A 49859-nucleotide genomic window follows, 5' to 3' on the forward strand; every position below is an offset into this window, starting at 1 on the left:
TAACACCAGACTGGAGCATTCTTGACTGGGACAAATACATCTACATTCCCTTGAATACGCGAGTCGCTGTTCCTAACTTTGCAAGAGGATGTCCTTTTACTTGTCGTTTTTGCTCACAATGGAAGTTCTGGAGAACCTATCGTGTTCGAGATCCGAAGAAGTTTGTTGATGAAATAGAAATTCTAGTAAAAGAACATAAGATCGGATTTTTTATTCTAGCTGATGAAGAACCAACGATTAATCGTGATAAATTCGTAGCCATGTGTCAAGAAATGATTGATCGTAAAGTGAACGTACACTGGGGCATTAACACTCGAGTCACCGACATTTTACGAGATGCTCATTTACTACCTTTTTACAGAAAAGCAGGATTGCTTCACGTTTCTTTAGGAACAGAGGCAGCAACTCAAATGAACTTAAACTTGTTCCGTAAAGAAACAACAATGGAAGAGAACAAAAGAGCCATTGATATGTTAAAAGCCAATGGCATGGTAGCAGAAGCACAGTTCATTATGGGTCTTGAAAATGAGACGCCACAAACGATTGAAGAAACATTTAAGCTTGCCTTACATTGGAACCCTGATATGGTGAACTGGAACATGTATACGCCCTGGCCCTTCTCTGAGATGTTTGAAGAGCTTGGAGATAAAGTCGAAGTTCGAGATTATTCTAAGTACAACTTCGTAACGCCCATTATGCAGCCCGATGATATGGATCGTGAAGAAGTCTTAAAAGGTGTCTTACGCAGCTATGCGCGTTTCTATATGCGTAAAAGCTTTTTAAGCTATCCCTTTATCAAAGATCCATTTAAGCGGAAGTACATGATGGGATGCTTAAAAGCGTTTATCAAAATGACTGCTAATAAGCGCTTCTATGATCTTGGTCGTGTTAAATACAAAGGTTTATCGGCTGATGTTGATCTAGGCTTTGATAAGTCAAAAATGTTAACAAAAGAAGAAATCAAAGTTTTACGAGCCAATCGACAAGAAGTAGAAGCCGATGTTGACTTCAAAGGTACTGTTTCTGCTTGCGGAGCGCCACGGGACTTGCCTGATTATAAAGAAGAAATTGCAGCTTGTGGAGCACCACGGGATTTGCCAGAATACAAAGAAGGCGACAATGACAAAGACAATACTAATAGGAGAGGCATGATTAAAATATGATCATTGCCAATTATGGTAAAGGCGGCGTCGGAAAATCAACAACAACATCCAACCTGGCTGTAGCTATGGCCAGGTTGGGTAAAAAAGTACTACAAATTGGTTGTGATCCGAAAAGTGACTCAACCTTTACAATTGCAGGTCGCATGATTCCGACGGTCGTAGAAATCTTAGATAAACACAATTATCATTATGAATCGATTGAACCGGAGGATCTTGTTTTCCCTGGTTATGCCGGTGTTCATGTCGTTGAAACAGGCGGTCCTCCTGCTGGAAGCGGTTGTGGAGGTTACGTCGTTGGCGAAACAGTAAAGTTACTAGAAACTCTTAATTTACTTAATAAATATGACGTTATCTTTTTCGATGTACTGGGCGATGTTGTCTGTGGTGGCTTCGCAGCGCCCCTTCAGTATGCTGATCTTGCTTGTGTTGTTTCATCGAACGACTTTGATGCTCTTTTTGCAGCCAACCGTATTTGTGACAGTGTCGTAGAGAAGAACATGTCTGGTTATAACGTCAAGCTTGCTGGCGTCATTGGCAATCGCTGTGACCAGCAAGATTTGCTACAAACTTTTTGTAAACATACAGGTGCGCCACTTATCGGTGTTGTTCCAAGAGCAGAAGATGTTCGAAAGTCACGGGTAAAAGGATATACCCTCTTTGAATTAGAGGAGATGGGGGAACCGGTAGAAGAACTAACGGCAGAATTCCTAAAAATGGCCCAATATCTGCTCAATGATCCTCCGGCGTAATTCCCAATGTGGTTGGAACTCGGGAGATGTTCGAAATTTTCCGAGGGGAGGACGGTCCGTGGAAGGAATCCAGCGCGAAAGCGGGTGCCTAAATACCTTTTGCCCCATCGCTAGTGTTGCCTGGTTACACCGAAAGATTAAAGATTCGTTTTTTCTCATAGTTGGTACTCATACTTGTGCTCACTTCATTCAAACAGCTCTTGATGTTATGGTTTATGCCCATTCTCGATTTGGCTTTGCTGTACTTGAAGAGTCCGATCTGGTAGCCCCCTCTTTGACCAAAGAGTTAGAATCTGTCGTTGATCAAGTTGTTGCAGAATGGAACCCCAAAGTTATTTTTGTAATGACAACTTGTAGTGTCGATATCTTAAAAATGGATCTGGATGTCTCTTGTAAAGAGCTGTCTAAAAAGCTGGAATTCCCCGTACTACCCACACCGGCTTCTGGCATCGATGGCATTTTTACACAAGGAGAAGACAAAGTCTTAAAGGCTTTACTTCCTTTTTGCCCTAAAGAAGAACAAGAAACAAAAAAACAACAAACGGAAGAGCGAAAAAGCAAATGGTTTTTCTTTAATAAAGAAGAAGAAAGTAAGTCCGAAAAACCAAAAAAAGCGAATCTTTTGCTCCTTGGAGCTGTCACTGACGGAACGGCGCAACAGCTACAGTGGGAGCTAAAACGCTTGGGAATAGAAAATGTTGACGTATTTCCCGAAAGTGATCTAACGAAAATGCCTGTAATCAACGAACATACGGTCATTGCTCCTTTACAACCTTACCTAAATGATACGTTAGCTACGATTCGACGTGAACGAGGAGCGACCGTTTTATCAACTTTATATCCTATCGGACCAGACGGAACGGCGCAGTTTTTACAGGATATTTGCAATCACTTCAATGTAGACGCTACAGCCGTTAAAGAGAGAGAAGAACAGACTTGGCAAGAGTTAGAGTCACAAAGAGCGATGATTCGTGGCAAAAAAGTTATGTTCCTCGGTGATAACTTGCTAGAGCTTCCTTTAGCCCGTTTTCTTATAGCTTGTGGTGCAGAAGTTGTTGAAGTTGGAACGCCTTATATTCACAACAAAGATATGAAAGCAGAGCTCGAGAGACTCTCTGAAAGCAAAGTATCTATTGTAGAAAGTCCTGACTTTCACCGTCAACTAAAGCGTATCAAAGAATACGATCCTGATCTCATTATTACGGGATTGGCTTTATGCAATCCCCTTGAAGCAATGGGCTATCGTACAGCTTGGTCTATTGAGTTTACCTTTTCTCAAATACACGGATTTGTAAATTCAATTGACTTAATTAAGATGTTTACCAAGCCATTGAGGAAATGGCAGACGTTGCAGGAGCATGGATGGAATTGACAAGAAATTAAATGGAACCCCAGGGGTGAATGGTATTGAAATTAGCCTACTGGATGTATGAAGGTACAGCCTTGTCGGGCATTGCTCGCGTTACTGGTAGCATGAAAAAGATACATACGGTGATTCATGGTCCCCAGGGAGACAGCTATATCAGTGTTATGTTTTCCATGCTGGAAAGATTTCATGAACTGCCACCTTTTACACTATCGGCCATTGGTCGAAGAGAGATGGCCAAAGGCTCACGAGCTAGATTGGTAGAAACAGTGCTGCGAGTTGATCAAGAGCATCAACCAGATGTTATTGTGATAACACCGACTTGCTCTTCCACACTTCTTCAAGAGGACTTACAAGCTGTTGCTCATACCCTGCAAGCTCGAACAAAAGCTACGTTACTTGTACCAAAAGTAAACGCTTTTCGAGACTTAGAGCATTATGCGATGGACCAGTTTCTTACACAAATGGTCAGCACCTTTGCAGAAGAGAGAAGTAAGACCGAAAGGTTCTCTGTCAATATTATAGGACCTTCTTATTTAGGTTTTCAGCAACTTCATGACCTAGAAGAAATCAAAAAAACCTTCGATTTACTTGGAATTGATGTGAACCTTGTAATCCCCTATGGTGCTTCTGTTGCTGACCTTCGCAATGTAACAAAAGCTCACTTGAATGTGTCTCTATACGGGGAATATGGCTCAGGGCTTTGTAAGTATCTTCAAGAACACTTTGGAATGGAATACCTGTCTATAACACCTTTAGGTATTCGAATGACAGGACGATTTCTAGAGGAAATTGGAGAAAAGGCTGCCATTGATGTAAAGCCTTATATTCGTCAACAAGTAAGCCCAGCTTCTCTCATCTCCCGTTGTGTCAAGTCTGTTGATGCCCTTTCTTCTCTTTATGGCAAAAGGGCCGTTGTTTTTGGTGACTATAGTCATGCTGTTGGGGTTACCTATTTGTTACGAGAAATTGGACTCAAAGTTGAGTGGGCTGGAACGTACATGACCTCAATGGAAAAGCAATTTCAAGCAGAGCTAGAAGGCTTGACGGAGGAAGTTTTTGTTTGTGACGACTTCCAAAAAATCAGCAACAAGATCAAAGAAACGCAGCCAGATATTGTCTTTGGTACGCAGATGGAAAGACACAGCTCAGCACGTCATGATTTGCCTTGTGTCGTGATCAGCAGTCCTGCTCATATTCTTAACTTCCCTCTCTATTCAGCGCCTATTTTAGGATATGGTGGTATGGCACGAATTCTCGATACGATCAACGGCACCATCAAATTAGGATTAGAAGAGCATCTTGTCAATATGTTTGGTGAAGACAATAAAGAGGCGGAAGAGACTTCTGCATTGCAAACAGCAAGCGCTGCGCAGGCGAATGTTCAAAGCCTACAAGGCGGCGAACTGCCATGGACACCTGAAGCTATGAATACATTAAAGCAAATTCCCTTTTTCGTTAGAGGAAAAGTTCAGCGGAATACAGAAACCTATGCAAGAGAAAAAGGACATAAAGAGGTTACGCTAGAAGTGATTTATGCAGCCAAAGCCTACTTTGAAAAGTAGTGCATTGGCTGCAACGGTTATCGCTAAGGGGAGGAAAAATACGCAATGATACTAGCGGCTACTGAACATAACAACAGGCAGCAATCAAGAGCGGTAAAATCGCCAACCTATCCCTTTACAGCCATCATCGGACAAGAAGAGATGAAGTTGGCTTTGATTTTAAATGTTATCGATCCTCGGATTGGTGGCGTTATGATTATGGGCGATCGAGGTACAGGAAAATCAACAACAGTCCGTGCTTTAGCAGAATTGTTGCCAGAAGTTCCTATGGTCTCCGATTGCCCTTTCGGTTGTCATCCACAAAGAAAAAATGAGATGTGCTCTAGCTGCCGTGAACGCTTTGCTGTTGAAGGAGAGCTCCCAACAGTCTATCGAGAGACGAAAGTGATTGATCTGCCTCTCGGTGCAACGGAAGATCGTGTTTGCGGAACCATTGATATTCAAAAAGCACTTTCAGAAGGTGTAAAAGCTTTTGAGCCCGGACTCTTGGCCCAAGCCAACCGAGGCTTTCTCTACGTTGACGAAGTAAACTTATTAGATGACCATCTTGTAGATGTTCTTCTCGATTGTGCTGCTTCTGGTGTTAACGTGGTAGAACGAGAAGGCATTAGTGTGCGTCACCCTGCACGCTTTGTCTTAGTCGGATCTGGCAATCCAGAAGAAGGGGAATTGCGACCACAACTTCTTGATCGTTTTGGTTTACATGCACAGATTCGAACACTACGTGACGCTTCCAAACGAGTGGCTATTATTCGAAGCCGTAGTGACTTTGACCAAGATCCAGATGCTTTTTCTGCAAAGTATCTGGAATCACAAAAAGAGTTGCAGAATAAGATTGTCCATGCCCAGGAATTGCTTTCCGATGTCTTTATTAGTGATGATCTACTCGAAAAAATCGCACAACTATGCATTGATTTAGAGATTGATGGGCACCGAGGTGAACTGGTTCTATCAAGAGCTGCCAAAGCTTTAGCAGCCTTTGAAGGTAGAACGGAAGTGCAAGATGAAGATGTACAACGCATTGCAGTCATGGGGTTACGACATCGTTTGCGGAAAGATCCTTTAGCAACGATGGACAATGGCAGACGGGTTCAGGAAAAAGTGGCAGAAATATTTGGAGTTGAGAAGGCGGGAGCATGAGAGCGCAAAGCTTGCCCTTTGCGGCAGTAACAGGTCAGGATGTAGCCAAACTCGCATTAACACTGGTAGCCGTTGATCCGGCCTTAAAAGGTCTATCAATTGCGGGTCGGCGTGGGACTGGCAAAACAGTCCTGGCACGAGGTCTACAATATTTGTTACCTTCTATTGAACAAATAGAAGGCTGTCTCTGCCATTGCGATCCAAAACGGTCCCGAGCCTGGTGCAGTGATTGTCAGCAAAAATATATTGACGAGGAAACCCTATCAGTTCGCCAAACGAAAGCGCCTTTTGTCGAGTTACCTTTGGGAACAACAGAAGATAGACTTCTCGGTGCAGTCGATGTAGAAAAAGCCCTTGGGGCAGGTAGTCGCTCCTGGCAACCTGGTTTGCTAGGCGAGGCCAACAGAGGCGTTCTCTATATTGATCAACTGAATCTGCTTGATGACAGTCTCGTTAACTCCCTATTCGACGTTATGTCTGGTATGACTCGTCTAGAAAGAGAAGGCATATCAGTCCAATATCCATCAGACTTTATTCTTGTTGGAACCTACGATCCAGAAGAAGGCCCTTTGCGGGCTCATTTAGCGGATCGCCTTGCCATACATGTAAGCAGTGTTGCTATCTTAGAACTTGAGAAAAGATTGGAAATTTTGAGGCGTCAAGAACTATTCCATGATGATCAAGATGCTTTTACGGAGCTATATAGAGAAGATCAGGAACAACTGCTGCGCAAGATAGAAGAGGCTCGAAAAAAGCTTGATGAAGTAGAAATTACGGACGAGCAAGTATTATATCTTATTGGGCAGGCGCTGAAAAGGCAAGTACCAGGTCACCGTTCTGATCTCTTCTCAGTTCGTCTGGCGAAAGCGCATGCTGCTTTACAAGGTCGCAAAAAGGTAGAACCTATTGATTTGGCCATCGCCGTCGAATTGGTAATCAAACCACGTCAGCTCGTTGATGTACCAGAGAACGAAGAGATGGAACCACCACCACCACCACCTCCACCGCCGCCGCCGCCACCAGAACAAGAAGAGAACCAAGAAGAGAAACCACCAGAGCCGCCACAGCAGAATGAAGAAACGGTAATGCTGCCAGAAGAATTTTTCTTTGATAGTGAAGAAGTTGCTGTGGACGATGAATTGCTCGCATTGCAAAACAAAGTACAAAAGCAAGCAAGAGGCGGATCCCATGGTAAGCAAAAAAGCTTAGAGCGAGGTCGTTATACAAGAGCACTTTTGCCACCGCCAGGTAAACCAACAAAAGTTGCTGTCGATGCGACGTTGCGAGCGGCAGCACCTTTTCAAAGCCAGCGACGAGCATCGGGGAAATACGGTGATCGTCAAATCATTGTTACAGAATCCGATCTGAGAACAAAGCAGTTTGTCCGAAAATCGGGAGCCTTAATTATATTTGTTGTTGATGCAAGCGGTAGCATGGCTTTTAATCGCATTCGTAGTGCGAAAGGGGCTGTAGCAACGCTACTCAATGAAGCCTATGTGAACCGTGATAAAGTAGCAATGGTTATATTCCGAGGTCAAGAAGCAGAAGTTATTGTACCACCAACTCGCAGTGTTGAGTTGGCAAAGAAGCGATTTGATCAGGTGCCCGTTGGTGGCGCTTCTCCATTGGCCAGTGCGATTGCCCAAGCCCTCGAACTGGGAGTCAAAGCTACAGGAAGCGATGTTGGGCAAGTTATCATTACTTTGCTAACAGATGGTCGTGGCAATATACCACTAAATCCTCAAGAAGGAAAAAAGATGAATCGTGAACAGTTGAATGAAGAAGTACTTGCCATTAGCAGAATGGTGGCGGAAAACGGCTTCTCCATGCTGGTAATTGATTCGGCCAATCGCTTTACATCAACAGGTTTTGCCCAAAAAATTGCCGATGCATCGAGAGGGCAGTATTATTATCTGCCCAAAATGTCTGCAGAAGCATTAGCAGAGACCGTAAAGAGCGGTGTGCACGCTCTCAGGAAGTAGAGGGGGAGAGCCAGTGTCTAATCGGGTTATGCGCTTTGTCCATGTCTATTTGGAACGGCAGATGTGTACAGCTTTTAGTAGAGCCATCGATGGTATTAACCAAAGTGATCAACCCATTCAAATCGAAGTAGAAGCTTTCTGTGTTCATGAATTGAAAGATTTAGATAAATTAGAAGAATTTCGGCAAGCTGTAGAAAGAGCCGATCTGCTCTATGTAGCCCATGTTTTTGTCGATGATATAGCCAGAAACATTGCCAAAGTAATTCGTCAAGAAGGACAAAAAGTTCCAACCGTTGTCATTCTTAATGCGATGCCCGAATTGATGAAACTCACGCGCATGGGCGGATTCAAGATGGGTAGTGAACAATCTAGCGAATATAGCAAGCTATTGAAGCGATTTAAACGTAGCAAAGACGATGAAAATGAAACAGTGAAAAAGTCATCAGGACCGCCTCTCAAAACAGATCAGATGATGGCTTTAATTAAGACAGTACCAAAAGTTCTCAAGTTTATTCCAGGAAAAATGCAAGACTTACGAACCTATATGTTATGTTACCTGTATTGGCTCAATGGTTCACCGAAAAACTTGAGAAGCATGTTGTTAATGTTATCGAAGCAATACTTTGCACCAACTGAGAATATTACTTTTGATGCACCTGTGGAGTATGCCGAAGAAGGCATCTATCATCCTGATGGTGAGCGCTGGTTTACGTCAAGAGCAGAATATGAAGCATGGTACAAAGACAGAGCGCCTTCAGCTTTACGAGTAGGTCTTATTATATTACGCACAAGCTTGCTAGCAGATAACCATGATCACTATGATGCAGTCATTCGCGCTCTAGAAAGCAAAGGCATTGGTGTCATCGCAGGCATTGCCAAAGGCTTAGATTATCGACGTGTTGTAGAAAACTTCTTTATGGATAAAGGCGCCTATGCCAAGGTAGATGGAGTCATTACCCTTTCTTCCTTTAGCTTAGTCGGTGGACCCGCTTCCAACGATGCCGAAAGCGCTGTAAAAGTATTAAAAGAGTTAGGTGTTCCTTATCTATCAGCCATTCCACTCGAATTCCAGACGATTGATGAGTGGAAAGGGGATATGTCTGGTCTCAATCCCGTACAAGTAGCTCTTAACGTTGCCATTCCTGAATTGGATGGCCTCATTGCTCCTACTGTGTATAGTGGTTATAACATTCACGGTGGATCGAAAGCAACTCCTATTGCGGAACGGATCGAACTGCTGACAGAAAGAATGCGTCGTATTTTGACGCTTCGTAACAAAGCCAATCGTGATAAAAAAGTTGGCATTGTACTCTTTAGTTTTCCACCAGATAAAGGAAACGTTGGTACGGCGGCCTATCTAGATGTCTTTGAATCTCTCTATCTGTTGCTACAAAGACTGCAAAAAGAAGGCTATACAGTTGAAATTCCAGAAAGCCGTGAAGCTTTAATTAAAGCAATTATTGAAGACGAATCTTCTCAATTGCCATCGGCTAACTTAAATATTGCTGATCGTCTGACCATGGAGCAGTATGAGCAAATCAATCCTTATTGGAAAGAAATTGCGCAGACCTGGGGAGAACCACCGGGTGAACTGAACACAGATGGTTCTAGCTTACTCATTTTTGGTCGTCACTTTGGCAATGTATTTATAGGGGTGCAGCTTCATTTGGTTATGAAAGCGACCCCATTAAGCTACTCTTTACTCGCTCTGCTTCACCGCATCATGGCTTTGCGGCCTTCTATCGCTGGCTTGATCGAATTTATGGTGCCGATGCCTTGTTGCACTTTGGGACCCATGGTGCACTGGAATTCATGCCGGGCCATCAAGTGGGTTTAACCGACCAATGCTGGCCGGAGCGACTTTTAGGTCCTGTGCCTAATTTCTATCTCTACAGTGTAAACAACCCTTCAGAAGGTACAATAGCCAAACGTCGCAGCGCTGCAACACTTATCTCTTATCTTACGCCACCCGCTGAAAATGCAGGGCTCTATCGAGACTTACGGGATCTTAAAGACCTTGTCAGCATGTGGCGCGAAAATCGACACAATTCACGAGGTCAATCTATCTTAGAAACGATTGTAGAAAAAGTAATTGCTCTCAACTTAGAACAAGATGTGCCTGTTCCTTCAGAGCCCGGTCAAGATTTTGTTGGCAAGCTGTACGTTTATCTTACGGATCTGGAAAACAGACTGATTCCAACAGGACTACATATCTTAGGGGAAGCACCAGAAGTAGAAACACTCACAGATTATGTAACAGCCATCAGCTACTATGACCGTCCTGAACAGGCGGTAAAGTCACTGGCATCTTTAACTGCAGAATCGATCGGGAAAAAATTAGCCGATCTGGAAAAGTTATCAGAAGCTGGTGGTGAACAAGCCTTAAAAGATTTAGAATTGGTCAGAGAAACCGTGAAAATCGGTGTAGAAAAAATGATTGAGCAATTCATGGAGAAAGACAAAGGTGGTACATTCCGTTTTCTCCGCAGTAAATCCGAAGCGATTGCAGCCAAAACGATGCAAGAAAGATTGCGTCAAAAATCATCTTACGGTGTTGATTTTAACGTAACGGCCGCTGCGAAAACCTTTATCTATCTGCAAGATGTTGTCAAAGACATTGTTTTATCGCAGGAAATGAACTGCCTTTGCCACGCTTTAGATGGCAACTATGCGCTGCCGGGGCCTGGTGGAGATCCAGTTCGTAATCCCAAAACCCTTCCAACAGGGAAGAATAGTCATGCACTTGACCCCCAGGCCATTCCGACTCCCGTTGCTGTACGAGCCGGTCGAAAAGTCGCCGACATGATGTTGCAAAAGCTATACGACAGCACGAAGAGCTATCCTGAATCAATTGCTGTTGTGCTATGGGGCACCGATAATATCAAAACATACGGAGAAGGCATTGCCCAAGCTATGGCATTAATGGGTGTCGAGCCTGTGCCTGATGATCTAGGAAGAATGAGCCGACTGCGCCTAATACCCTTAGAAGAGTTGGGCAGACCACGAATCGATGTAGTAGTGACGGTGTCCGGCATTTTCCGCGACATCTTCCAAGGGCAGATGGAGTTACTGGATGAAGCCGTAAAAATGGCTGCTCTTGCCGATGAAGATTGCGATAGGAACTACATTCGTAAGCATGCTCTTGCGCAAGCAGAAGAAATGAATATTCCATTAGAAAGTGCTGCAACCCGTATCTTCTCCAACGCGCCAGGTAGTTATGGTGGCAATGTCAACCAAATGGTTGAGAACAGCGCTTGGGAAGAAGCAGGAGAACTGGCTGATACCTTCATTAAACGAAAAGGTTTTGCTTACGGAAAGCAAGTTCGTGGAGAAGTGGCTGACGCCATCTATCGCTCTGCTTTATCGAGTGTCGATACAAGCTTTCAGAACATAGACTCTTCTGAAGTAGGTATCGTAGACATTGATCACTACTATGAATACCTAGGTGGCGTATCCGCAGCTGTTAAGAGCATTCGTGGCGAAAAGCCAAACGTGCTCGTAGCCGATACGACAACGCCGAAAGTTCAGATTCGAGGCCTGGAAGAAATGATTCGTTTTGAGACAAGAACGAAAACATTAAATCCCAAATGGTATGAAGGTATGCTTAAGCACGGTTATGAAGGCGTACGAGAAATTCAATCTCGAGTCGACAACACTTTTGGTTGGAGTGCGACAGCTGAAGCGGTCGACAACTGGGTATATGATGAGATCACAGAAGTTTATGTGACCGATGATGAGATGAGGAAACGGTTACAAGAACTGAATCCCCATGCCCTGCGTGGAATCGTGCGACGACTCCTTGAGGCAAACAGCCGCGGCTTCTGGGATGCCGATGAAGATAAGCTAGAGAAGCTGATGGAAATCTATCAGGATATAGAAGATGAAATTGAAGGCGTTAGTGTACCTGCATAATTTTGTCGACTCCTTTGGTAGGTAAGCCCAAAAGATTGTCATACACATAGTAGGGAGAATTAACGAGTGAAAAGGAATTCATCAAAAAAGGGAAAAGTCATCGTGGTAGGAGCAGGGGCAGCCGGTCTAAGTACAGCTGTTCAACTGGCCCATCAAGGTTGGGACGTTACCATTTTCGAAAAAGAGCATACTGCAGGTGGTCGCCTCAGTGCTATTGAGGCATCAGGCTATACCATTGATATAGGCCCAACGATATTAATGATGAACGATGTATTTCATCAATTTTTTCGAGAAATCGATCGTAACCTTGAAGACTACGTAGACCTTGTCCGTCTTAACCCTTGCTATCGACTTAATTTTGCCGATGGTACATCCATCGCGCCGTCGACAGACTTAAAAGAACATCTTGACGAAATACGACGAATCAGTCCCGAAGATGTAGACGGCTATCTCAAATATTTAGCCCAGATCAATCCGAGATATTTGGCGGCACGGCACAAGTTCATTGAAAAGAACTTTAATTCTCTCGGTGACTTCTTAAACGTAGACACACTGGTGGGCATGTGGCAATTAAAAACACTAAATAGTATGTATGCTGACATCAGTCGCTACATAAAAGATGAAAGATTGCGCATTGCTTTAACGTTCCAAGCCATCTATCTAGGCATCTCTCCCTATGACGCACCTTCTATCTATACGATCATTGCTTACGTTGAACATGGTCTTACAGGGATTTGGTATCCCAAAGGAGGCATGAACGCCATCTCAAAAGCACTGGTCCGTGTTTTTGAAGAGCAAGGCGGCCAACTCCATTTGAACCAAGAAGTTACGCAGATTGTTATTGAAAAAGGCGAAGCCAAAGGTGTTAAACTGGCCAACGGAGAGATTCACTACGCCGATGTCGTTGTTTCGAACATGGATTTCCCCATGACCATGGAAAAACTTATTGTGGAGCCTTACCGTGGCAAGTACAGTGCCCAGAAAATTCAATCGATGACCAACTCCTGCGGTGCCCTTATGCTGTATCTAGGTACGAATCGTCGATATGAACAAATGGATGTACACAACATTTATTTCACCAAAAGCTATAAAGAAACACTCGATCAGATCTTTAAAGAAAAAGTTTTTCCCGATGATCCAGCACTTTACGTGTACTCACCGACAAAGATTGATCCCACAGTAGCACCAGAAGGCAAAGAAGTTATCTATGTTCTTTGTCCCGTTCCCAACCTAGATAGCTCTATCAACTGGCAGGAATCTGTTCCAATCTATCGAGAAAAGATTCTGGATAAGCTAGAACGTAGTGGCCTTACAGACTTGCGAAAGCATATTGACTTTGAAAGAATCTATACGCCAGAGACCTTCAATGCTCGATTTAACACCTATCAAGGCTCGGGCTTTGGGTTGGCTCCTACGCTGTTTCAATCAGGATATTTTCGCCCTCACATTAAGTCAAAGGATGTAAGCAATCTTTACTTTGTTGGGGCCAGTGTTCATCCAGGCGGTGGTGTGCCCGTTGTACTTGTTTGTGGACAACTAGCAACTCGCCAAATTATGGCTGACAAACAAGGCTCTTCTGTGGAACAAACTTACTCTGTTGCTACAACTGCAAAAGCATAAAAAAGCTGAAAGCTACAAGGGAATTGTAGCTTTCAGCTTTTTTTGTATTTATTCATCGAAAAAAACTTTTCTTTATTTTCGCCATGACGACAAAGTTTGCTGGTATAGTTCGTTATAATAAAAAAGAATTCCAGATTATACCATATCCTTTGCTTTTGAAGGAGAAGGGCACCAAGGAGGGATGCTTATTGTGGGATGAACCAAATGTATACCCCTTTCGTCGGATCAGAGCGGAGGCGCCACAACCTCAGAAAGGATTTCTTAAAAGAATATGGAATCAAGGATATGACAAAAGAGCAGGACCTAATTTCCAAAAAACGATTACCAAAAATACTAGGCCCCTCATGCAAAATGTGACACAAACTATGACCGCGATGATAACAGCAGCCTTTGTCATGCCTATAAAAATCATCAGAAAAATGGATATGGCAGCTTGGTTGTGGTGGATAACTCTATTTCTCTTTGCTAGAGGTACCATCCTAGGTGGTCTTTCTGTTGCTGCACCTGCTCTAATTGCACTGGTTGCAACGAGAAAACCAGATCGACTATTATTTGCCATGGCGGGAATGATTGCTGGTTGGGCTTCTTTATGGATAACGGAAGGTTCCATCATTTTTCCTGATGATGCAGTAATCGTTAACCCTCTGTTTCAACTTTTAGCTTGGTTTACCATCGCATTGCTAGGCTTTACTCTACAACGATATAAAGATATATCATTATCCCATTTGGCTTTACTTGTACTTCTTACGCTCTGGGCAGTAGGCGGTGCTGCAACAATATGGGAAGGCCCTACTGTCTATGGTACCTTACTTGTACTTTTTGAAGGGCTCGTGGCAGGCCTACTTGTTATTGTTATGGTTAAAGCGCTAGAAAGCCTAGAAGATAAGAACGCCAAAGCTTGGAGCACAGAAGCAACTGCTAGTATTCTCATGATGGTTCTACTGGCAGCACTGGGAATTCCGACAGAGCCTTTATATGGGCTATCGTTACTTACAATATTTTCTGGACTCATCATTTTGATCGGTGCAGCAACCTTTGGTGTAACAGGTGGTACCGTTACTGCCGTAGCCTTAGGTCTTTTACCAGCCCTTGCTTCTTTTGGTGCACCGACCTCTATGGCGATGCTCACACTATCAGGTCTTTTGGCCGGACTCTTTCGGAAATGGGCAAAGCCAGGCATTATAGCTGGTTTTTTTATGGGTCACTTTATATTATCCATTTACCTACTCAATGGAGAACAAGTCGCCAAGCTCTTTCTAGAAGCAGCGATAGCCAGTGCTTTCTTCCTGATCATGCCACCTCGTTGGCTTGCTAAAATTCATCAACGTATTCGAAATAAAGTTGAGAAAAAAAGCGAAGAAGTGGCTCTTTCTGTGGTGTCAAAACGCCTAGAAGAAATGGGCAGTATCTTTCGTCAATTGTCTCAAACTTTAGCAGAACTATCACAAGAAGAGAGTCGCCCTAAACAGTGGACCGCTTTCTATGAAACCATAGAAGAGAGAGTATGCAAAGACTGCTCTAGCTACGGTCTTTGTTGGGAAAGAGACGAGAAGCGCACTCGTCAACATCTGGAAGCACTCCTAGAGGAAATGGAAGAAAAAGGTGAAATGACAGCACGTGAGCTCCATGTCCAGTGTGCTCGCTGGGGAGAACTTTCTGCGACCATTCGGTCTTTATTTGAAACCATTGAAGTAGACCGATACTGGCGACGTCGCATGGAAGAAAGCAAAAATCTGGTCAGTGCTCAATATAAGGGACTCTCTCGATGGATGGAATCTTTGTCACGAGAAATGGTCATCGAGGGCGCACCAGAAGGAGCCCTAAAAAAAGCAAAAGAAGTGTTGGCTACAAAAGGATTTCAGCTAAAAAGCATCGATGAGGAAGTCTATCCTCAACAATGGATTTTGGAAGTAGGCGGCAGGGGTTGTAGTGGTCAATGGTCTTGTGCAGAAGTAGCAGTTCCCACTGTAGCAGAAGTACTTAACAAGCCCATGACAGTGAACAACAGCAACTGCTCAGGACAAAAGGGAAGTTGCGCCTTTTTGCTTTCATCCGAAAAACCATATGGTGTCGAAATTGCAACGGCGCAAGCACCACGTTTTGGAAGTGCTGTTAGTGGAGACAGCATCGGCACTTGGTCCTGCTCTACGTCTAAAAAAATCGTTGCCTTGAGTGATGGTGCAGGAATTGGTGCAAAAGCAGCGAGAGAAAGTAGCGCTACTCTAGCACTGCTAGAGCAGTTTTCAAAAGCCGGTGTAGAAGCAGAAGAAACTGTTGCTGCGGTCAATGCCTTGATTGGCTTAACAACAGAAGACGATTCTTTTGCAACGGTAGACATGGCAGCCTTTGATCTATCTTCCGCTGAATTGGAAATGATCAAGCTAGGCGCAGCGCCAAGTTATCTAAAAAGAGGTCGCAAAGTACAGTTTCTCCAAGCCTCTTCTTTACCACTTGGCATTATAAAATCTTTAGAAGTGGAGGTTCTCTCAACTTCCCTTTTGCCTGGTGATTTGCTGATTATGGTCAGCGATGGAATCGCAGATGGTAAGAACAAGGGAAAAAGGCAAGAAAGATACGTTGAAGATTGGCTTTACTCTTATCTGATAGGGACAGAAGAAGTAAATCCGCAACGCCTTGCCGATGCTATTATGGAGGAAGCTTTACAAGATCATGAAGGAAGAGCCCATGACGATTGTACAGTCATTGTTGTGGCTGTTAGAAATCGTGAAGATAGTTAGATAGAGAACAGGTCTACCGGGCGGGAAGACCTGTTTTTTTATGGAATAATTAGGATATGATAGCTGTAGAGTCTACTATAAGCCTGCTATAGGATCTATCTACTTTTTTTCGTCCGGAACCCTTGCTTTTTAGGAAGGGAAAAGAAAAAGGTTGTAGAATTAAATGACAAAAGAAATAGGGTGAGAAAAATGAACCAGTTGGCCCAACGGTTTCTACAGACCCTTCAAAAAGTAAAAGTTCTAGAAAAGGGACAGAAAATCGTGGTAGCTGCCTCTGGTGGCGTAGACTCAACATCTTTGCTCTGGCTCTTTCGTGAAGTTTCTCCTTATTACCCTCTTGATTTGGTCGTAGCTCACTACAACCATGCCTTGCGAGGAAAAGAATCACAAGAAGATGAAGACTTCATAAAAGCGCTAGCGCATCGACTACAGCTTCCTTTTGCCGTTGACAGTCCCCCGAAAGGGTACTGGGAAAAGGCCAAAGGAAACAAAATGGACGAAGCCAGAAAATTACGCTATCGTTTTTTCCACGATGTAGCCAAAAAGCAAGGAGCCCAGGCAATTTCCCTTGCTCATCACAGCGATGATCAAGCAGAAACCATCTTGTTTCACTTACTTCGAGGCAGCGGTCTCAAAGGCTTGGCAGGAATGTCGCTACAGCAAGGGATGTTACTTAGACCCTTGTTGCCTTTTCGAAGACAGGAACTAGTAGAGTATATGAACCTGATCGGTGAAGCGTGGCGAGAAGATAGCAGCAACCAGTCACTCACATATAGTCGCAATCGTCTACGTCATCAAGTGCTACCTTTGTTAGAGACTTTTAATCCACGACTAATTGAATCACTTAATCGAACAGCAGATTTAATCAGAGCAGAAGATGCTTATCTAGAAGAACGTACGCAAGAAGTCTATAAGCAAGTATGTACAGCAGAAGGGTTGCACATTGCTTCATGGTTGCAGTTGCCTCTGGCGTTACGAAGAAGAATTCTTTATCATTACTTACGTAAACACCATTCTTCTGCCTTTTTGGGTCTTGAAAAAATTAACGAGATTGAGCAAAAGCTTTCAGCAAAAGGCAGTGCGTCCCCTGAGATTACGCAGGTAGCCGGAAAAAGAGTGGTTCGAGAGGAAGGTCTTTTGAAGCTTTGTGAAGAAATGTCGGTAGAAGAAAGGCCTTACTCCTACGAACTTACAATACCAGAAAGCTATTATGAACAGTCTTGTCAACCTATTCATGAAGCCTTGGGGAAGGTGACTTTATGCTGCTTCCCCCTTAATGACGAGCGAGACAAAGCAAACGTACAAAGTGATCCTCTAAAAAAGAAAGGGAAGCACATTCTTTGGCTTGATGATAAAGTTTTGAAAGAAGGAAAGCTGCTTGTTCGTAGTCGCCGTCCCGGCGATCGTTTCTGGCCGCTGGGGATGAAAGGGAGCAAAAAAGTAAAAGACTTTCTCATCGATGAAAAAGTACCGCGAAGAGAAAGAAATTCAGTTCCTTTACTTGTGGTTGGAGAAAAAATTCTTTGGGTCATGAGTTATCGAGCAGACAGAAGATATCTTGCCAATCAAGACAGTACAGGATTAATTGAAGTTCGTTGGGACAAAAATATTTGATATGCTGGTCATAATTGTGATACAATAGCAAAGACTGGCTGAAATTTTCCAATAACTTGCTGGACGCCTTGTAAGAGGTATGAAAATAGGCAGAACAGTGTAGGAGGTTGCAAGTGAGCCGGATTGTAAAAAACCTTGCCATATACATTCTTATCGTCCTTCTGGCGATTGCTGTGCTGAGAATGACAACGCAGCCCGAACCTGCAGAAGAAAGACTCAATTACACGCAGTTCTATCAACTGCTGGTTAACGATCAGATTAAAGAACTTACCATTATTACGGAGCCAGATCGCAACGAGATTACGGGTGTCAAAACAGATGGAACTACTTTCTTTGCCTTAGGGCCTGTAGACATCAAGCGTGTAACAGACAATGTACTGGATAAGCAGATTCCATTTACCCAGGAGCCAGCGCCGAAACCACCTTGGTGGACTGGATTGCTAACAACCATGTTGCCTATTTTGCTTTTAGTCGGTTTGTTCTTCTTTATGATGCAACAGACCCAAGGCGGAGGCTCGCGGGTGATGCAATTTGGAAAGAGCCGGGCTAAATTGCACAACGATGATAAGAAAAAAGTAACTTTTGCCGATGTTGCTGGTGCCGATGAAGTCAAAGAAGAGTTGACAGAAGTCGTTGAATTCTTAAAACAGCCGAAGAAATTCATCGATGTCGGTGCGAAGATCCCGAAAGGTGTGTTACTATTTGGACCACCGGGAACGGGAAAAACTTTGCTAGCTCGAGCCGTAGCTGGTGAAGCAGGTGTTCCTTTCTTTAGCATTTCCGGTTCTGACTTTGTGGAAATGTTTGTTGGGGTTGGTGCTTCTCGAGTCCGTGACCTTTTCGAACAAGCCAAAAAGAATTCCCCATGTATTGTTTTCATCGACGAAATTGATGCAGTCGGTAGACAAAGGGGTGCAGGTCTTGGTGGCGGTCATGATGAAAGAGAACAAACCTTGAACCAGTTGCTAGTTGAAATGGATGGATTTGCAGCCAATGAAGGGATTATTATTGTTGCGGCAACGAACAGGCCTGATATTCTTGACCCTGCATTATTAAGACCAGGTCGCTTTGACCGTCAAGTTGTTGTAGACAGACCGGATGTGAAAGGTCGCAAAGAAATACTGGCCGTTCACGTTAAAGGAAAACCACTAGAAGATGGTGTCGAATTAGAAATATTGGCACGTCGAACACCTGGTTTTACCGGTGCTGACTTGGCGAATATGGTCAATGAGGCAGCGCTGCTTGCAGCTCGTAAAGGGCAGAAGAAAATTTCTATGGATGTACTAGAAAACGCCATTGAGCGTGTTCTAGCCGGTCCAGAGAAAAAGTCACGAGTTATCAGTGATTATGAGAAAAAGCTAGTAAGCTACCATGAAGCGGGCCATGCTCTTGTTGGAGGTTTGCTGGAACATACCGACCCAGTCCATAAGATTTCCATCATTCCACGAGGTCGTGCTGGCGGCTATACCCTCTTATTGCCTGAAGAAGATCGTCACTATATGACAAAATCACAAATTCTTGACCAAGTAACAATGCTGCTTGCGGGTCGGGTCGCTGAAGCACTGGTACTAAAAGAAGTATCGACAGGCGCATCGAATGACTTAGAACGGGCTACAGACTTGGTTCGTAAGATAATTACAGAATACGGCATGTCCGAAGAGCTAGGTCCTCTTACCTTCGGTCATAAGCAAGAAGCGGTATTCTTAGGTCGTGACATGGTGCGAGATCGCAACTACTCTGAAGCTGTTGCTTTCTCAATCGATAAAGAAGCTCGACGCATCATTGAAGAATCTTATGAAAAAGCCAAGAGCCTGCTACAATCGAATATGGATACGTTACATTTAATTGCTAAAACCCTGATGGAAAAAGAAACAATCGAAGCATCTGAGTTTGCTGAATTACTTCAAAACGCTTCGACCGTAAATCTTAAAAAATAAGGGAAGCAAGCTTTTGCTTCCCTTATTTATTTTACATGATAGTAAAGATCGAAGGAGAGAACGACAATGGAACGGACCTATCTAATGATTAAGCCAGATGCAGTACAAAGAGGCTTAGTAGGGGACATCATCAGTCGCTTTGAGAAAAAGGGATTTAAGCTTGTAGCTATGAAGTTTATCCGCTTGACGCAAGAAATGGCTGAGAAGCATTATGGCGAACATGCAGACAAGCCTTTTTTCGCAGGACTTGTTCAGTACATCACATCAGGACCTGTTGTAGCTATGGCCTGGGAAGGCAATGATGTTGTTGCAGTATCTAGAGAAATGATGGGTGCAACCCATCCTGCCAAAGCAGCTCCTGGAACGATTCGAGGAACCTATGCTGTTGATATTGGACGCAACGTCATTCATGGTTCCGACTCTGTCGCTTCTGCTGAGAAAGAATTAGCCATTTACTTCGAAGAAGCTGAATTTGTGCAGTGGGATCGGACTGTAGAGAGTTGGATTGTTGAATAAGAGATTACTACGAAAAAGCAGCCCTATACGAAAGAGGGCTGCTTTTTTTTCTAAAGATCCTTTTCCTAACTTCGTCTTTTCTTAAGAAAGCAGGAAGATAAGTCTTTATGGAGAACTACTACAATAACTACAATACTAAAGTCCTATCTTAATCGTGTAGTGTAAATAGGTGTTCTTTAGAAGTTGAAAAGGTATAATAACTAGAGTAATGTAGAATGTGTGGTAACACTCCACAATAGCAAACGGAGGGAACATCGAGAGATGAAAGAGAACATTCAAATGCTGAATGGCCAAGTGACAGTACGACTCACAGGAACTGTTTCTGTTAAAGAAGCGACAGCACTTCGAGAAGCACTTCTTGAGTATGTAGAGAAAGGTCACAGTCGATTTATTATCAACATGGAAAGCCTTGATTTTATCGATAGTGCGGGACTGGGTGTCTTAGTGGCCATCCACAAGCGAGCTCGCCAACAAGGTGGCGAACTCATCTTACAAGGAATTAAAGGAATGGTTAAAGAAGTCTTTGAACTAACTCGATTAACGAAGGTTTTTAATATTCAGTAAGAGCAGGATTGTCCCAATTAAGACTGACCGTGCTTTACAAATTTGTTATTGCTTATATATACTGTAAACAAAATACCTATATTAATCTTTTCTATTGTCAAAAAGGAGCAACTTCATGAATCGCTATTACCGTATCTGGCGCATTACCAGCATGTTTATTTCCTTTTTTATTCAAGTTTGGTGGTATAAGAAACGGGAAGAGCGGTTAGGAAAGCGCGCAATGGCACCAAAATGGACTGAATTGTATCAAAGCATGGCCCATCGTTTTTGTCAAACGGCAGTTCAGTTGGGTGGCTTGTTGATCAAAGCAGGGCAGTTTTTTGCCACGCGCGTAGATTTATTACCTTCGGAGATGACAAATGAGCTTTCGCAGCTACAAGACGCAGTACCACCGGCACCCTTTGATCATGTGCAAAAGACGATTCATGAAGAACTAGGAAAGCCTATTAACGAAATATTTAGCAGCTTTGAAGAAACAGCACTTGCAGCTGCTTCCTTAGGTCAAGTACACCAAGCCTACCTACCAAAAGGTGAAAAAGTAGCTGTAAAAATCTTACGACCTAAGATTCACCAGATTATTCATGCTGATTTTGCAGCCATACGTATTACAATGGCCTTGGCCAAATGGTTTACTGACATGCCAAAGCAGTTAGATTTAGATGCTATTTATCGGGAAATGCACCAGACTTTCTCTGATGAGTTAGACTATCGCTTAGAGATTCGAAATGCAGAACGTTTTCGCAGTAATTTTGCACAATTTGAGAATATATACATACCTCGTATGTATAAGAGCCACTCTACTTCTAAAGTCTTGACAATGGAATTTATTGAGGGGCAGAAGATTGACAACTATGATTTCTTAAAAAAACATAATATAGATCGCGCCGAGCTAGGTAGGAGATTGGTTCAGTCTTACTTGCACCAGGTTATCGTTGATGGTTTTTTTCATGCCGATCCACACCAAGGAAATCTTTACGTAAAAGAAGATGGCACTCTTGTATTTCTAGATTTTGGAATGGTAGGCGAGATTTCTAGTACGACCAAGGAAAACTTAAAGAATTTACTTTTTTCTGTTGTAGAACGAGATAGTGAAAAAATGGTTGATGCCATGGCTAATTTGGGATTTTTACGTCCCAATGCCAATCGCAACCTTGTACGAAAAGCAATGGAGTTTTTTTTAGAGAATCATACTCCTGACCAAATGAAAGAAATGGAAAAGACAAAAAATTTAGGTCCCATCGCGGCAGAACTTCGTGAATTTGTCTATGATCAACCAATGCAAATTCCTGCTAACTTAATTTTTATGGGTCGAGCAGGTGTTACAGCTTCAGGCGTTGCTTTTGGCTTAGATCCAACGATGGGAGCAGAAGTTGCAGCACCTTATATCAAAAAGCTAATGGACGATACAGACGGTGGCTTAACCAACGTCGTATTAAAAAAAGTAAAAAATTATGGAGCTACCTTAATTGGCTTGCCAACCTTGTTAAATCGCACCTTAAAAAAAGCAGACTTAGGTGAAATATACGTTAAGGTTGGGAATCTTGGTGATATTCAACGAGCTGTACTTTTTCAGACTCGCCTGGCCAATCGGCTCGTTCTCGCTTTATTGACTTCAACAGCTACCATTTGTGCTGTGCTCTTTTATACACAAAATTTCTATGAAGAAGCTCGTGGAACGGCGGCAATTGCTGCCTTATTAGGACTCCTGCTTTTGTGGCACTCTCGCAAAAAGCCAAGAGACTCCAGTCAACCTTTTCATCGCAATGGTCCATTCTAAATAATGAAGGAGGTGAGCCTTACGTGAGCGAAGCTCAAAAGAGTTGTCAGCAAGATTTTTCATCAGAAGAAGGTGAAAAGAAAAAAAGCTGTAGTCCTTGGGAGTTTTCCATCAAAGAGACAGAAGAGGGCTTTACTATCAACATTAAAGGCGATAAAGAAAGATTAAAAGCACGTCGAGAAGCCATAGAGGCTTTTAAGGAGTTTCAAACGAAAGCAAAAAAAGCTGGGTTTTATCATCCTTTTTTCCAATTTTTCTCTCAATACGATCGTAAAAAATAATATAAGATTCTATAAGGTTGACATGTTAAGCAGGAGCATCGCAATGGCGTTGCTCCTTATTTTTATCGAGGAGCTAAAAAAGATGAATTTTTTAGTTACAGGAGGCACCGGTTTTGTAGGCAAAGCGCTTGTGACTAGGCTTCTAGAAGAAGGACATCAAGTGTGGGTCCCAACCCGCCGGAGAGAGGAAAGCAGGACTGCTTCACTGCACTACCTAGCTATTCCAAGAGAAGGAGAGCTACTTCCAGTTTCAACAATGAGAGCCTTAGATGGCATAATCAATCTAGCCGGTGAGAACATAGCAGGGAAACGTTGGTCACCAGAAGTAAAAAGAGAACTAAGACAGAGCCGTATCACCATGACAAGAAGCATTGTAGAAAGCTTACGAGAACTAGAAAAGCAAAATAGCTTGGAAGGGATAATGAAGAAGCAGCCTTTTTTGCTCAGTGCTTCTGCCGTAGGCTACTATGGAACTTCGAGAGCTCATGTTTTTACGGAAGATAGTAAAGTCGGGAAAGGTTTTTTGGCCCATCTTTGTCAGGACTGGGAACGAGAAGCTTTGGTTGCCCGGGACTTTGGTGTAAAAGTTGCTTTGCTTCGCTTTGGTCTTGTTCTAGGTCCCCATGGAGGCGTGTTAAAAAAAATGGACTTACCTTTTCAATTTGGGGCTGGTGGTATTATTGGAGACGGCGAGCAATGGATTTCCTGGATTCATCGGGACGACCTCATTAAGAGTATTTTTTTTATTATGGAAAAAGAGCTAGAAGGACCCTTGAACATAGTGAGCCCGCAGCCTTTGCTGATGAGAGACTTTATGAAGGGGCTAGGCAAAGTGTTAGGCCGACCTGCTTGGACAAAGTTACCCTCTCCAATGGCACGACTTTTCTTTGGTGAGATGGCAGAAGAATTGTTACTAGAAGGACAACAAGTAATGCCTTCACGCTTGCAAGAAAAAGGCTATACTTTTATCTATCGCGATATAGAAGAAGCTCTGCGAGCAATCTATAACAAATGAGTAAAAAGCTATTGGACTTGTTATCGAAGGCGCGTATAATGAAAAAGATCAGAATGAAATATTTACAAAGGCTAGGTGAAAAAGGCCATGGAAAACCTAAAAGTGGGACTAAAGTCCATCAAAGAAGAAGTAGTGACAGAAGTGAAGACAGCCAAAAGCTATGGTTCCGGTGGTGTTGATGTTTATGCAACACCGGCCATGATTGGTCTTATGGAAGGGGCCGCACTATCTGCCGTCGATCCGCTCTTGCCGGAAGGAATGGCCACTGTAGGGATTCATTTGGATGTAGCCCACCTGGCGGCTACCCCTGTAGGGATGAAAGTCCGTGCTGAAGCGGAGGTCATTGCTATTGAGGGCAAAAAAATAACTTTTCATATCCATGCTTATGATGACGTTGAAAAGATCGGAGAAGGTCGTCATCAACGCTTTATTATCTCACTCGATAAATTCATGGCTAAGAATGCAGCCAAAGGGGAAAAAGCGTAAAAATAAGGAGTGAGTGATTGTGAAGTCCGATATACAGATCGCACAAGAAGCAACATTGCAGCCTGTGATGAAAATTGCTGAGAAACTATCGATTCCTGCTGAAGAAGTAGAGCTTTATGGCAATTATAAAGCTAAAATTTCTCTACAAGCTTTTGATCGACTTCGGGAGCAAGCAGAAGGAAAGCTCATTCTCGTTACTGCTATTAATCCAACGCCAGCAGGAGAAGGTAAAACAACAACCACAGTTGGCTTAGGAGATGCTTTGCAACAATTGGGGAAAAAAGTTGTTATCGCTTTACGTGAGCCTTCTCTTGGGCCGAGCTTCGGCGTAAAAGGCGGTGCTGCCGGCGGCGGCTATGCCCAGGTTGTGCCCATGGAAGATATCAACCTTCATTTTACCGGTGACTTTCATGCGATTACATCGGCCCATAACTTGTTGGCTGCTATGATTGATAATAGCTTACATCAAGGCAATCCCTTAAATATCGATCCTCGTCAAGTTGTTTTTCGCCGTGTAGTAGACTTAAATGATCGAGCCTTACGCAATACGATAGTGGGCTTAGGTGGACGGACCGATGGTGTTCCTAGGGAGTCAGGCTTTGATATTACCGTCGCTTCTGAACTAATGGCCATCCTTTGCCTGTCCAAAGATCTACAGGATATGAAAGAGCGTTTTGCACGCATTGTAGTCGCTTACACCTATGAAGGAACGCCTGTGACAGCGGCAGACTTAGAAGCACAGGGCTCTATGGCTGTTTTAATGAAAGACGCAATCAAGCCCAACTTGGTACAAACCTTAGAGCACACACCTGCTTTTCTTCATGGCGGACCTTTTGCGAACATTGCCCATGGTTGTAACTCCGTAATGGCTACACAATTGGCTCTCAAGCTGGGGGACTACTGCGTAACAGAAGCCGGCTTTGGTGCTGACTTAGGTGCGGAGAAATTCTTTAACTTAAAGTGTCGCTTTGCAGGTCTAAAGCCTGCTTGTACCGTTGTTGTCGCTACGGTTCGAGCTTTAAAATCCCATGGCGGTGTGAAAAAAGAAGATCTGAACAAAGAAAACGTAGAAGCTTTAGCAAAAGGCTTTGAGAATCTAGAAAAACATGTTGAAAATGTGGCCAAATTTGGTGTGCCTGCAGTCGTTGCAATTAACGCATTTCCCACAGATACCAAAGCAGAACTGGACTTTCTCTATCAACGTTGTGCTGAATTGGGTATCGAAGTGGCTTTATCAGAAGTATGGGCCAAAGGTGGACAAGGTGGCGTAGAGCTGGCAGAAAAAGTGGTAAGAACGATTGAGACCAAAGCATCGAACTTTCAGGTTCTTTATGAAAGTACAGAACCGCTCAAAGAAAAGATTCGAAAAATCGTGACAGAAGTATATGGTGGTAATGATGTTGTTTTCACAGCAGAAGCAGAAAAACATATCAACCGCTTTAACGATCTCGGCTATCGCGATCTTCCCATTTGTATGGCGAAGACACAATACTCTCTTTCTGATGATATGACCAAAATTGGTAGACCGAAAGACTTTACAGTAACCGTTCGAGAAGTAAGGCTTTCGGCGGGTGCTGGTTTTCTCGTTGTGATCACCGGCTCTATCATGACCATGCCTGGTTTACCCAAACGTCCTGCAGCTTGCGCCATTGATATTGATGACCAAGGCAAGATCGTAGGTCTATTTTAAGCAAGAAAAACCCCGGACCAATGGCAGTCCGGGGTTTTTCTTAAAATAGGCGTTTCCATTATGGAGGGAAGAAGAAGGATTGAAGCGAATTGAAGATATTCTAGAACATCCACTTTTTCAGCAATGTCTGAAAGAAAATGAAAAATGGGAAGCACAAAGACCTTTTTGTCACCATAATCTCGATCATCTTATTGATGTAGCGCGCATTGCCTATGCCATGGCTCTTGAAATGGAGGACTTTTCTTCTTTTTCCAAAGGGCTAGGCCATTGCTGCAGAAATCAAACGAAAGAAGTGATTTATGCAGCGGCTATCTTGCATGACATGGGCAAGTGGAAACAGTACGAGGAAGGATTGGATCATGCTATAGTCGGTGCCCACTATTGTGAGAATGTGCTTATGGAATGTGGCTTTACAGCCTTAGAAAGAGAGAGTATTGCTGAGGCCATTCGATGTCACCGCCATAAATGGAAGGGTGTTAGCAAGACTTTTTTGGGTTCTATTCTCGCGTTGGCCGACTTCCACTCTCGACTCTGTTTTCGCTGTGCTATGCAAGAAGAATGCAACTGGCCAGAACGTAAGCAGCGAAAGCTGATATATTAATGCTTCTTAGTTGAGAAAGGAACGATAGGATGGGACCTGTCCAAATCTTACAGATTCATGAACGACAAAAAATCTACGATCTCATCGCAGAAACAGGCTGTGATCCTGCAGGCACTGCTTTAATGGTACCGAAAGCCCTTCAATATTTAATTCGTATTGCTGAGGTGCCAGCGAAAGCTGCGAACTTATTAAAACAAGAAATGCTAGCAAAAGGTGGCGACTGCGCCGTTTCTCGTCGTACCTGCTCATTAGAAGTAGAGACGACGACGGCTATTTTAATTGGTACGGAAAAACAGTACAAAGCACTTTTGCAGAAACTAAAAATGCAACCTTTTGGGTTGCCTGCTGTGGGAGAACAGATTCGACTTGCTTTACAACGATATGAACAAAGTCGCTATCGCGATCTAAGTTGTAGAGGTAAGACGATAACTCTTGGCAACAGAACGCAAATCATGGGGATCCTGAATCTTACACCGGATAGTTTTTCCGATGGTGGTTCTTATAACGATATCGAAAAAGCATTGCAGAAAATGGAAGAAATGATTGCAGAAGGGGCAGACATTATTGACGTAGGCGCTGAATCGACTCGGCCAGGGGCGGTAGCTTTAACAGCGGAAGAAGAAATAGAGAGACTTAAACCCTTCTTGCCAGAACTGGTGCGTCATTGTCCTGTTCCGATTTCTATTGATACGTACAAAAGCAAGGTGGCGCGCTTTGCCCTTGAACAGGGGGTTCATATTCTCAACGATGTCTGGGGCCTTCGACATGATCGAGAAATAGCTTCATTGGCAGCCTATTACGGCGTCCCTTTGATTTTGATGCACAATCAAATCGAAACAAACTATAAAGATCTAATGGCAGAAATCATCAAAGCCCTTGAAGAAGCCATAGAGTGGGCTCTACAAGCGCAAGTACCGGAGGAAGCCCTGGTGGTTGATCCGGGCATTGGATTTGGTAAAACGTATGAGCAAAACCTCGAAGTAATGGCACGATTGTCAGAGTTTCGAGTGCTGGGTAAGCCGATCCTCTTGGGAACATCTCGCAAATCACTCATTGGAAATACCTTGCATTTGCCTGTTACAGAGCGCCTAGAAGGAACTTTAGCTACATCTGTTTATGGCATTATGTCAGGTGCTGATATTCTACGCGTTCACGATATACAAGCCCATGTAAGGGCTGCCAAAATGACAGATGCACTTGTAAGGAGGGTTAAGTGATGACAGCTTCCTATACTAGGGATAAAATCTTTCTTAAAGCCATGGACTTTTATGGCTATCACGGCGTGCTCGAAGCAGAAAGAGTGCTCGGACAGCCTTTTCAAGTCGATGTAACGTTAGAAGTAGATTTACAAGGCGCGGGATTAAGAGACAACCTACATGAAACGATCAACTATGCGCAAATCTATGAAGAAGTGCGCCACATTATGGAGGGAGAGCCGCGAGCCCTTCTAGAGGCAGTGGCAGAAACGATTGCTGCTACAATTCTTCAAGGCTATCGCTTGGTGAACGCAGTAACAGTCAAAGTTGCTAAAATGAAAGCACCGATTGCAGGGCATTTTCAATCGATGGCTGTAGAAATCCATCGTGCTATAAATAGAGCCTATATTGGACTGGGAAGCAACCTAGGCGAAAAAGAGAAAAACTTAGAAAAAGCCTTAGTCGCTTTACAGTATAACCCTTCTATCCTTTTGCAAAATTACTCTTCCTGGTATTTGACACAGCCGGTGGGCTTTACGGAGCAAGATGCTTTTCTCAATGGCATTGCCGTTGTTGATACCTGGTTATCTCCGCAAGAATTGCTTCACTTTCTGCTAACAACGGAAGATCAGATGGGGCGTCAAAGAAAAGAAAGATGGGGACCACGCACGCTCGACCTGGATTTGCTTTTATATGGAAAAGAAGTCATAGACAGCGAAAATTTGATCGTACCTCATGAAAGAATGTACGAAAGAGCTTTTGTTCTTGTCCCTTTTTACGAAATTGCTCCGAACTGGATACATCCCAGTGGAATTACGACAAAGAAATATTTGGAACGATTGGAAGATGAGCAACCTACGGTATTGCAAGTACCGAAAGAGTCCATTAAAATATAGGTATTTGGCATAGCTTGTACCTACGCTTTTGTCAAAGAAAATCGGAATAGAATGATGATGCAAGAGTCCTGTTGCGAAGGTATGCCGCTTGGAGCCCTCAGGGACCGAGACGGACAAGTAGGAAAGCAGGCCTTTTTTTCACTTGTTGAGAAGCCTCCTTTTTCTTGCCCTGTCTTTTATGTTGCGGTTATAGAAGAAAGGAGGTTTTTCTATGCTGATTTTGCGCACCATTGCTGAGATGCGAGATTGGGTGCGGACTCGTCGTCAAGAAGGAAAAAGCATTGCGCTGGTACCTACGATGGGATATCTCCATCAAGGGCATGTTACGCTTCTTGAAAGAGCAAGGAAAGATTGCGAACACCTTGTTCTAAGTATTTTTGTCAATCCTCTTCAATTTGGGCAAGGTGAAGATTATGAAGACTATCCAAGAGATTTAGAACAGGATAGCCAAATTGCAGAACAGGCTCAGGTGGATGTTATCTTTGCACCAACGGTGAAAGAGATGTATCCAAGAGGCCAAAAGACCTTTGTCGACGTAGAAGAGCTTACTGAACCTTTATGTGGTGCTCGTCGCCCCGGTCATTTCCGAGGTGTTACGACAGTCGTATCAAAGCTATTCCATATTGTTACACCTAATTTTGCTTACTTTGGCCAAAAAGATGCCCAGCAAGTGGCTGTAATTACTAGAATGGTACAAGACTTGAATATGAATATAAAAGTTGAAGTTGTACCGATTGTAAGAGAATCCGATGGCTTGGCCATGTCATCAAGAAACGTCTATCTCAATGAAGAAGAGCGAGAAGAAGCTACCATACTATACAAGGCTTTAGAAAAAGCTCGAACAGAAATCTTGCAGGGTCAAAGATGCAGCAAAATGATTGTAGAGTCAATAAAAGAATTCATCGCTCAAAGTGCTAGGGCAAAAATTGACTACATTGAAGTTGTAGACGCCTTTTCCATGGAGCCAAAGCAAGAACTAGTTGGTTCCTGCCTCATTGCCCTCGCTGTCTATATTGGGAAAACTCGCTTAATTGACAACGTCGTTGTGGAGGTGTAATCAAGTGTTTCGTACTATGCATAAATCAAAAATTCACAGAGCGACAGTCACAGAAGCGAATCTGAACTATATGGGATCCATTACGATTGATGAAGATTTGATGGATCTAGCTGATATTTTAGAGAACGAAAAGGTCCAAGTGGTTAATAATAACAACGGTTCTCGATTTGAGACTTATGTAATTCCAGGACCGAGAAACTCTCGCGTCATTTGTCTCAATGGTGCCGCCGCTCGTCTGGTTCAACCGGGTGATGAAGTAATTATTATTTCTTATGGCATTTATGATGATCAAGAAGCACGCAAGCATAAGCCTCGCGTACTTTTTCTAGATAAAAACAACAAGGTTCTTGCACAAGAGCAAGTGGAACGAGCCGGTCAAATCGGGCCTCGTTGATACCTTTCCTTGACAATAAGAAGTTGCCTACGCTAGAATATTCTTAACTTTGCTCTCTGGCAAATTGTTCCTAACAGGGGAGCGGGGTATGAAAGGGGTTACGTCAATTGAGTCCTCGAACGCTGGATGCAGATTCCGTTGCTTCAATGTCCCAAGCAATTCAGAAACTGAAAAAAGAGCGCAATGCAGTTATTTTAGCCCATCTTTACCAGCGTCCCGAAATACAAGACATTGCTGACTTTGTCGGGGATTCCTTGCAGTTATCTCAAATGGCGGCGCAGACGGACGCTGATGTAATCGTCTTCTGTGGTGTCCATTTTATGGCCGAAAGTGCTGCCATCTTGTCACCGCAAAAAATAGTTTTGTTGCCGGAAGAAGAGGCAGGCTGTCCTATGGCTGATATGGTGACAGCATCGGAGCTGCAACGACGAAAAGCCGAGATGGGTGACGTCCTCGTTGTGGCGTATGTGAACACTTCAGCTGCGGTAAAAGCAGAAAGCGATATTTGCTGTACTTCCTCGAATGCTGTAAAAGTTGTGGCTACTTTGCCACAAGATAAGCCCCTATTATTTATTCCTGATCGCAACCTCGGTGACTGGGTTTCCCAAAAAACGGGTCGAGAAATGACCATGTGGCAAGGTTACTGTAACACCCATGATCGATTGACTGTAGAGGATGTTATAAAAGCCAAGGAAAAGTATCCTGAGGCTTCTTTTATAGCCCATCCCGAATGTCAACCTGATGTCGTAGCCATGGCTGACTTTGTAGCTTCTACGACAGGGTTGATTAACTATGCAGTCCAATCAGAAGCACAGTCTTTCATTATTGGAACTGAAGAAGGGATCTTGCATCAGCTGCGCAAAAAGGCACCAAATAAAAACTTTTATCTAGCCAGCCCGAAGTTGATATGTCCCAATATGAAATTAACAAGCCTAGAAAAAGTCCTCTGGTCTTTAGAAGAAATGGAACCTCGGATTACCGTTGATCCTGATGTCCGTGAAAAGGCTTTGTCTTCCTTGGAACGTATGCTGGCCATAGTGTAGCTCGTTTCAAGAGTTGAACTTTTTCAGAAAGCAGCTGCTGGTACGTACCAGTAGCTGCTGCTGTATTAAGGAGGCTTCTGCCGTGTTCCCTAGATACCTTGTGAAATGCGATCCTGCTACTTTATCATCCCATGAGACAGATTTTTTAATTGTCGGAAGCGGCATTGCAGGCTTATATACAGCCTTGAAAGCGGTTACTTATGGTCGAGTGACCATCCTGACAAAAAGAAAAGTATCGGACTCCAATACCCAGTTGGCCCAAGGTGGGATTGCAGCAGCCATTGGTCACCGTGATTCACCAACTTTGCATCTACAAGATACACTGATAGCTGGTGCGGGTTTAAACGATATAGAGGCTGTTAAAATCATGGTCAGCGAAGGACCTGGGCGGGTCGAAGAGTTGATTGCCATGGGTACGCAGTTTGACAAAATTGAAGGCGCCCTAGCACTTACCCGTGAAGGTGCCCATTCTCGTCGCCGTGTTCTTCACGCGAGCGGTGATGCCACAGGAGAAGAAATTCGTCGCTCTTTGTTTGACCAGTGCAAAAAACATAAGGACATAACGATTTTGGAAGGTACACAAGTATCTGATATATTGCGTAACAGAGAAGGTCATTGTATAGGTGTAGTGGCTTGGCATGCAGAGAAAGGGTTACACAAGTTTTGCGCTGCTGTGACCGTATTGGCGACAGGCGGAAATGGTCAATTATACAAGTACTCTACCAACCCCGAAGTCACGACAGGTGACGGTATTGCGGCTGCTTATCGAGCCGGCGCAGAAGTGATGGATTTGGAATTTATCCAGTTTCATCCCACAGCTTTGACTCAAAAAGGCATCCCGCCTTTTCTGATTTCCGAAGCAGTTCGAGGCGAAGGCGCCCAGTTGATTAATGCAGACGGGGTTCGCTTTATGCCAAAGTATCATCAACTTGCAGAATTAGCACCAAGGGATGTAGTGGCCCTTGCTATCTGGAAAGAAATGATGAACACAGGCGCATCTTCTGTGTTTTTAGACCTAGGCACCATGAAAACGAGTGACTTTGCAACACGCTTTCCTATGATTTACAAAACTTGTCGTTCTTTTGGCATCCATGTTCCAGAAGAGAAAATTCCTGTTGCTCCTGCGGCCCATTATCTGATGGGCGGTGTTCGTACCGATCTGAAAGGGAGAACTAACATTCCTCGGCTTTTTGCTTGTGGTGAAACAGCCTGCAATGGAGTCCATGGCGCCAATCGATTGGCATCTAATTCATTGTTAGAAGGGCTCGTATTCGGAAGCCACATTGTAGAAGCAGCGAAACCTTATCTAACAAAAAAACCGGCACAAGAAATTGCTCACTTTCCTTCTGATCAAGCCCTCTTTGAAACCTTGCCATCAGGAGAAGAGCCTTGTGAAGCAGAAAAAGTAGCACAAAAAATTCAAAAAGTTATGTGGGAGTCGGTAGGGCTTTGGCGTTCCGGCGATACTTTAAAGAAGGCCCACAGAGAGCTAGAAGAAATTAGTGTAGAACCGGCTCTTCATGGCACTGTCACAAGAGCTTTTGAAGCGGCTAATATGTTATTGTTAGGTCAATTAACGGTACGAGCTGCTGATTTGCGCAAAGAGAGTCGAGGCGGACATTACCGCGTCGATGAACCTGAAAGTAGGAGTCTATGCTGCGCCACATTATTCAAGTACTGTAATAGGCTAGGGGCCTTGCGAATAAAAAAGGAGTGGAAACAATTGGGTTTATTCGGCTCTGAGGTTCGTGAACTCGTCTCTCGGGCGCTACGAGAAGACATTGGCTATGGCGACTTAACGACATCAAGTTTGCTTCCGACTCAGATAACGACAAAAGCTTTCATTCATGTCAAAGAAGAAGGCGTAATCGCTGGTATTGATGTAGCGAAAGAAGTTTTTTTGACCCTTGATCCTTCTATTACTTTTGAGGCAAAAGTGGAAGACGGTCAAAAAGTAAAAGCCGGTGATGTCCTTGCAGAAGTATCCGGGACGGCTCGATCTATTTTAATGGCGGAAAGAGTGGCTCTAAACTTTTTACAGCATCTTTCGGGTATTGCCACTAAAACAGCCCGTTGTGTAGAAAAAATAACCTATTATCAGGCCAGAATTGTCGATACACGTAAAACGACGCCTGGCCTAAGAGTCTTAGAAAAACATGCTGTGCGCATGGGTGGCGGCAAGAACCATCGCTTTGGCTTATTTGATGGAGCGTTGTTAAAAGACAACCATATTCGCTTAGCCGGTGGAATTCAACAAGCTGTAAGCCAGGCTCGTCAATCCATTCCTCATACGGTGAAAATTGAAGTTGAAGTAGAAGATCTTACAGCCGTCACAGAAGCTTTAGAAGCAAAAGCAGACATTATTATGCTAGATAATATGTCTCTAGATATGATGAAAGAAGCAGTGCGTCTCATTGGTGGAAAAGCGATCATTGAAGCATCAGGAAGTATTACAGAAGATAATATTGTAGAAGTTGCAAAAACAGGCGTTCACTTTATTTCTATGGGCGCTTTGACGCATACAGTAAAAGCCTTAGATATTAGCCTTGATGTAGAAATGATAAAGAAAGGAAACCGCCATGGCCAAACAGGAGATTCTGAAAGCGCTGAAAGAAGCCTCTAGTTATATCTCCGGCGAAGAAATAAGTCGTAGCCTGGGCATGTCTCGTTCGGCCGTGTGGAAGCATATTCGTTCTCTGCGACAAGAAGGATATCAAATTGAGGCTCATACCAGGTTAGGCTATAAATTACAAAAGGTTTCCAAGTACTTGCTGCCGGAGGAAGTTTTGCCACAACTTCAGACGAGCGACTTCGGACGAAATTACCATTTTTATCATAGCCTTGGTTCTAGCAACGATACAGCGAAACATCTGGCAAGAGAAGGCGCCACAGAAGGAACAGTTGTACTTGCAGAAGAGCAAAATGCCGGTAAGGGTCGACTCGGGCGTCCCTGGCACTCTCCAGCAGGTCTGGGTCTCTATTTTTCCTTAATTATAAGACCAAGCATTCCCCTCGCCTTGGCACCACAAGTTACCTTGCTGACAGCCGTAAGTATTTGCAAAACTCTTGAAAAGCTCGATCTTGAGCCTACGATCAAATGGCCCAATGACGTCTTGCTAGAAGGCAAAAAAGTGTGTGGTATCTTAACAGAGTTAAGTGCTGAAATGGATGGAATCAAATATCTGATTATAGGCATTGGTATCAACGTAAATCATAGGCTGCAAGACTTTCCTGATTCTGTGGCTCATAAAGCTACATCTATAAACATTGTGTCTGGTCAAGAAATAGACAGAGTGCTCTTTTTGAATAAACTCCTGATCACGTTAGAAGAAGATTATAGGCACTGGTTGGAACAAGACTTTTCTCCCTTTCGACAAGAATGGTTACAAAGAGCAGCGGGCTTGGGAGAAAAAGTTCGTGTACTGACTGGTACCGTTGAATGGACAGGTCGATTGGAAGGAATCGATGACATGGGAGCATTGCTTCTTCGTAATGAAGCGGGTGAACTGCAACATCTCATGAGTGGAGAAGTAACACTGCGTCCGGAAGGAAGAGAAGATTATGATTTTGGTCATTGATGTAGGAAATAGCCATATGCTTCTGGGTCTTTTCAGCATGAAAGGCAAAGCAGAACTTCTCTATCACTGGAAATTATCGACCGATCCAGCTCGTACAGCTGATGAGTATGCCATTCAGATCCGCAACCTCTTTCGCTTTGCCCAGATCGATCATGGGGCTGTAACAGGAATGGTTATCTCTTCAGTTGTACCTCCCTTAATGCCTACTTTAGAGCGGATGTGCGAAAGCTACTTTCAAATTAAGCCTCTTATCATCGGACCAGGAATCAGTACAGGGATGACCATAGGAATGGAAAATCCAAATGAAATAGGCGCCGATCGCATTGTCAATGCCGTAGCGGCCTATGAACAATATGGTGGTCCCTTGATTGTTGTTGACTTTGGTACAGCTATGACTTTTTGTGCTATATCAGCAGAAGGGGAATACTTAGGCGGTGCCATAGCACCAGGCTTGATGGTAGCGACAGAAGCTCTTTTTGCTAGAGCCTCGAAATTGCCGCGCATCGAACTGACCAAGCCACCGATGGTTATTGGAAAAAGTACCATTCAAGGCATGCAGTCGGGAATTCTTTATGGTTTTGCAGGTCAAATCGATGGCATTGTAAGCGAGATGAAAAAAGAGTTAGGCGAAAAAAGTCGTGTCATCGCCACGGGTGAAAGTGCTGAATTGATTGCGCCGGAGACAGAGCATATCGATATTGTTGATCCTCTTTTGACACTGCAAGGCTTGCGCATTATTTATCAAAGAACCTTAGAAGATAAGGAAGAGGGCAAGAACTTTTGTACGAACAAGCATTAAAAGGGCAGGTCAAAGAAGTACGACCGCTGCACATTGGTCCCTATCGAATTACGGCGCCTTTTGTAGGGGCACCCATGGCTGGTGTTACAGATAAGCCTTTTCGGTCCGTCTTACAAGATCATAACTGCCCCCTTCTTTTTACAGAGATGATTTCTGACAAAGCGCTCACCTATGGCAATACCAATACTTTAGAGCTACTAGACATTTCAGGTGAAAAAAGACCGATAGCAGTCCAGATATTTGGCTCAGACCCAGACTTTATGGCCAAAGCAGCAGAACTTGTAGAAAAGCATGAGCCTTCTATCATTGACATAAATATGGGCTGCCCTGCACCTAAGATTGTGCGCAATCAAGAAGGCTCTTGTTTGCTCAAAATGCCAGAGCGGGCTGTAGAGATTGCGCAAGCTGTTGTTAAAGCCGTGCAAGTGCCAGTAACTGTGAAAATGCGAACAGGTTGGTCTAAAGGACAGATTGTTGCACCGGAATTGGCTAAAAGGCTTGAAGATGTAGGTGTACAAGCTATCACCTTGCATGGTAGAACAAGAGATATGTTCTATTCAGGAAAAGCGGACTGGTCTTTAATTCAGCAAACAGCAGAAGCCATATCGATTCCCCTGATCGGGAATGGAGATATATGGGAGCCGGAAGATGCTTTGCGAATGCTAGAGGAAACAGGTTGCGCTGGTGTAATGATCGGTCGAGGAATGATGGGAAATCCTTGGATTTTTTCTCGCCTTCTGCAGTGGATGGAAACAGGCAACATGCCACCGCCGCCAACAGCCCTAGAGCGAATTGAACAAGCTCTGATTCACCTAGAACGAATGGTGAAGCAAAAGGGAGAATACCGCGGGGTCCGAGAAATGCGCAGTCACATCGCCTGGTACCTAAAAGGCATAGCCGGAGCCTCTAAGGTGCGCTCTGCCGTAAATGAAGCGCCTGACTATGACGCAGTTGTTTCTTTGTTGAAAGACTATAGAAAGCGCATGGAAGCATCTTTATGATAGGGCAAAAGAATTCAACTCAACAAAAAAAGAGCCACCTGCATCTCTTTGCAGGTGGCTCTTTTTTTGTTGTTTTTACCGCTTAAAAAGCTCCGCTTCCGTAACACGCTCGAGCTTGATTTGTGGTACATCGCGATAAATACGAGAAAATTCTTCAAAATCCATCGGCTTTGGCAAGACACCCTGCCGTGTTGGCAATTGCTTAACAATGTCTTGGAACAGCTGATCGTAAGGAGTGACGTCACTGATCAACTGAAAAGCTGCGTTTAGCTTGGCTACTTCAGGGTTGTTAGGGATTTTGGCTAGAACAGGAATTTGTGCCTGGTTACAGAACTGCTCTGCATAGCCTGTGCCATCGTCTTTATTAATAATCATACCCATAATTCGAGATTTTCCTCCCAATTGGGCAAAGGAAGAGACGGCATGACAAATGTTATTGGCGACATAAAGCGACTGATGATCATTGCCAGCCACTAAAATGATAGATTTGGCAATCGACTTGCTGATGGGAACGCCAAAGCCACCGCAGACGACGTCGCCGAGAAAGTCTAGAAAGACATAGTCAAAATCCCACTTGTATAATCCCATTCTTTCTAAAAGCTCAAAGCCTAGAGAAATACCACGGCCGCCGCAACCAATGGCGACTTCAGGGCCTCCGATTTCTAAGCCATAGACGCCTCGGCTCTTGAAGACAATATCTTCAATGGATGGTGTTGGTTCTACTTCATCAGAATCTTCTTGTAAATGAGCCCAATACTCTAAGAGGGTAGGCAAGTTGACACCGTTAAAAAGAATTACAGTAGAATCATGCTTGGGATCGCAGCCAATCTGAAGGACCCTTTTTTGGATGCGAGCAGCACTGTTAGAAAGGTTTGAAATGATAAAGCTCTTACCACTACCGCCTTTGCCGTAGATGGCATAGAAGTTTTTTTCTGACATGGGAGCCTCCTCCGTTTTACTCGAGCTTAGAGCCTATCGAGGTGTCTTTTCAAGCCCAGTACAATAATAAAGTTGGTAATGGTTAAGCCAAACTCGGAAAGGCCGTGCAACCAATCGATATGACCGAGTCCTGGCTCTCCTAAAATCATTACAGCATAATAGCCGGCTCCTGCTGTAAAGAAGACAAAGCCGATTAAGGAGAAGAAGCCAACGACGGTCGTCTTGTTGATCAGAGACTTATCGAGCTTGTAAATTTTATAGATACAATAGAGGAAAAAGAAGTAGGGAATGATAGACAGTGTCATCACAAGATCGGCCATTTTAGGTTCGATAGGTCATTCCTCCCCTCTTCACATAACGATCTGACAAAGATCGCAGGTAGAGGTAACCCCAGATAGCAAAGCTAACACTGCCTAAAAAAGTTAGATAGCCTTGAATGTCACTGAGCCATTGTACAGTATCGTGGGTAAGGTGGTAAAAGATGGCGAAGAAACCGCTTAACAGATAAGGGATCATAGCGATAGGCATGCGACGAAACCAGACATTGTCGGCTTTTTTTCCAATAGCATAGAAAAGAATCATAGCAAGAGCCCATTCAACCAGACTGGCTATGTGCACGATCCAAGTAGGAAGAGAAAGATGATCTAACACTGTGCTTCTCCCCTCCTATCGCTTAAAACGGCTAAAGACGACATCTACATCTTCAGGAAGCACATATTCACGGAACTTTTCTTTAGCAATCTTTTCGCTTTCAACTTTAAGCATTTTGGAGGCACTGACACGTACGAAGAAGGGAACTCTCTTGAGGACAACGTCCATATGCTTCAAAGCTTCTTCCGACCATTTGACTTCTCTAGCAATCGATTGTCCTTTGAGTTCTTCTTCCCACTCTTTTCTTGCTGTTTCTCGCTCTTGGCGACGCTTTTCTTTCTCTGTGTCATATTCAATATGAATATGGCTGTAGAGAATGTCAAAAAGTTCGTTACTTACGATTTGCGTGAGATACATAACACCGGCGTAGCCCATAAAAGGTGTGCCTGTAGAGCGGCAGACAATCGGCATGGGATGGGCTGCTGGAATAAAGCGAGTCGAAAGGATATGTTCAGTTATATATACTTTTTCGTTAATACTGCCGAAAAAGAGGGTCGGTGTATTTTCAAGAAGTGCGGCTTCAATATCAAGCGCTTTTTTGGACTTCCAGCGATCTGTTTTAACAGCAGAGATGGCTTCTTCAAAGCCCAGTTCGTCTCGTAAGAAAGTTGTTAAACCTTCTGCGTAGCTACGATGGGTATAGACGCCAAAAGAGCTAGTACGAAAGATATCCTGATGAGGAGAGCGCCATACATCCCAGAACCCTTGCAAGGTTGTTCGCTTTTCTTCTGCAATAAAAGCTTGGGCTTCTTTTTCTAGACCAAGCAAGCGTCCCAATTCTTCGATAAATTCAGTCGTTGCTGCAATGCCAATAGGCCCAAAAAGCATGGGTTTGCCCAAGGCTTTTGCTAAACCTTCACCGTATTCTTTATACATAACAATGTTTACAGCGCCATCATCGAGACGGGTAATATCGTTAAGAGAACACTCAAAAGGAAGAGCTACATTAATCTCGGCTCCAATACTTTTAACAATTCGCTTTATTTCGGCAAAGTCAGCATAGGCGTTAAAGTTGCCAAAAGTAGGACCGATAATGTTAACGAGCGGTTTCGTACTTTGGATACTCTCTTGTGGAGGTAGTTTGGGGCGGACACGGTTGTATAGATAGAGCAAAGTATCTTCACGAGCCTGGTAGTCATCCACATCAAGGGAGGCTGTATTGATGTACCAGACACGACGGCCTTCAATCTCAGCCTCTAACATGGCGCCTTCACTGGATATGATTTCGCTTTCCTGGCAAGATAGGATGAAGATATCATCATAGCGTTCTAGTAGCTCACCGCAAAGCTTTTTTAATTTGTGAAGTGTTCCATCAAGAGCTACATCTTTTTCTAAAATATGAGTGGCAAAAACATTTTGAAGATAGGGAATGGCGTCTGTATAGTTTAAGGCTGAATCAATGGGTACATAGTGACAACCTATGGGACCGTCAATAACAAGACAGAAGTTTCCTTTCATGGGAGCCAAGACAGCAATCGCACCCCAGTAACCATTGGCTAGATCAACGTCACGCATCATTTGCATCGTTATTCGCGCTCCTTCCTGCTCATGGTGTGAGTATGACTGCCAGCAAAGCAGGATGAATCATTACTACTTGGGCAGAGGTGGGCTTGCACATCTTGTACGGGAATGGAGCGAGGCATATCAAAGTCCTGGAAAAAGCTGCGCACTTTATTCAATGAAGGACTTGTTTGCAGAAGACGGTGCATTAAAGAGAGTACGTTTTCAGCGCCGTGGGCCAAGAAGGTGGGTCTTGCGGCGATGAGATTGGTAAAATATACGGAAGCGCTTCCTAATTCTTTGCCCATTCCTGCAACGTCTGTAGCAGCTAAGGCGATATGAGGTTTGTATTCTTTGACAGCCATTAAATCATCAGCGGCAGACTTGCGGAATTTCACATGGATGCCTCGCTCTTTTAGCCAACTTAGGTCGGGTTCGCAAAGATTGGACTTGCCTATGGACGTTGACACATAAGGTACGTCAGCACCAGCTTCAACGAGGAGTCTTGCGATAAGAAGTTCAATACCTTCATAGCCTGCGACGAGGATGCGATACCCTTTTAAGTTCAGAGGGCCTGAAAGTACTTTTTGAATCGCATCGCGCTCTTCTAGCGCAATTTTTTCCGCTTTTCTGCTATCTACATTGGCTTTCGCAGCAAAAGCTTTGATCCAGTCATATGTACATTCTGCGCCTACAGGTGCGCTAGTAACAGTCGCTATGGCCATTTCATCAAACTGCTTGACTGTTCTTGTGTAGAAGGGATGAAGACAAGCCAGCGTAGAAACGTTCAGTGCTTTCCGAAAATCATTGATATCCTTACTTGGAACATTCGCTCTGTATTTCAGGCCCATTTTCTCTACCAATTGCTCAATGGCAATGGTATCGGCAGGAAAGACTTCACCAAGGGATGCAACGGTACCAGGCTCTTTGAGCTTGTGATCGCCCTGTTGTCGTAGCTTCTTAAAAATGCCGTCAATAGAAACATCTTTGGCTTCAGCGTGACTGCGTGTTCCAAAGCCTGTAATACTTAAAGGAATGATTTCTGGGATCTGACGGGCCATTTCATCGATATCTAGGCCAACTGTTGTAGCAACGCAAAGATTAATCACAGGTACAAACTCTGGCTTTTCTTTTTCAATCATTTCTTGAACGGCCCCAACGAGCTTATGTTGAAGGTTGCGATCAGCAAAGTCGAGGGAATAGAGCAGTGGGGCATAGGTTGATTTGCGGGCTGCATAAAAGTGTGAAAGAAAGTTAAGGCCATAGTAGCAACCGTGATTGCCTAATAAAACGGGAAGAAAACCTTCTAATCGAGTTAAGATACGTAACCCACCAAAAGCGGGACAGGGACTTTGGGTGGCCAATTTAATAGACTTGATTGGCTCCATTTACCCATCTCCTTTATTGTAGAGTGATAGGAAGTAAAACCGTATAAAAATAGTAGCTTGAGAATGAAAATTCTATTTCACCCTGTTAAACACTATTTAAAACCATAGGTCTTTAAAATGCAAGTGAAATGTCTTATTCATAACAGAACTTATAGAGAAAAAGACAGAGAGAATAGATTCCTTGTAGATATTTCATAGTGATGCTAAAAAAAAGTTCCCAAAATTAGCAGTTTACTTGTGAAGTTTTGAATATTCCTTATTTTTTGTTGAAAATGGAAGAAATCCTATCTTATAATAAGCGAAGACGGCTCAAATAGGGATAGGGGGTAGGGTATAGGGAGATCGAGGCTATTAATACAAGTGATAATTAATACATACACAGGGGGTAGTGACAATTATGGAAAGAGAGAGTCGAACAGAGAAAAATTTAATGCGCTCTCTTGTACTTTCTTTGGCTGTCGTTTTAATCCTAGGGGTGCTTCTTACAGGCTGTGCAACTCAGCCAACAGGGAGTGGACAGAAAAGCCCTAGCGATGAGCCGATTGAACTTGGTGATTACATTATTTTAGCATGGCAAACCATTGGTATGAAATGTACAAGTGACAATGATGCTTGGTTCAGTTTCCATACACCAGGCAATGATATGTGGGCGCAGGTTATCAAGCGAGGTGATCCACCTGTTGTTGTAACAGAAGGCATTACATTAACCTATGAGGCGCCAGAAGATCATCGAGATCCTTCTAAAACCTTAAACTTTTGGGAGTATGCTCCTATCACGTTAGGGGAAGAGATCCCTGTCAATGTAGGTAAAAGAGGCAAAGCAGCCGATCAAGGTACTCTTGAGGTGAATGAAGACAAAAGCGCCTGGACGGCGATTGGAATTCCTATTTCTCCCTATAATGATCGCGGTGAAGTTAATGCCTATCCTATGTTTACAGTAACGGCTACCGACGAGGTGACAGGACAAGTACTGGCGCAAACAAAAGTTGCCATGCCTGTAAGTGCCGAGCTTGGTTGCTATCTCTGTCATGGCGGCACCACCAAAAATCCTGGTATTGGCTTGGCCGACGAAACAGCAAAAAATATTTTAGCAGCCCATGACAAAAACACTGGAACAAATTTATTAGCAGAAGCAGAAGCCGGCAAACCTCAATATTGTCTAGACTGTCATGCTGCTGCCAACGTAGGCGCTCCTGGGAAGCCTGAAGTACTTTCTATGTCAGCAGCTTTACATGGCAAACATGCGCAGTATATTCAAGGCGGCACTGTCGACTCCTGTGGTGTTTGTCATCCTTCTTCCCATAGAGGAGATGTTTACTGTCAACGAGATGTACACAGAGGTTTTGGACTAGACTGCATGGACTGTCACGGCACCTTACCTCAACATGCTGCTTCTGTGTTGTCCAATGAACTGCATAAACCGGCAGCGCAAAAGTCACTAGAGCGACTTTTACCTTTCCTTGGTGACGTAGAACCGGTTGCTCGTGGTCACTGGCTCAACCAACCGGATTGTCTTTCTTGTCACGGTCCCGATCACCAGAAGGCAAGTTTTGACGCATCTTCTTACAATCAGTGGATTTTTGAAAGAGACGAGCTGTACCGATTTCAGATGTCTGATAACGGTGATCTAATGTGTGCTTCTTGCCATGGCTCGCCCCATGTTATTTATCCAGCTACCACAGTATTTGGCTACGATCAGATCAACTATCAGCCAGAAACATATCAAGGCTTCGCAGGTCCTATCGGTGCCAATGGTAATTGCTCCGTTTGTCACACAGCGTCTGTAACAGGTGACTGGCATCACAAGAACCAGGAACAACCTTTTATTGCCCCTTCTTTTGCCAACGACCCCAAGAGATAACAATTTATTTTGTTATAAAAGCGAAGAAGAGTTCTGTGCATTGGCGCGGAGCTCTTCTTCGCTTCTTTGATTTGTTTCTGTGAATAGACTATGGAAAGCGGAGGTATTGATAATGATGAGGATAATCGGGAACAAAAGGAGAAGTTTGCATGCCTCTTGTATCACTCAATGGTGTTTCTCTCTATTATGAAGTGCATGGTCATGGTTTGCCGCTCGTTTTTATTCCCGGTATCGCTGTATCTCACGGTATGTGGGCGCCGCAGCGAGATAGTTTTTGCAAAAGTCATCAAGTCATCCTATACGATGTAAGAGGAACAGGGCGATCAAGTTCTTTAACTTGGTCTTGTCAGGTAGAAGACCTAAGCCGAGATTTATCTCAATTGTTGTATCATTTAGGAATCAAGAAAGCAGCGATTTGTGGACTCTCTTTTGGAGGAGTCATTGCCCAGCGTTTTGCATTAGATTATCCGCAAAAATGTGGCGCTTTAATTTTAGTAGATACATTTAGCGAGCTAAGCCCTCGAGATTTAGAAGAAGGTGCACTATGGCTTATGACATGGCTCGCCTCTCCCATGTTTTTAATGCCTAAGCCATGGCTAACGAAAATGGTTCTTTCCTACTATCGTCATTGGCCTTTGGCTGTACATTGCTTAGAAAAAGAAATGCAAAAAGTACGAGGACTTGATGCGATGAAGACTCGCTGGTTAGTAAGAAAGGTGAATTATACAGAAGAACTTCGCTCTATTTCATGTCCGTGCTTGGGTATTGTAGGCGATCGATCCAACCTGGCAATTCGACTGATGGAAAAAATTACCAATGCCATTGGAGGTGCAACGTTACAGGTTGTTCCTCAAGCTTTTGATCCTACTTCGCTCTCACAAAGAGAAGCTTTTGATAAGCTAGTAAGTCAATTTTTATTTCGTCATTGGTATAGTCTTCCCTACAGTACTGTAGTGACGTCATCGCGTCCTTTCACATAAATTGCATAATAGCCCCTACTAAGGAGTTTTCTCAAGGGTGGTGAAGAGGTGACTGCATCAAGGGGTGAGAATAAAAAAGTTTTACTTTTCATTGTTTCAGTTCTCTTGATTATGATGATTTTTGGGCTATTAAACAATAACGATAGAGACGTGCGCCCTTTTCCAGAGCTTATTGCTGTACCCGATGTTTTCTAACGTGATGAGGTGACTGGCCTATGGTCCGGCGCAATGATAAAAAATCAAATCGACAAGTCGAAAAGCCGGAACAAGGTTCTTTCAAAGCACCTTCTATTAAACCGGAAGTGGCTCTTGTGATCTTGGGCTTGTTAAGTGATAACTTGCAGGTAAATTCTGTTGTTGTCAATCGCGACCAAACAGTTCAAATTGTTCTAGATGGAACGTTACGCAATAAAACGTCTCTTGATCAAGCGTTAGGATACGTAGGTCAGCATTCTTTTGATGAAGTGATGAAAGCTTTTTTAAAAAGAGTATAGACGATTTTTTCAAGGATTCTATCCTTCTTCTGTCGAAGATAAATTAATTACGAGAGAAATGATTTGAGAAGGAATCTTCACAGGGGGTGTATGGATGAGCAAAAAAATAGACGTAGAACAAATGTCGCAAGATATTTTAGATGAAATAGGTGAACGCTATCTAGAAGAGATTGAAGAGGCCATCGCTTTAATGGATGGAGGCAATCAGGATGAGGTAAACGCTATTTTGCTCTATGCTATTGTCTCTAGTTTGAAATGTCACACAGAGCGTTTTGCCACTCGTCTTGTACAGAAAGTGGTTGACGAAATCAACAAAGACAAGTAAGTCTACTTCGAGGTGATTTGGTCTGGCTCGCTGGCTTCTACAGTTAAACAGCATACTTGATAGAGCCATGTTTTTTTTAATTCCTAGTGCTATTTATCTAGGTTATATTTTTTGGCCTTACTTGGAACAGGGGCGATTATGGGTTTATTTTTTGTTTGCCTATATGACTTTTGTAGGCGCACTCAATTGTTCTTGGAAGCAGTTTCGAGAATTATTGAAAGCACCCATGCTGTTTATTGCATCGCTTGCCCTTGTTCATTTGTTTATCCCCCTGCTTGCTTTTATTTGTGGAACTCTTTTTTTCCCCGATGACCCCTTGACAGTAGCGGGCATGGTTATTGCAGCTACTTTGCCTGTTGCGATTACGGCGGCTGTGTGGACCTATATAGCCGGTGGTAACAATCTTTTTGTCTTGGCTCTTGTTGTGATAGATACCTTACTAAGTCCTATCATCTTACCGCTATCTACATACACCCTCTTTGGAGCATTCGGTGTATTGCCCTTGGAGCGGCTTGTGCAGGACATGCTCTTGATGGTTGTATTGCCTTCTATTATCGGCTTGCTTCTTCACCCCTATCGAACCTGGTCGCCGCAAGGTCCCACACAGGCGCTACTAAATATCGGTACAAAGCTATGTGTCTTTCTCGTAGTAGCCATCAATGTAGCCATATTGCATGAATTTTTTGTCATGACTTGGTCAGAGATAGGCAAGCTCTTAACGGCGCTTACCCTTTTGGTGATTCTTGCATATCTTTCCGGTTATGGCCTTGGACGATTTTTGCGAAGACCTTTTGGCGATGTCGTGGCCTTAACGTATACAGCTGGTATGCGTAACATCGCTCTTGGTGTAGTTATGTCAGTGGGTTATTTTGATCCTGCTGTTTCTATTCCGATTGTCTTCCTTTCTTTGATCCAACAGCCCGTGGCAACGATAACGCACTCGATTATAGAATTCGTTAGAAAGAGGCGCTAAAAAGCCACTCCTCTTGTAATTGGAGTGGCTTTTTAGCGCTTTTTTAAATTATTTTTCGTTCATCTTTTGAGCAAAAGCTTCTATCTTTTCTTCTGAAATATTGGAGTAATCTGTTTTGATTTTGGTAATCATGCGAAAGATGGGGCGCTCTAAAAAGCCTAAATTACTTTGCACAACAGAACCACCGAAAAGGTCAGTAACAACAGCTTTCTTAAGAAGCTGTTCAGGGTAAGCTTTCTTCAGGCCAGCCAACCCTTTTTCCCCTTCAAAAAGACCGCAAATAAAGAGACCTAGAGGTTTGCCCATAATCTGGGGGAAGTTCTGATGAACAAAATGCTTCATTTCTCTTTCGATATCGCCACCGTAGATAGGGACTCCAAGAATAATCTTGTCGTATCCATGGGCTGTTGCAGAAGAATCTTTTTTGACATTTACCAAGGTCACAGAACCATCTAATTTTTCAGCGAGCTTTTGAGCACAAGCTTCTGTTGTGCCGTACTTTGTTATATAGGCAATCAATATGTTCACTAGAAAACTCTCCTATCGTAGTACCTTATGGTCTTGTTCGCTTTAAAATACCATTTAAATGGATAAGAAGCAAGATCGGCACGCCAAAACCATGAATTTGGTACATAGAAAAGGATTGATTTGGTTATGCTCAATTCAGCAGCGGCCTTTAGGAAGAAGGGTACGATATTGAAAAAAGTTGTAAGTGTTTCACTCGGTTCGTCGCGCAGAAATCATCAAGTTCACTTGTCTTTGCTGGGGCAAGAGGTTTCGATTGAAAGAATTGGAACGGACGGTGACATGGAGCGAGCCGTCCAATTAATTCGTAATTTAGATGGAAAAGTCGATGCCATCGGTTTGGGTGGAATTGATTTATATATTTTCGCTGGCAGCAAGCGATACGTGCTCAAAGATGGTGCCAAATTAGCGCAAGCAGCCCGTATTACGCCGGTTGTTGATGGCAGTGGGCTCAAAAATACTTTAGAGCGCCAGGTAGTTTTTAATCTGGCAGAACAAGGTCTGCTTTATAGAGGTCAAAAAGTACTTGTGGTCTGCGCTGTCGACCGTTTTGGACTGGCTGAAAGCCTTGAAAAAGTAGGGTGTCGTACAACGTATGGTGATCTTTATTTTGGTCTCGGTATTCCCATTGCGCTTCACCGCTTAGAAACATTGCAAAAGTGGGCACAGTTGATTATTCCGGTCATCAGCAAAGTTCCATTTCATTATCTCTATCCAACCGGTAATAAGCAAGAGAAAAAGAAGACCTTATCGGCATCTTTTATTAAAGAAACTGACGTGATTGCCGGAGATTTTCACTTTATTAAGCGGTATATGCTCGAGCAATTGGAAGGAAAAGTTATTTTAACGAATACAGTCACAGCAGAAGATGTAGATTTATTAAAGGGCTGTGGTGTTAGTCGGCTGGTTACAACAACGCCAGAAATTGCAGGCAGATCTTTTGGGACCAATGTGATGGAAGCTTTATTTGTTGCTTTAACAAGTTCTTCGAAAGAAAAAGAAAGCATCCAAAGTTATACCAATCTAATTAAGCAACTAGATTGGCAACCTCGGATTGTAAATTTTTACTGCAATAAGACGGCTTGAAGAGAGAGGAGGTTACCATGAAGAGATTTGCTTTTATTATTCACCCGATTACTGCTGCTGATGTGACAAGGAAGTTTCCTTGGATGGGCTATTTTTCTGAGTCGGCTATTGAGATGGCCACTCGCTATATGCCACCCGTGAAAGCTTCCTATATCGAGGGTGTGCGCTCTCCCTATGCTGTAGTAGATGGTTTTTTTATAGCTTGTCCTCTTACTTCAAAACAAATGGTAACGTTACCAGAAGACTATGTTCTGGGACGTATTGAAAAAGCTTGTCAAAAAGCAGTCAAAATGGGTGCAGAGATTATTGGGCTTGGTGCAATGACTTCCGTTGTTGGAGAAGGAGGACTTCGCTTAGCACAGAGGTTGCCTGTACCTGTAACAACAGGAAATAGCTATACCGTTGCTATCGCAGTGGAAGGCCTTTACGAGGCCATGAAGTTGATGGATCGAACTATCGAAGACTCTAAAGCTGTCGTTGTTGGTGCAACGGGATCTATCGGAGCGATTTGTTCTCGCTTGCTCGCAAAAAATGTGAAGGAATTGACGCTGCTAGCGAGAAAAACAGAACCTCTCTATCGCCTCCGTTATCGCATATTAAACGAAAGCGGTCTTGCTGTTACTGTGACGACTTCTATGAAAGAAGCACTTCGCGATGCCGATCTTATCGTTACTGTTTCTAGTGCTGCCGATGCGATCATAGAGCCAGCGTACCTCAAATCAGGTGCTGTTGTATGTGATGTCGCAAGACCAAGAGATGTAGCGAAAGCTGTGGCCCATGAGCGGCCTGATGTATTGGTCATCGATGGTGGCGTTGTTGAAGTACCGTCAACTGTAGATTTTCGTTTTAATTTTGGCTTTCCCCCTGGTCTTTCCTATGCTTGCATGGCAGAGACCATGATTTTGGCTCTAGAAGATAGACGGGAATCATTTTCTTTAGGGCGGGAGCTTTCGCTGGAAAAAGTAGAGGAAATATCATTATTAGCACAAAAACATGGTTTTTCTCTAGCGGGATTACGCAGTTTTGACAGACCTTTGACAGAGATAGATATTATGAAAGTGAAGCAGACCATGAGCAGCCACCAAAAGATGCTCCAGAAAGGGAACAATGTGCTAGTTGACAATATTTTGCAACCTAGATATAATACGAAACTAAAGATGGTGGATTAAGATAAGCACTGCCCGGTCGCATTTTTCCGCGGCTGTCTGGCAGTGCTTTATTCAGTATCGCACCATTATCCATATTCTAACAACAGAACAGCAACTTCCGTTGTAATAAGGTCATTTGATTGTATTTAATTGATGTTTATGAAGGTATATTCATTGTTGCAGTGACATAGCATGATGTATCCATTTAGATTTATAAGGTGGGGGAGCGAACGTATGGGAGACAAGCAAGTCATTCTAACGCCAGAAGGTTTAAAAAAGTTAGAAGAAGAATTGGAGTTCTTAAAATCTACCAAAAGAGGTCAAGTGGCCGAAAGAATTAAACAAGCCATTGATTATGGCGATATAAGTGAGAACTCAGAATACGAAGATGCGAAAAACGAGCAAGCTTTCGTAGAAGGGCGAATCATTACATTAGAGAAAATGATTCGTAACGCTAAGCTGATTGATGAAGCAGAAATTCAAACAGATGTTGTTACTGTTGGTTCGAAAGTGCTGCTGAAGGATCTAGATGATAACTCAGAGTTTGAATACACCATTGTTGGTTCTGCAGAGGCCGATCCTTCACAAAGCAAAATTTCCAACGAATCGCCTGTGGGTAAAGCGGTTCTTGGGAAGAATAAAGGAGAAACTGTAGAAGTACAAGTTCCTATGGGGAAAATTAAGTATCAGATTCTTGATATTAAAAAGTAATGTTTCGGTGAAAGGCCAGGCTATCCTGGCCTTTTTTGAAGTGTAGGGACTGGCAATAGGAGGTACTAATCATGGAACAAGAATTGAATGAACTGTTGCGCATACGAAGAGAAAAACTACAAGAGCTTCAACAAAAGGGGATGAATCCTTTTGGTGACACCTATGAAGTAACTCATCAAGCTCAAAACATCGTAGACAACTTCGAAACAATGGAAAAAGAATTTGTCTGCATGGCCGGTCGCTTGATGGCAAAACGCCATCAAGGAAAAGCAGGTTTTGGCAACCTGCAAGATTTCTCTGGCAACATTCAAATTTATGTGCGAAGAGATGAAGTGGGCGAGGAAGCCTATGAGATTTTTAAAAAAGCAGATATCGGCGATATCTATGGCATTAAAGGGCAGGTTTTCAAAACCCAAAAAGGAGAAATCTCCATTTGGGTTAAAGAGTTTACCATTCTGACCAAATCCTTGCACCCTCTTCCAGAAAAATGGCATGGTCTAAAAGACGTTGATTTGCGATATCGACAACGCTATGTTGACTTAATTGTAAATCCTGAAGTCAAACGGACTTTTGTCACAAGAAGCAAGATTATACGGGC

Annotated in this window: 43 protein-coding genes and 1 pseudogene (2 of these 44 cut by a window edge); 38 read left to right on the forward strand and 6 right to left on the reverse strand. The window is 43.4% G+C overall.

Going from position 1 to position 49859, the window contains the following annotated elements; translation table 11 throughout:
* From bchE to dusB, 28 genes and pseudogenes are all read left to right on the forward strand, one after another.
* Positions 1-1163, forward strand: the 3' portion of a protein-coding gene (bchE, locus tag FTV88_RS12060) for a magnesium-protoporphyrin IX monomethyl ester anaerobic oxidative cyclase (RefSeq protein WP_153725847.1). 520 nt of this gene lie to the left of the window's left edge; the window shows 1163 of its 1683 coding nt (coding positions 521-1683); its start codon lies off the left edge, out of view; its stop codon occupies positions 1161-1163.
* Positions 1160-1912, forward strand: coding sequence for a ferredoxin:protochlorophyllide reductase (ATP-dependent) iron-sulfur ATP-binding protein (bchL, locus tag FTV88_RS12065; RefSeq protein WP_153725848.1), 753 nt, complete (start codon positions 1160-1162; stop codon positions 1910-1912). The genes bchE and bchL overlap by 4 nt, the downstream gene beginning before the upstream one ends.
* Before the next feature lie 58 nt (positions 1913-1970).
* Complete coding sequence (gene bchN, locus FTV88_RS12070) at positions 1971-3284, forward strand: ferredoxin:protochlorophyllide reductase (ATP-dependent) subunit N (protein WP_162008028.1); 1314 nt, start codon at positions 1971-1973, stop codon at positions 3282-3284.
* Positions 3285-3319: 35 nt separating this feature from the next.
* Positions 3320-4843, forward strand: coding sequence for a ferredoxin:protochlorophyllide reductase (ATP-dependent) subunit B (gene bchB, locus FTV88_RS12075; protein ID WP_162008029.1), 1524 nt, complete (start codon positions 3320-3322; stop codon positions 4841-4843).
* 45 nt (positions 4844-4888) lie between these two features.
* Positions 4889-5983 (forward strand): magnesium chelatase ATPase subunit I, encoded by a 1095-nt coding sequence (gene bchI / locus FTV88_RS12080; protein WP_153725851.1) that lies wholly within the window; start codon positions 4889-4891, stop codon positions 5981-5983.
* Complete coding sequence (bchD, locus tag FTV88_RS12085) at positions 5980-7965, forward strand: magnesium chelatase ATPase subunit D (RefSeq protein ID WP_153725852.1); 1986 nt, start codon at positions 5980-5982, stop codon at positions 7963-7965. The genes bchI and bchD overlap by 4 nt, the downstream gene beginning before the upstream one ends.
* Before the next feature lie 28 nt (positions 7966-7993).
* Positions 7994-11877: pseudogene (gene bchH, locus FTV88_RS15920) on the forward strand (magnesium chelatase subunit H).
* A gap of 66 nt (positions 11878-11943) precedes the next feature.
* Complete coding sequence (locus tag FTV88_RS12100; RefSeq protein WP_153725855.1) at positions 11944-13497, forward strand: phytoene desaturase family protein; 1554 nt, start codon at positions 11944-11946, stop codon at positions 13495-13497.
* A 188-nt stretch (positions 13498-13685) separates the two neighbouring features.
* Positions 13686-16235: a SpoIIE family protein phosphatase gene (locus FTV88_RS12105; protein WP_162008030.1), complete on the forward strand. Its 2550-nt coding sequence runs from the start codon at positions 13686-13688 to the stop codon at positions 16233-16235.
* A gap of 189 nt (positions 16236-16424) precedes the next feature.
* Entirely contained in the window at positions 16425-17849 is a 1425-nt protein-coding gene (gene tilS / locus FTV88_RS12110) for a tRNA lysidine(34) synthetase TilS (protein WP_162008031.1), read from the forward strand.
* Between the two features lie 113 nt (positions 17850-17962).
* A complete protein-coding gene (gene ftsH, locus FTV88_RS12115; protein ID WP_153725858.1) occupies positions 17963-19786 on the forward strand; it encodes an ATP-dependent zinc metalloprotease FtsH in 1824 nt (607 codons plus the stop codon).
* Positions 19787-19852: 66 nt separating this feature from the next.
* Positions 19853-20302: a nucleoside-diphosphate kinase gene (gene ndk, locus FTV88_RS12120; protein WP_153725859.1), complete on the forward strand. Its 450-nt coding sequence runs from the start codon at positions 19853-19855 to the stop codon at positions 20300-20302.
* Positions 20303-20563: 261 nt separating this feature from the next.
* Positions 20564-20866 (forward strand): STAS domain-containing protein, encoded by a 303-nt coding sequence (locus FTV88_RS12125; RefSeq protein ID WP_153725860.1) that lies wholly within the window; start codon positions 20564-20566, stop codon positions 20864-20866.
* 115 nt (positions 20867-20981) lie between these two features.
* Positions 20982-22643 carry an ABC1 kinase family protein gene (locus FTV88_RS12130; protein WP_153725861.1) on the forward strand — a complete coding sequence of 554 codons (1662 nt, stop codon included), beginning with the start codon at positions 20982-20984 and terminating at the stop codon, positions 22641-22643.
* 23 nt (positions 22644-22666) lie between these two features.
* The gene (locus tag FTV88_RS12135; RefSeq protein ID WP_153725862.1) at positions 22667-22924 is read left to right on the forward strand and encodes a hypothetical protein; all 258 of its coding nucleotides are present in this window, start codon (positions 22667-22669) and stop codon (positions 22922-22924) included.
* An 82-nt stretch (positions 22925-23006) separates the two neighbouring features.
* Complete coding sequence (locus FTV88_RS12140; RefSeq protein ID WP_162008032.1) at positions 23007-23939, forward strand: TIGR01777 family oxidoreductase; 933 nt, start codon at positions 23007-23009, stop codon at positions 23937-23939.
* Between the two features lie 87 nt (positions 23940-24026).
* Positions 24027-24425 (forward strand): thioesterase family protein, encoded by a 399-nt coding sequence (locus tag FTV88_RS12145; RefSeq protein ID WP_153725864.1) that lies wholly within the window; start codon positions 24027-24029, stop codon positions 24423-24425.
* A gap of 19 nt (positions 24426-24444) precedes the next feature.
* Positions 24445-26115, forward strand: a complete 1671-nt coding sequence (locus FTV88_RS12150; RefSeq protein ID WP_153725865.1) for a formate--tetrahydrofolate ligase — start codon at positions 24445-24447, stop codon at positions 26113-26115.
* A gap of 79 nt (positions 26116-26194) precedes the next feature.
* Positions 26195-26716, forward strand: a complete 522-nt coding sequence (locus FTV88_RS12155; RefSeq protein ID WP_153725866.1) for an HD domain-containing protein — start codon at positions 26195-26197, stop codon at positions 26714-26716.
* Positions 26717-26745: 29 nt separating this feature from the next.
* The gene (gene folP, locus FTV88_RS12160) at positions 26746-27933 is read left to right on the forward strand and encodes a dihydropteroate synthase (protein ID WP_153725867.1); all 1188 of its coding nucleotides are present in this window, start codon (positions 26746-26748) and stop codon (positions 27931-27933) included.
* Positions 27933-28808 (forward strand): 2-amino-4-hydroxy-6-hydroxymethyldihydropteridine diphosphokinase, encoded by an 876-nt coding sequence (gene folK, locus FTV88_RS12165; RefSeq protein WP_153725868.1) that lies wholly within the window; start codon positions 27933-27935, stop codon positions 28806-28808. The genes folP and folK overlap by 1 nt, the downstream gene beginning before the upstream one ends.
* 211 nt (positions 28809-29019) lie before the next feature.
* Positions 29020-29865 carry a pantoate--beta-alanine ligase gene (gene panC, locus FTV88_RS12170; protein ID WP_153725869.1) on the forward strand — a complete coding sequence of 282 codons (846 nt, stop codon included), beginning with the start codon at positions 29020-29022 and terminating at the stop codon, positions 29863-29865.
* A 4-nt stretch (positions 29866-29869) separates the two neighbouring features.
* Positions 29870-30259: an aspartate 1-decarboxylase gene (panD, locus tag FTV88_RS12175; RefSeq protein WP_153725870.1), complete on the forward strand. Its 390-nt coding sequence runs from the start codon at positions 29870-29872 to the stop codon at positions 30257-30259.
* 146 nt (positions 30260-30405) lie between these two features.
* Positions 30406-31302, forward strand: a complete 897-nt coding sequence (gene nadA / locus FTV88_RS12180; RefSeq protein ID WP_153726645.1) for a quinolinate synthase NadA — start codon at positions 30406-30408, stop codon at positions 31300-31302.
* A gap of 82 nt (positions 31303-31384) precedes the next feature.
* Positions 31385-33925 carry an L-aspartate oxidase gene (gene nadB / locus FTV88_RS16250; RefSeq protein ID WP_162008033.1) on the forward strand — a complete coding sequence of 847 codons (2541 nt, stop codon included), beginning with the start codon at positions 31385-31387 and terminating at the stop codon, positions 33923-33925.
* Positions 33882-34880, forward strand: coding sequence for a biotin--[acetyl-CoA-carboxylase] ligase (locus FTV88_RS12190; RefSeq protein ID WP_153725871.1), 999 nt, complete (start codon positions 33882-33884; stop codon positions 34878-34880). Before nadB ends, FTV88_RS12190 begins: the two co-directional genes overlap by 44 nt.
* Positions 34864-35679 carry a type III pantothenate kinase gene (locus FTV88_RS12195; RefSeq protein ID WP_153725872.1) on the forward strand — a complete coding sequence of 272 codons (816 nt, stop codon included), beginning with the start codon at positions 34864-34866 and terminating at the stop codon, positions 35677-35679. The genes FTV88_RS12190 and FTV88_RS12195 overlap by 17 nt, the downstream gene beginning before the upstream one ends.
* Positions 35661-36680, forward strand: a complete 1020-nt coding sequence (dusB, locus tag FTV88_RS12200; protein ID WP_368277358.1) for a tRNA dihydrouridine synthase DusB — start codon at positions 35661-35663, stop codon at positions 36678-36680. The genes FTV88_RS12195 and dusB overlap by 19 nt, the downstream gene beginning before the upstream one ends.
* Before the next feature lie 75 nt (positions 36681-36755).
* Here the strand turns inward: dusB and FTV88_RS12205 are convergent, their stop codons facing one another.
* Genes FTV88_RS12205 through FTV88_RS12225 form a run of 5 tightly spaced genes read right to left on the reverse strand, consistent with a single transcriptional unit; the run spans position 36756 to position 41158 of the window.
* Complete coding sequence (locus FTV88_RS12205; protein ID WP_153725873.1) at positions 36756-37619, reverse strand: chlorophyllide a reductase iron protein subunit X; 864 nt, start codon at positions 37617-37619, stop codon at positions 36756-36758.
* A gap of 26 nt (positions 37620-37645) precedes the next feature.
* Positions 37646-37924, reverse strand: a complete 279-nt coding sequence (locus FTV88_RS12210) for a DUF3593 domain-containing protein (protein WP_243137523.1) — start codon at positions 37922-37924, stop codon at positions 37646-37648.
* Between the two features lie 16 nt (positions 37925-37940).
* Positions 37941-38270 (reverse strand): DUF2499 domain-containing protein, encoded by a 330-nt coding sequence (locus tag FTV88_RS12215; RefSeq protein WP_153725875.1) that lies wholly within the window; start codon positions 38268-38270, stop codon positions 37941-37943.
* Between the two features lie 15 nt (positions 38271-38285).
* Positions 38286-39794 carry a nitrogenase component 1 gene (locus tag FTV88_RS12220; protein WP_153725876.1) on the reverse strand — a complete coding sequence of 503 codons (1509 nt, stop codon included), beginning with the start codon at positions 39792-39794 and terminating at the stop codon, positions 38286-38288.
* A 2-nt stretch (positions 39795-39796) separates the two neighbouring features.
* Positions 39797-41158 (reverse strand): nitrogenase component 1, encoded by a 1362-nt coding sequence (locus FTV88_RS12225; protein WP_153725877.1) that lies wholly within the window; start codon positions 41156-41158, stop codon positions 39797-39799.
* A 397-nt stretch (positions 41159-41555) separates the two neighbouring features.
* On the opposite strand from FTV88_RS12225, the gene FTV88_RS12230 reads away from it, so the two are divergent.
* From FTV88_RS12230 to FTV88_RS12255, 6 genes are all read left to right on the forward strand, one after another.
* Positions 41556-43019 carry a hypothetical protein gene (locus tag FTV88_RS12230; RefSeq protein WP_153725878.1) on the forward strand — a complete coding sequence of 488 codons (1464 nt, stop codon included), beginning with the start codon at positions 41556-41558 and terminating at the stop codon, positions 43017-43019.
* A gap of 149 nt (positions 43020-43168) precedes the next feature.
* The gene (locus FTV88_RS12235) at positions 43169-43999 is read left to right on the forward strand and encodes an alpha/beta fold hydrolase (RefSeq protein ID WP_153725879.1); all 831 of its coding nucleotides are present in this window, start codon (positions 43169-43171) and stop codon (positions 43997-43999) included.
* A 48-nt stretch (positions 44000-44047) separates the two neighbouring features.
* Positions 44048-44194, forward strand: coding sequence for a hypothetical protein (locus FTV88_RS12240; RefSeq protein ID WP_153725880.1), 147 nt, complete (start codon positions 44048-44050; stop codon positions 44192-44194).
* Between the two features lie 20 nt (positions 44195-44214).
* Complete coding sequence (locus tag FTV88_RS12245; RefSeq protein ID WP_153725881.1) at positions 44215-44493, forward strand: hypothetical protein; 279 nt, start codon at positions 44215-44217, stop codon at positions 44491-44493.
* Between the two features lie 94 nt (positions 44494-44587).
* Complete coding sequence (locus FTV88_RS12250; protein ID WP_153725882.1) at positions 44588-44818, forward strand: hypothetical protein; 231 nt, start codon at positions 44588-44590, stop codon at positions 44816-44818.
* 151 nt (positions 44819-44969) lie between these two features.
* Positions 44970-45791, forward strand: coding sequence for a bile acid:sodium symporter family protein (locus FTV88_RS12255; RefSeq protein WP_162008035.1), 822 nt, complete (start codon positions 44970-44972; stop codon positions 45789-45791).
* Between the two features lie 48 nt (positions 45792-45839).
* Here the strand turns inward: FTV88_RS12255 and FTV88_RS12260 are convergent, their stop codons facing one another.
* On the reverse strand, positions 45840-46319 hold the full coding sequence (locus FTV88_RS12260) for a flavodoxin domain-containing protein (protein ID WP_153725884.1): 480 nt from the start codon (positions 46317-46319) through the stop codon (positions 45840-45842).
* A 168-nt stretch (positions 46320-46487) separates the two neighbouring features.
* Here FTV88_RS12260 and FTV88_RS12265 point away from each other — a divergent pair, with 168 nt between their 5' ends.
* The 4 genes from FTV88_RS12265 to lysS form a co-directional block, all read left to right on the forward strand.
* The gene (locus FTV88_RS12265; RefSeq protein ID WP_153725885.1) at positions 46488-47402 is read left to right on the forward strand and encodes a DUF8754 domain-containing protein; all 915 of its coding nucleotides are present in this window, start codon (positions 46488-46490) and stop codon (positions 47400-47402) included.
* A gap of 17 nt (positions 47403-47419) precedes the next feature.
* The gene (locus tag FTV88_RS12270; RefSeq protein WP_153725886.1) at positions 47420-48571 is read left to right on the forward strand and encodes a shikimate dehydrogenase; all 1152 of its coding nucleotides are present in this window, start codon (positions 47420-47422) and stop codon (positions 48569-48571) included.
* 213 nt (positions 48572-48784) lie between these two features.
* On the forward strand, positions 48785-49261 hold the full coding sequence (gene greA / locus FTV88_RS12275) for a transcription elongation factor GreA (protein ID WP_153725887.1): 477 nt from the start codon (positions 48785-48787) through the stop codon (positions 49259-49261).
* A gap of 71 nt (positions 49262-49332) precedes the next feature.
* Positions 49333-49859: the 5' portion of a lysine--tRNA ligase gene (gene lysS, locus FTV88_RS12280; RefSeq protein ID WP_153725888.1), read on the forward strand. The gene runs 943 nt beyond the window's last position; the window shows 527 of its 1470 coding nt (coding positions 1-527); the start codon lies at positions 49333-49335; its stop codon lies off the right edge, out of view.

This window comes from Heliorestis convoluta (assembly GCF_009649955.1).
GTDB classification, from domain to species: Bacteria; Bacillota; Desulfitobacteriia; order Heliobacteriales; family Heliobacteriaceae; genus Heliorestis; species Heliorestis convoluta.

Coding starts and splice junctions, on each gene's coding strand:
- bchL (WP_153725848.1), top strand. CDS start 1,160: ATGATCATTGCCAATTATGGTAAAGGCGGCGTCGGAAAATCAACAACA.
- bchI (WP_153725851.1), top strand. CDS start 4,889: ATGATACTAGCGGCTACTGAACATAACAACAGGCAGCAATCAAGAGCG.
- bchD (WP_153725852.1), top strand. CDS start 5,980: ATGAGAGCGCAAAGCTTGCCCTTTGCGGCAGTAACAGGTCAGGATGTA.
- tilS (WP_162008031.1), top strand. CDS start 16,425: ATGAACCAGTTGGCCCAACGGTTTCTACAGACCCTTCAAAAAGTAAAA.
- ndk (WP_153725859.1), top strand. CDS start 19,853: ATGGAACGGACCTATCTAATGATTAAGCCAGATGCAGTACAAAGAGGC.
- FTV88_RS12125 (WP_153725860.1), top strand. CDS start 20,564: ATGAAAGAGAACATTCAAATGCTGAATGGCCAAGTGACAGTACGACTC.
- FTV88_RS12130 (WP_153725861.1), top strand. CDS start 20,982: ATGAATCGCTATTACCGTATCTGGCGCATTACCAGCATGTTTATTTCC.
- FTV88_RS12140 (WP_162008032.1), top strand. CDS start 23,007: ATGAATTTTTTAGTTACAGGAGGCACCGGTTTTGTAGGCAAAGCGCTT.
- FTV88_RS12145 (WP_153725864.1), top strand. CDS start 24,027: ATGGAAAACCTAAAAGTGGGACTAAAGTCCATCAAAGAAGAAGTAGTG.
- folP (WP_153725867.1), top strand. CDS start 26,746: ATGGGACCTGTCCAAATCTTACAGATTCATGAACGACAAAAAATCTAC.
- folK (WP_153725868.1), top strand. CDS start 27,933: ATGACAGCTTCCTATACTAGGGATAAAATCTTTCTTAAAGCCATGGAC.
- panC (WP_153725869.1), top strand. CDS start 29,020: ATGCTGATTTTGCGCACCATTGCTGAGATGCGAGATTGGGTGCGGACT.
- nadA (WP_153726645.1), top strand. CDS start 30,406: ATGTCCCAAGCAATTCAGAAACTGAAAAAAGAGCGCAATGCAGTTATT.
- FTV88_RS12190 (WP_153725871.1), top strand. CDS start 33,882: ATGGCCAAACAGGAGATTCTGAAAGCGCTGAAAGAAGCCTCTAGTTAT.
- FTV88_RS12195 (WP_153725872.1), top strand. CDS start 34,864: ATGATTTTGGTCATTGATGTAGGAAATAGCCATATGCTTCTGGGTCTT.
- FTV88_RS12205 (WP_153725873.1), bottom strand. CDS start 37,619: ATGTCAGAAAAAAACTTCTATGCCATCTACGGCAAAGGCGGTAGTGGT.
- FTV88_RS12210 (WP_243137523.1), bottom strand. CDS start 37,924: ATGACACTGTCTATCATTCCCTACTTCTTTTTCCTCTATTGTATCTAT.
- FTV88_RS12220 (WP_153725876.1), bottom strand. CDS start 39,794: ATGCAAATGATGCGTGACGTTGATCTAGCCAATGGTTACTGGGGTGCG.
- FTV88_RS12225 (WP_153725877.1), bottom strand. CDS start 41,158: ATGGAGCCAATCAAGTCTATTAAATTGGCCACCCAAAGTCCCTGTCCC.
- FTV88_RS12230 (WP_153725878.1), top strand. CDS start 41,556: ATGGAAAGAGAGAGTCGAACAGAGAAAAATTTAATGCGCTCTCTTGTA.
- FTV88_RS12235 (WP_153725879.1), top strand. CDS start 43,169: ATGCCTCTTGTATCACTCAATGGTGTTTCTCTCTATTATGAAGTGCAT.
- FTV88_RS12245 (WP_153725881.1), top strand. CDS start 44,215: ATGGTCCGGCGCAATGATAAAAAATCAAATCGACAAGTCGAAAAGCCG.
- FTV88_RS12250 (WP_153725882.1), top strand. CDS start 44,588: ATGAGCAAAAAAATAGACGTAGAACAAATGTCGCAAGATATTTTAGAT.
- FTV88_RS12270 (WP_153725886.1), top strand. CDS start 47,420: ATGAAGAGATTTGCTTTTATTATTCACCCGATTACTGCTGCTGATGTG.
- greA (WP_153725887.1), top strand. CDS start 48,785: ATGGGAGACAAGCAAGTCATTCTAACGCCAGAAGGTTTAAAAAAGTTA.